Below are 56,407 nucleotides of genomic sequence, written 5' to 3'. Positions count from 1 at the left end.
CAGAACCCCCGATGACGATGCCGATCCTGCTGCCGACGGGCGTGTGACCGCGCCCTTCTCCCACGGAGCCGGGAACGGGAAGTAGCGTTCCAGGAACGAGATGACGGCGCTCGTGCGCTCTTCGACGCCGATCTCGGGCTTGGAGCCGTCGTTGAGGCAGAACATGTCCATCGAGCGCTTCTTCAGCAGCGTGTCCATCTCGCGCAGCGCCGACCGCAGCGTGGTCTCGATGTATTTGACCCGCGCCTCGGTCTGCACCACGGCGCGGCCGGTCATCAGCGCGTAGTAGTGGTAGAACGAGTTCGTCACCGAGATGTCGGTGGCCGAGCGGAACGGGCTCGCCGCGGTGCGGGCGAACGCATCCGGGAACTCCTGCTCCATCTCGAACAGCACGCTCTTGCGCAACGGCGCCGCGCAGTGCTCGAGGTGCCGCGTGGTGATGCGGCCGAACCGCTGCTGCAGCAACTCGCGGTTCACGCGGGCGGCGTTCTCGAACCCACTGCGGTGCAGCGCGTTCTGCCCCAGCCCGATGCGGGTGGAGGCTTCGACGAACTTCGTGATGCCACCCGGCGAGAAGAACAGGTCGGGCGTGACGGGCCGGCCGAAGAACATGTCGTCGTTGGAGTAGAGGAAGTGCTCCGAGAGCCCCGGGATGCGATGCAGCTGCGCCTCGACGGCGTGGGAGTTGTGCGTCGGCAGGTCTTCTTGGTGCCGGAAGAACTCCTCGCTCGGCATGATGGTGACCCGCGGGTCGTCGGCGAGCCAGGCCGGGCGCGGGGAGTCGGTGGCGATGAAGATGCGCCGCACCCAGGGCGCGAACATGTAGACGCTGCGCAGGGCATACTTGAGTTCGTCGATCTGGCGGTAGCGCGCCTCGGAGTCGTCGCCCTCGCCCACCACATAACTCGCCATGCGCTTTGCGCGAGCGCGCTGGAACTCGATCGCGGTGCCGTCGACCCACGAGAACACGATGTCGACGTCGAAGCCGATGTCGCTCGCGAGCTCGTTGAACATGCCCTCGATGGTCGTCCAGGTGCGGCCGTAGATGTCGACCGTGGTCTCGACGATCTCGTCGAGCGGAATCTCACGGCGGGTGAGGGAGTTCTCGACCGGCGTCTCGACGATGTCGCCGACGGTGCGCCAGAACTCGAGCTGCACGGCCGACTCGGCGCCGTAGCGCAAGCGCCCGATCGGCTCGATGCGCGGGCGGAACAGCCGCATCACGCGCGTCTTCGGGTTGCGCGCGAGCTTGCCGTCGGCCACCAGCACCGCCGGGGCGCCGGGCGCCTTGGAGTAGAACGGCTCGCCCGCCATGCTCGTGATGAGCGCCGACTTCGCGCGCTTGCGGTCTTTCCAGCGCACGGCGATCACCGGGCGCTCGTCGTTGCCCCGCACGAGCAGGAAGGGCACACCGGCGTCGTCGAGCACGTCGGCGATGAAGAAGAGGTCTTCGATCATCGATTCACGCGGCGTCGCGTGACCGTTGAGAAGAGTCAGCTGGCCTTTGCGAAGAACGAGGTCGTTGCGATCGAGAGCGATCGGATGCGACGAGGCGGCACGCAGCACGGTTTCGAGATGAGGGGCTCCAGATACGTCATCGGTCAAAGTCGCCTCCTTGTCGGTGGTGCGTGGTTGGTTTGTGCCTGGTGGGGTTCGGGTTCTCCTGCCGTCGTCGCCAGCGAACTCATTTTACGCTGTCGTCACGCGGTCGAGCGACCGTGTTCACTGAGCGCGCATTGCGTTGTTGCGGGCGTCGTGCGTGAGTTCCGCCAGGCCGAGCTGTTCTAGGAGGGGCGGGAGGTACATACCGAACCGGCCACGATAGCCGTTTCGCAGACCGTACCAGCCGCCGACCGGATTGCTCTCGGAGCGGCCGAACGCCTCGACCGTGCCATCCGCCGCCGGCTTCTTCTCGTCGGTAGCACCGAGGGGCACCCAGTCGCCCTGCTCCACCAGCCAGGCGCGCAGGTCGCCGATGGCCCGGGCGTCGTATTTCAAGGTGGTGGAACCGACCTGGCACACCAGCACGGCGGGCTCCACCGTGTCGTCGCGGTACATCGTGTACGCCGACGTGCCAGGTGCCGTGGTGAGCTGCCACGGGTCGTCGTGCGTTCCGGATGCCATGACCGCATTCTCCTCCTCCGAGCGCCAAAAGCAAGAGTGTTAGCCTTGCCTAAGTTGAGCATGTTAAAACGCGCGTGCTCTCTTACCGAAAGGGTTCATTTCACAATGAGCTACATCCGTTCGAACGCGCTCGAGGAGACCGGCTACGTCGTACTCGACCGGCATGACCAGGCTGCCGACCCGAAAGAGTGGCTCGATCTCGAATACGTCGACTGGAAGTCGTCGGGCGACACCCGTTTCGCCCCTCTGACCAGCGCTTTCGGTGACGTCGAGTGCAACGGATTCTGGAACCACACCCCGCCGCGCACCGACAAAGACGGCGTCTGGGTGCCGTCGAACGTCGCCAAGGCACCGGTGCTGAAGGCCCGCGCCGAAGAGCCCGGCGCCAACATCGGCCGCTGCCGCGTCATCGAGCTGCAGCCCAACGACTACGCCGGCGCCCTCTACAACCTGCACCAAGACGACAACAACCGCCTCAACCCCGACGGCACGGGATGGATCGTGCGCGGCTTCTTCAACCTCTCCGACGACGCCGACTCGGTGATCATCCTGCGTGAAGACCGCTTCCATCCCGAGACCGAGATCCGCATCCCGCTGCCCGCCGGAGCGCAGCTGATCGTCGACACCCAGCGCTTCTGGCACGCGGTGTGGCACACCGGCCCCGAACCGCGCTACTGCCTCATCACCTCGTGGGAGTCGGGCCCCGAGCTCGACGCCTACATCGCGAAATACCACGGCAAGCCGCAGTCGCAGAACCCGCCTCTCGACCCCGAGATCATCGAGAACGCCCAGGCCGAGGTGCGGCGACGGCTCGCCGAGCGCGCGGCGATCATCGCGGCGAAGGGCCGGGTCGACGACGACCAGTTCGACGAGATCGACGACTAGACGCTCAGACGCTCAGATGCCCGCTCGCCGCGCGGCAGCCCGGCGCACCCGCTTCTCGACCACCCCGGTGAAGAAGAGCAAGAAGTAGACCCAGCCGGCCACGGTCACCAGCCACACGTTCTCGACGCCGAGAAGCAAGAACAGGGCCGCGAGCGCGGCCGACAGCAGCGCGAGCGCCACGAAGCAGGCGTAGACGGATGCCCCGGCCGCGGCATCCGTCGCCCCCGCCGCATCGGGCTCGTTCTCGGCCCGTGTGGCCCACGCGCGCCAGTAGAGGCCGCTGATGCAGGCCGAGAGCGACGCGAACGCGATGCCGTAGGTGATGAAGAGGAAGCACAGCACCGAGGCGTCGATGTCGCCCTGGAACGGGGAGGGCAGAAAGTCGTTGGTGATCCAGCTGAAGAACGTCGAGAACAGGATGCGCAGCGGGAACACGAAGATGAGCACCACGAACACCAGGGCCAGCGACAGCAGGGTCGTGACCCGGTCGTCGACCCGGTGGCGCCGCGACCAGGTGACGTGCTGCCACCAGAACAGGGCGATCAGGGCGAAACTCACGGCGAAGCTCGGGATGCTGCCGTAGAGCACGAGCAGCGACTCGACGTCGTTGGGCAGCCGGTCGTTCCAGAGCACCAGCAGGGTGATCGCGAACGCGAACGTGCCGTCGATCAGGGCGTCGAGGCGGGTGGGCTCGCGGTCGCGCAGTCGGTGACGGATGCCGCGGCCCGCGTCACTCAACGGTGGCCGGATCCATCCACACCACTTCCCAGCCGTGGCCGTCGAGGTCGTCGAAGGCGCGGGAGTACATGAAGCCGTGGTCCTGGGCCTCACGGGGCTCGGTGGCGCCGACGGCGAGCGCCTTGTCGACGAGGGTGTCGACCGCCTCACGGCTCTCGACCCCGAGGGCGAGCAGGGCTTCGCTCGTGGTGCGGGCGTCGGCGATCTGCTTCGAGGTGAAGGTCTGGTAGAACGGCTCGGTCAGCAGCATCGCGTAGATGGTGTCGCTGATCACGACGCTCGCCGCCTGCTCGTTGGTGAACTGGGGGTTGATCGTGTATCCGATCGCTTCGAAGAAGGCCTTGGACGTGTCGAGGTCTTTGACGGGCAGGTTCACGAAGATCTGATTGGCCATGCCACCAGCATCCCGGCCGCGCCGGGCTGTGTAAAGTGCCGGTTGTCGGCCGACTTCTCCCCCGCTGCGCCGGGTGCCCGGCCGATGTCGGCGGACGGCTTTAGTGTGGTCGGCATGGCCACCAAATCGCAGAGCGCATACAAGTGCACCGAGTGCGGCTGGCAGACGGCCAAGTGGGTCGGCCGCTGCGGCGAGTGCCAGTCGTGGGGCACGGTGGTGTCGTCGGCGTCGAACGAAGGCATCGCGCGGGCCGTGCAGGCCACCGTGCTCGATGCCGCGCGCATCGCCCGGCCGATCACCGAGATCTCGTCGGATGTCGCGGCCCACTGGGCCACCGGCATCGGCGAGTTCGACCGCGTGCTCGGCGGCGGGCTGGTGCCCGGGGCCGCCATCCTGCTGTCGGGCGAGCCCGGGGTGGGCAAGTCGACGCTGCTGCTCGAGGTGGCCGCGAAAGCTGCCGAGGAGCATCTGCGCGTGCTCTACGTCTCGGCCGAGGAGTCGGTGTCGCAGGTGAAGCTGCGGGCCGAGCGCACCCACTCGCTGTCGCCCACGCTCATGCTCGCCGCCGAGACCGACCTGGCCACGGTGCTCGGGCAGATCGACGCGGTGCAGCCGCATCTCGTGATCGTCGACTCGGTGCAGACGGTGTCGTCGGCGTCGCTCGACTCCGCCGCGGGCAGCCCCTCGCAGGTGCGCGAGGTGGCGTCGTCGCTCATCCGGGTGGCGAAGGAGCGCTCGCTGCCGGTGCTGCTGGTCGGCCACGTCACGAAAGACGGCTCGATCGCCGGGCCGCGCGTGCTCGAGCACCTGGTCGACGTCGTGTGCCAGTTCGAGGGCGATCGGCAGACGTCGCTGCGCTTCGTGCGGGCGCTCAAGAACCGCTTCGGCCCCACCGACGAAGTGGGCTGCTTCGAGATGACCGGCGACGGCATCGCCGAGGTGCCCGACCCGAGCGGCCTCTTTCTCTCGCGGGGCAGCGAGGCGGTGTCGGGCACGTGCGTGACCGTGGCGCTCGAGGGCCGGCGGGCGCTGCCGGTGGAGGTGCAGGCGCTCGTGGTGTCGACTCCGTCGCCGAACCCGCGGCGGGTCACGAACGGGGTCGATTCGTCGCGCGTGGCGATGATCCTGGCCGTGCTCGAGCGCCGCGCACGCATCAAGCTGAGCGAGCAAGACGTCTACGTCTCGACGGTCGGCGGGGTCAAGCTCACCGAGCCGGCGGCCGACCTCGCCATCGCGCTCGCCCTCGCGTCGGCCGCCAACGACCGGCCCCTCGCCCACGACCTCGCCGCGTTCGGCGAGATCAGCCTCGCGGGCGAGGTGCGACCGGTCTCGTCGAGTCGCGTGCGGGCATCCGAAGCCCGCCGCCTCGGCTTCACCACGATCATCGACGACGACGTGCGGCAGCTCGTGCGGGCGCTGGGCCGCGCGTTCTCGTAGGGCGGCGTCGCGTCGGGTGCCGCCGGGCGCGGCTGCCAGCTCGGGCGCCGCTCTTGTTCGTCCGTCACCGTGACGACAGGCGCGCTCGAACGCAAGGGGCGCGTAGGCGATGGGCACTGCTGCTGCCGGGTGGGTCTGGGCGACATGCCATGCTTCGCCGTCGCGTCGAGCGCGCCGCTTTTGTGCCGGCGCTGCCGTCATGACGGGCGCGCGCGATCACAAAGGGCGCACAAGTGGAGCCGACGGCCGAGGGCGAGGCCGGGTGGATGGGTCACCAGCCACGAGCACGGCTGGTGCCAGCGGGGGGCGCCGGGTCAGGCGGCGAGCGGCGAGAGGCCGGCGAGCAAGTTTGTGAGGAGGGTGGTGAAGCGGGCCGAGGCGATGGCGGGGTCGGTGCGACGGGCGAAGGCGGCGGCCGCAGGAGCGACGACGGCTCGATCGGTCGCGAAGGAGTCGAGCAGGGCGCCGAGGTCGATCGGGCGCGAGAAGTCGACGGGCGCCACCCACGGCTCGTCGAAGAGGTAGTGCAGCGACGGCAGGTCGGCCAGCAGCACGGGCAAACCGAACGTGGCCGCGAGGTAGACGAGGCTCGGGTTGAGCGCGCTGCGGTAGGGCAGCATCATCACGTCGGCAGCGCGCAGCCAGCGCTGGGCCTCGTCCGACGGCACGTAGCTCAGGTGCGCGATCACCCCGTCGAGATCGAGCAGCCGCCGCAGGCCGTGCTCATCGAATCCCGGACCGATCTCGCCCGCCACCAGCAGCACCAGACCTGGCCTGCTCTGCCGGGCGAGCGTGAAGTCCTCGAGAAACCGCTCGATGCCCTTGTAGGGCCTCAGGGTTCCGAACAGCAGCAGCACCTCGGCGTCGGCCGCGACCCCGAGGGCCTCCCGCGCTTGCGAGCGGGTCAGGTCGTCACGGAACACACCGCGGTAACTCGGATGCTCCTGCACCACCGTCACCTCGGCCGGCAACGGGTAGTCGGGCTCCACCAGCGCCGCCGTGTCGGGGTTCATGGCGATGATCGCGTCGGCGCGAGCGGTGATGCCCCGCGCGAGCCGCAACTCGGCCTCGCGGAACCGCAGGTCGTGCGGCATGGTGTTGTGCACCGTCCACACGAGCAGTCCCCCGCCGCGGGTGAAGGCGTCGAGGCCGGCGAGGAAGCGATCGGCGGCGGCGTGAGCCTCGTCAGGGGTCTCGGCGCCGAACTGCACGATGGGTGCGGTCCAGTTGAGGTGCAGGATGCGCGGGCTCGCGGCATCCGTTCGCAGCACGGTCAGCAGGTCGGTCACCGTCTCGGGCGTGCTCAGCGTGAACGTGGGGGCGAGGTCGGCGTAGATGATCGACTGGTAGGGGTTGTTCGGATAGAACGGAAAGGCGATGACCTCGGCGGCGGGCTCGTCGGCCCCCGTTCCCGGGCGGGCGGCTGCGCGGGCACGGCCCGTCGCTCGGGCGACCAGCCGACGCAGCACGGAGGCCTGGCGCCGGGCCCCGCTCCCGGGGTCGGCCGGTGTTCGGTCGCTCACCTGTGCTTGCACCTCCGCGCGTCAGTAGGGTTTGCGCTCACCCCTCCACGTTACGTTAGGGGATGAATGCGGTAGCTCACACGTGCGGCACAAACGCTTGCCAGGCGCGTCGCCGCGATCCCCGCGGGTCGGCCTCGACGCGGTCCGCCTGATCGATCACCAGCGTCAGGCGCCGGCGCTCGTCGTAACGGGGCCAGGCGGCCTCGTCGACGGAGCCGTCGCGGGCGAAGGCGAGCCAGTGCGCGCGCATCCGCTTGCCCGCCGCCAGAAAAGCCCGGCGGCCGCCGAGCGCCGTCATGGTGCGGCCGAACCAGCCGTTCATGCGGTCGAACACGGCGAACAACTCGAGGCCGTGCGTGGCGTCGAACCCGGCCAGTCGCACTAGCCGCGGGGCGATGTCGAAGCGGTAGAAGTGCACCGGCTGGTAGCGCGCGTGGCGCTCGGCCACCTTCACGGTCGGATACCAGAAGGCGTAGTCGCCCCCGAAATCGGCCGCCGGCCGCTTCTCGGGCAGGCCCGGATATTCGGCCTTGATCGCTTTGCGCGCCTTCTTCTTGGTGCTCGCGAAGATGGCCCGGATGCGCTTGGGCGTCGTGGCGAGGATGTCGAGTCGGCCGGTGAACAGCGAGCCCTCACGGTCGTTCGTGCCGATGATCAGCGGCACGGCCGCCGCCCGCCCCTCTTTGAACGCGTCGAGCGGGCGTTCGGGCAGAAAGTCGCCGTCGATCACCGGCGAGAGCACGATCGTTCCCGGATGCGCGTCGGGCGTTCTCAGCGTCAGCGTCACGGCGGCCTCCACCAGCTCGCCGGCATCCGCGTCGGCGAGCACCTGGCCGGCGATGTCGTCCGAGGTCGATTCGACGCCGTCGGTGTCGATCGCCTCGGTGAGGATCTCGATGTACTCTCCCGCCCACACACTCGTCATCTCGGGCAGGTAGATGGCGTTCGGCGGTGGGCTCTGCGCGATCGCGCGGGCGAACAGCCCGTGAGCGGCGGGCGTCGCCATCAGCGTGGTCACCGCGTTGCCGCCGGCCGACTCGCCGAAGAGCGTCACATTCGAGGGGTCGCCGCCAAACGCGGCGATGTTGTCGCGCACCCATTCGAGCGCCTGAACCTGGTCGCGCAGCCCGAGGTTCGACTCGAGCGGCCGCTCGGGCGTCGAGAAGCGCGTGAAGTCGAGGTAGCCCAGGGCTCCGAGCCGGTAGTTGAAGCTGACGTAGACCACGTCACCCTCGCGCACGAGCGTCTCGCCGTTGCGCGGATGCTCGGCCGACGACCCCACGCTGTAGGCGCCGCCGTGCACGAACACCATCACGGGCAGGGCCGAGGCTCCGGATGCCGCCCGTATCACGTTGATCGTGAGGCAGTCCTCCGACATCGGCGTGGTGCGCGACACCCCGATGAAGTTGCCGTTACGCGACTGCATCGACACCGGACCGAACTGCGCGGCCTCGCGCATCCCCGACCACGGCACGACCGGCCGCGGCGCCCGGAACCGCAACGCACCCACGGGCGGTGCGGCGAACGGGATGCCGCGCCAGTGGCGTAGCCCGCGGCGCTCGACTCCCCGCACCATGCCGCCGGTCACCCCCACCTCGAGCGTGCCGCGAACAGCATCGGTCTCGGGCGGAGTGGTCACGCCCGCATGCTACCGCCGCGGGATGAACGCGCGCCCGGGTCGCGCCCGATCGGCTGGGCCAGGTGGGCCGCGGCATCCTGTGCGCGTCGCGCGGCGCCACAGGCGCTCGTGTCAGGAGAGGTAGTCGCCGTAGGTGCCGAAGCGGAACCCGGTCGGCACGCGGAAGGCGATCACCTGCCGCACCTCGGCCGACCGCCCGAGCGACACCGTGATGGTGGCGCCGCTGACGTCGGAGTTCACGGTGTAATCGAGCAGCTCGAGCGGGAGGTCTTCGCTCATCAGGATCTCGCCGCTGTCGAGATTGACCTGAAACGCCGAGCCCGCCGCGAGCTCGAGATCGTGGTCGGCGCACACCCGCGCCTCGAGCACCGGCCCGGTCTCGCTGCCGAGCGACGCAACGGTCGTCGCCGCGCGGGAGCATCCCCTGACCTGGCATTCCATGGTTGCGCCCCTTCGTCGATCGTTCTCGGGCGTGCGCCTCAGACCGAAACGGGTTCCTGCCGGGCACGAACGATCTGAGCTGACTCTTCCGTTGCGAGGCTCTTCGGCAGCAGCACACCACCCGGCTTGTTCAACAGGTAGTCGATGAAGATGTCGACCGTCGCGTCGGCACTCGGTCGATCGTCTCCGGTCATGTCATCGGCGGACGCCGGGTCGATCGCACCGTTCGCATCGAGGAAAGCCACGACAGCGACGCCGTCGGTGCGACGAACAAAGGCGTTCGCGAAACCGCCCACGGCCTGAACACGACGGAGCAGCACGGCGAGGCGCTCGTCACCCAGCGCCACGACCACCGGACTGTTGCCGTCGACATCGACCACGGCGAGGCCGAGGTCGTCGCCTGAGTCGTTCGCGAGGGCGAAGTGCACCTCGCGTCGGAACTCGTCGAGTTCGCGGATGTCGTCAGTCATGACCCCTCCTGTCACGGATTGTATACCCGAGCCTCGACAGCCTGTCGTAGGCGATTTCGTGAGCGGACTCGACGTCGTCCACCGTGTCCAGCCGCATGATCGGTTCATGTCTGCCGGCATTGTCGTCGCCGGGAGGATGAAGGTGGCAGAACCCCCAGCAGCAGTCGACTCGCGAGAGTGTCGTCCACCCCTCCCAGTCGGGAGCTTGAAGCAGAAGGACGAAGTCGACCAGGCGCCCCTCCCGCCTCCAGAGGCGCGTGTCGATTCGAAGCGTGTAAGCGTCGTCGAGCGGCTGCACGAACTCCTTTTCGACGCAGTCGCCGCGCGGTGGCGGGCGGTATGAGCCGTGGTGCTGCTCGGCGACCGTGCGATCGACCGACTTCTGCGCCCGCGACTCGGCTCTCTTACGTTGTTGCTCACGCCGCACCACGAACACGAGTTTAGCTCATATTGACCGCGGCGCGCCCTAGTTGAGGATGAACTAACCGATACCGGTTGGCTGGCGTTGTCCATCCTAGTGAGACCCTAGATTACGCGGGTGTCGTGGTTGGATGTTGTCGTCGAGTTGAGCGCTCGATTGACGCTCTTGCGGACTATCTGCGGACTAGTCCTCGCCGTCCGCGATCCATTTCTTGATCTTTGCCATTGTCTCTTCGTCGGGATGGAGGATTAGGCGATCGGCACCCTCAACCGTTAGAAGCATCTGCCAATAGTTGAACAAATCTTGGTTGACGAATACGTCGTCGAGGGAATCGAACTCGATGTAGATGTGCTTTGACGGGTCGATCCAAATTGCGTCATGGCCGACAGTCTTGTCGTCCATCCCGCGGCGCTCTAACCAGAATCCCTGCCCCATTTTGTGTTGCGTAGTGATCAAGTGCTGGATGGTCGCTAATACATCATCGGGGTATGCAAAGTCCGGCGCACCTGGATACTTGAGAATTCCCAATCTTCACCCTCTCTCCTACCGCCGAACATAGCGGGTGAACGTCGAAAGGGAAGACCAGCGGCACCTTACGTGTCTTGACCTTCATGGTGTTGGTGTTCGGATCAAAGACGACCTGCGAATAGAACCGTCCTAAGTGACCGCGTAGTTCGGCGCAGTGATGGTGCAGGCCCGCGACCGGCCGAGGGTGAAACAGCGACCGGGCCGAGATTCGTCAGGTGGAAACCCAGTCGCCCAGCTGGTTCATTGCCGACGTCAGCCGGGCACGGTTGGCTCTCGACTTATAGACGCGCGTCATCTCCCAAGAGGAGTGACCGACAATCTCGCGTATTACGTCCTCGGGAACGTCCGCGCTGTACAGCAAGTCCACGGCCGTATGTCGCGCATCATGAAACCGGACCTGGGGTACCTGGGCTCTCTCGAGCAGCGCGTGCCACATCTTTATATGGTTCTTCGGATCGATTGGCCGCCCGTTGTCCTGATGCCACACGAGATTGTGCGGGTTCGGGCCCTGCTCTGAACGCATATGCGACTCGAGCTTCGACCTCAGCGGTTCCACCACGGGAACGAGCCGCCAGCTAGCTCTTGATTTCGGGCGGGTCAGCCATAGGCCACCGGTTACATGCCGGCTCTCCCAGTCAGGCGGCGCCGGCACTACCCGAGCGGGGCAGTCCGAACCCCGAGACGCTCCGCACCTCCCTCCACAACCGTGACTCCAGATCAGCCGTTGCAACTGCCATGAGATTTCAAGGAAATCGCTCACCCGGTCCCGCTCAAGGCCAAGCAGCTCCCCTTCCCGCGCTCCGGTCAGCAACGCTGCCATCCAAAGTGACTCGAGCGGGTCGCCCTTGGCGGCAGCAAAGACACGGTGGCACTCCTCCAGCGTCAGTGCTTTCTGTGGGCTCACAGCCTTTCTAGGCGCCGGGATGAGCTTCGCCACATTGCGGTTCACTAGCTCATCTCTCTCGGCTGCCACGAGCGCAGCAGAGAGAACACGATGTGCCTGATTAGCCGTGGTCGATGACAGGCCAGACGAGCAGATACCCGCCGCCATCATCCGCACATCCCTCGGCCGAAGCTCCTTCAATGGAATGTGGCCGATATACGGGTTGATCTGATTCTTCACAACCGTCATGTACCCACGGATCGTCTTCGGTCGGGTCGTCTCCATAGCTGTGAAAGAAAGCCACTCTCGCAGCCACTCCGCGACCGTCACATCGGTCGCATCCGACACATGCGGTCGAGTTCGTCGATTTCGTACGAGACGGTTGAGCTCGGGATGCTCAACCAAGTATGTCTGCCTCGCCCCCATCGCCTCAGCTCGATCACGGGATCGGAAGACTTTCCTACGCCGCTTCCCGTCTACAGAGGGCAGGGCAATCGTGGCCGTCCAATAACCTCGATAGTCGAGAAACAGTGAGCCCGTTCCCTTCGCTCTACGTCCCATCCACGCACCGTAGAAGCCGCGGGATCACCAGCGCAAGAGGCGCGGGTCGACCAGCCGATGCTTATAAACGCCCGCCCGACGCGTGAAGTTCAGAAACGACCGCTGTGAGTGCCGAACGTTCGAGGAGATGGACGCGCGCGCGTAATGCGCCTGAGGTTCAAGAACACGCCGCTCAGGCGAGGTGTACCAGTACAAGAACAAACGCGCGCGCGTGATGCGTGTGAGACGCAAAACGTGACGGGGAAACATTCCGTGCCAGTCCGCGCGCAGGCGCGTGATGCGCATGAAGTTCAGAAATGTGCCGGTTCGATGTCGGCCGTTGCCCATACCTTCATCCCAGGACGTTGCGCGGTTCGAGATGTCTCGGTACACCAGTGAACCGCACGAACGCGCGCGTGTGATGCGCGTGAAGTTCAAGTGCAGCGGTATTCGAGTACCCAAGATTGGGAGGCCCCTATGGACATTGAGAACACCAAGAGGATCAACCAGGCTATCGCAGCGGCAAACGCGGACTGGCAGTCGCTGGCCACCATCTTTGGCGAGAATTCGCCCACGCATCACGCGATCTCGGCCGTCATTGTTCTGATCGGGGACGCCCCAATTGAGTATGCTTCCGCGACCGTCAAAAGCAGTTTCGATCAGAGCGAAGTTGGATTCGAGGTCGTGCTATTCACGCTCAAGCGAATCGTGCACTTAGTACACACCCCGGGTGCAGCACGGCCCCTCGTCTCTGCACGGGGCCGGCGAGGCCTCGCGGCCGTCAGGATCATTTCAGCCCCAGTAGTGACCCACGATGCCTACGCCTTTCGCTCAGATCGCCTCGCCGTCGAACTGGACTACCCCGACTGGACTGTTGCACTGCCGCTGGGGAGCTCGCGCGACTATGGAGCAGCAGAGACCCTCGATTCGTTCCTGCCGCAGCTTCTTGGTGAGTTGGACGAATAGTTCTGAGTGGCTTCGATTCGGTAGTCGACCGGCAGCGCGTTTCCCCTATGCTCAGCATCAGTTCTTGAGGGGGAATCAATGAAAACGCGATATGTCCTAGCAACGCTCACAGCCACGTTGGTCCTAGCCGGGTGTGCTTCGTCACCCGCTGCAATCACGATGACTCCCACACCTGCACCAACTACCACCCAGGACGCGGCGTCAGTTGAGCGATGGGCAGGCGTTGTGGCGGAACAACAGGTCAACCTTGCTGATTGGTCCGAAGATTGGGAACGAAACAGTTGCTCGGCTCTGGCATTAGAGGCCTTCCTGTGCAGCGCCGGCCTGATGAGTGGCGCCTTCACGGCGCAGACCATATTCATCACCCTCACGGGCGCCGCCCAGGAGGGAACCGGAATGTACGTGGGCGCCGTCCCTGAAGAGATCGAGGACCTCTACGACGAGACAGTGTCCGCAGCCAGTGCGGCGAACGACAAATCTGAGGCCTGGTTGGCCTCTCCGTGCAGCACGGATGCGAGCGGAGAAGATTGCATTACTCTCGCCTTTGGTCTTGAGACAGCCATGGATGACGTGGGAAAGAAGTTCGCGGCATGGGCGCCGTATTTGTAACCGGCACTACCAACGCGTGAGCACGCCCTGACCTTCCGCGAGTTCTCGGTCAGGACGGGATACCGTCCATCCATGCTGTGAGAGCACATCTGCGGCTTCCTCTTGCAGATCGCGCACAGTGGACCGAAACTGCCGACGCCTCCATTGCGCGCGTCCTGCAAGCAGCGCAGCTTCCCAGCCCTCTTGACGGTCTACCCCGCATTCCCGCACCAGAAACTCTAAGAAGTCTTCAACGCATGGCCGGAATCGTTCGCCGCCCACTGGGAGATGAAGTGACGAAAGGTCGTGTGGCTTTCGGACCACATCAGGCCGCACTGCGTGAGCTCTCCCCAGCAGATGCGAGAGAGCGCCTCGGTCGGCGTGCACGTGCCAGTGCGCGAGCGGCGCTCCAGTAGACATGCGGGCGTCAAATTCTTGCCGAACGAGCGGTGTTCGATCGAGAACAGAGTGAACTGCCAAGTTCGACGTCCACGCCTTGAGATACTTGCCCGAACTGTCCAGTCCTAGAAATATCTGAACACCCAAGTCCGCCAGATGCTCGCCTCCTACGTACAGAGGCACCCTTTGATCTAGCGGCTTGTCACCGTCCCGGCGGACTACATACCGATCGTTGTATGCGACCGAAATAATCTGGAACTCACCAGGGAGGACACCATGGAGCGTGTCGTGCAACTCCTGAGCGAATATGGCGGACTGCTCTCCGAGGCTCACCATATCGACGCCAACTTATGAGGCGACGTCGCCTAAAAGGAACTCAATTTCCTCGAGTTCTTCCTTAGCTTCCCATTCGTCACTTGAAAGAGTCCGAGTTGCGTTTACCGCCCAGAATTCGGACTCGCTCAAGTCAAGGCGCGCGAGGATTGCGCTTCGGCGCGCAAGCAGGCTGTCACGCGTGACTTCGATCACCGGTGCCATTTGTTCCTCCCGAAACGTCTAAATTGCCTGATTTCCCAAGTAAATCACACACGTACGACACCGGCTGAGTTGATCAGCGGGACACGACGGTGCAGATAAGGGAGACCTCAAGAATTGGTGCGTCGCAGAACATCTCTTTCGTCTTCGGACGCGGGCTCCCATTGGTCCGCCATGGTGGGCATCGGTGCGCGACGGCCGTCTGTAACGTGAATGTGCTCGCTGGTCTGGTCGTCGGTGAGCCAAACAATCCATTCCGGATTCAACTTGTTGCGCAACGCTTGAGGCTTCTTCCACATGCCGCTCATAGTGAGACTTTACCTTGGCCTTGCCGCCGGCCTCGTAGAGACTAGAGCGTTAGACGCTTGTCGACAGCCGGGTGAAGATTTGTGCCCTGGTCGCCGCAAGTCGGGCACTTGACCAGATACTGCGGAAGGCCCAAACGCTGGCCATACAGCGGGTGCCGCTCGACCGGCGCGGATTTGCCACATGCCGGACACGCGACCTCACTCACAGTTCGCCTGCCACAATCTGCTTGGCCCAGACGCGCAGTGCATCTTCGTTCGGCTCAAGCCCGTTCTGCTTGAATCCGCGAACGAGTGACGCGAGGACCTCATCCTCAGACTGGCCGTTGGACGAGGCGACCGTTTCGGACAGTACCGCATTCACCCGCTTATTGAGTTCCTCGCTGACCCGCTTCTCGAGCTCAGCCTGGCCCTTGGGATCGATTTTGAACTTCGCATTGCTAGACATATATCAGTGCTCCAATCTCTCGAACGAATATTCGAGTGGTGCAAGTTCACACCCAGTACAACGGAACGGGGTTACGACACGCGGCGAATCGAGATGCACTCAGATTTCGGCAACTGGGTCCAACTACTCGTCCCTGGTCTTCGGGCCGGAATGGTAGCCGACCAGCCTCATTCCGGCCCAATTTCCGTCATCGCCTATCGGCCTCGGGAGTATACTCGCGCCCCGCAACTTGAGTCCCAACCGGCTGAGTGCTGCATAGTCGATCACTTGATTCACCACGCGCGGTACAGACAACTCGTTGGGCTCATCGATCGGCGCAATTCCCTCGACGTCGTCTTGATCAACCTGCTCTTGCAGCTGCGCCGCCTTGAGCAAGTCGACGTCCACAACCTCAACCTCCATGTCAATGAGGAAGCGAAACCTGGGACCGTCGTTCTCGGTGTGTTCCATGGGATGACCGTAGCCCCGGCCTCCGACTTCGGCCGGGAGCCGGGGCTTACTTCCAACGCCGCGGACGAGGCGACTAATGCCGGCCAACACAAATTGGGACGCAATTAGGACTGAGGCCGAGTTCATCAGGGGGCCAGAGTCAGGCGCTGCAACCCTCCGCTTTCCATGAATCGGTACATATCAGACGCAACCCAGATTGTCTGAGCAACAGCCGGGGCAAAGAGATCATCGTTGAAGTGCAACGCCCAGTTCGCTAGCGGACCCCCGTCGTAGACGCTGGTCATGGTCTCGGAGTCGCGCAGATTGCCAAGGCCGGGACCGGTGCCCGAGGTGATCCCGTAGCTCACGCTCGCACCCGGTTCCACCACGGGCTGGCTCGTCGTCAGAGTGACCTCGTCCACACCCGTGATCGTCACAGCAGTGATGGCCGCGGCGGTGCCTGAGAGGCTGAAACCCATGTTTGGTTGAGCGGCAACGACCGTCGTGTCGAACGCAAGCGAACCGGTCGGAACGTTGAAACGAACGACGACTGATCCTGCTCCGACAACGATCTGCCGAGGAGCGAAGGGCAACCAGTCGGCGCCGTCACGGATCGCGTTGTGCGCACGGGCGTGGAGCTCACCAAGCTTGTAATAGCCCACACGGTTCAGGTGCAGCCCATCCGAGTACGGGAACTGGTACTGCCCGCCGACTAAGTAGACGTTCGGCATGGTGCGTGCCGCTTGGAGTTGAGCCAACCCTATCCGCGCTTCGGAGCCGTAATACGCCCACGTAGCGGTTTGCGACATGATCAATGGCAGCTGGCCTGCCTGGCCGCTGATTGCGGCGATGTCTGCCGTGTAGTCAGATTGGAGGGTTGCCAGGCGGGCGAGGTAGGTGGATATCGATGTGCCGCCGACCTGATCGGCCTCGCCTTGAATCCAGTGCAACGGGCCGACCTTGAATGTGCCGCCAGCGCCCACCTCGACTGCTCGGGCTGCTGCGATGCAGGCGATGGCTGCTTCGTAGCGGCCGGATGAACCGCCCTTGGATAGCTGGGCGATACTCTGCCCGCCCTGGCCGTGGGTGGAGAAGCCGAACCGCTGGCTCGGTGCGTGCTGCGCGACCCTGTAACCCATTGACAGGTCTGGGCGCTGCGGCGCTGCGGTGGAGGCTAGCTGCAATGGCGACAAGGTGCCGGCGATTGCGTCGACGAGCAGCGCGTTTGCTGCCTCGGTCAGGAGAGAGTATCCGGGCGTGCCGTTGGTAGCGGTCGATAGAGACTGGCCGGATGTCGGGATGTGCTCCAGGGTCGTCATCAGGGAGCCAGCGTGACGCCATATCGGCTGGCCAGGAATGCTTCTTGTGCAGCTATCTGGCCGGGCGAAAGAAGGCCAGCGGTTACGCGCGAGTCTCCGAGGTCGAAGTCACCAAAGACCGTGGCCATGTCGAACTTCGAACCCACCGTCAAGCCCCCAAGGGACAGTGAGCCCGCAGCGCTGGTGACCTCGACGCCATTCACCCGAATCTTTGATGAACCACCATTTCGGACTTCTGTGATGACGTTCCACGCTCCCGCAACGGCAGGTGCGGCTACGCCCGAGTTGACGCTTGAGCCGGCGTAGGACTGGAATAGTGCGACTGTTCCGTTGCCGCGCTGTTGCAACTCCCACTCATTTGTCGCATCCAAGCCGTCGTAGATGCGCTTGACCACGCTGGCGGAAGTGGTCACGGATGTCATTCGTACCGCGGTGAACGCGGTGGCCGGTTGGGCCAACGGCGCGGCAAAGGCTGCCGTCTGCATAGCATGGGCACCGCCGAATCGGACATAGGCGGGCGTTCCGCTTCCCGCCACATGCAGAGTGGGTCGTTTACCTGATGTCGGCTGCGCTAGATCGCGTGCGGCTGTACCTGTGTCGGCCCAGGTCGAAAGTGTGCTCAAGTCCGCTGCGGCGATTGTTGCGGCCGAGTAATTCGAGAACCACGTAATTGGAGGTTCGACGGCCTGTTCCGTAGCGACTAACCATGTGTCGCCGGGGAGCTTGTAGTTGGGGTAAACGCTACCGACCCAGACTTTCGTTCCTGCCGAGCCTCCACGCGACATGTTCGCGTTGGTGCCGTGGTAGATGAACGGGTCATCGCCACCCCACCCCAATGGCATGACGTCGTCGTAGAGACGATTGCTCTCGTCCAGAATCGGGACTTTAGTGACCGCCATCGGCTTCTCCCTCCTCGGTCGTGGTGACGTAGAACCATCCGGGGTGGGCGGGGTCAGGCTCGGAACCCTCAATGGGAATCCATGGTTGCTGTGGTGACATGTCTTGTCCTCCTAGACGTTGAGCATTGATTGGCGGCGTGCGATTGCTGCCGCGGTGGCGTTCGGGTCACCGATCTGGTTGATGTTCCAGTGGTTGGTGATCGATGAGCTAGACGAGCTCGAAACGGGAGCCTGCCCGCTGCCACCGCCGCTCGAGCGGGCCCGAAGACCAGCACCGAACGATGACGCGTTGAACGTGCCAGCGTTGATCTGCTTCAACACGCCCCGGAACCGGTCAGCCTGACCGTTGCGGTTCGAGATGACCTCTTCGCCATCCGACAGGGGGTACAGCCCGGCAGTGTCCGAAGACGCCGAACCGGGACCGCGGATGGTGCCACCGTCAGCGTGCCCGTCACCAAGGCCGAAGCCGATGGCGGGGTTGTTGGCGTTCACCTGAATGTCGATCACGCGCCCAGACATTTGGGCGATGAACGACTCAAGGCGAGCCTCAGCCGCAGCCGTGTCAACCTCGATCTGGGTGGGCGGGATGTCCGCGGGAATCTCGAACAGCTTGTCGATGTACGCCTGAACGGCGTCACGGTTCCACCCGTTCGCCACGGCGTTGTCGATGATCTGCTGTTTCATGTCGGCCATCTTGGCTTTGGTCTCTTCGACCGACCCGCCTTGATCACGGAACGCGGTAGCGCTGTCCTGTGCGGCTGTGACGAGGTTTAGGAGCTCTCCTCGTGCTTCGGTGCCGGACGCCGTGTGCGAGTCCAGAGATGCCTTGCCAGCGTCGATCGCGTCGACCATCACGCCGTTGGCGTCGGCAACCTGGATGGTCGTGTTGGAGAGATGCGTCAGGCCCGAATCGAACTGGTTCTGCGCTTGCTCATACGAAATGGTCTTCCCGTTCAGCAGGTCAAGTGACTGCTTCAACAGGCCGGCCGCATCGCTCTGCAAGTACATCGCCGCCGTGGTCTTCTCGACTTGAGCTTGCGCGTCCGACTGGGAGGCCGTGGCCGACAGGTACGCCGACACTGAAACGCCCGCTGCGGCAGCGTTCGCCTCAAGGGCCGCCTTCTGCGCATCCGACGTGATCGTGGTCTGGCCCATCGCGTCCGCGTACGTGTTGTACGCGTCGATAGCCTGCTCAATGGCGTCGTTCTGACCCTCGTAGGCGTCACGCACGCTGTTGACGTCGCCCACCTGCTCCTGCTGGGCGGTCGTCAAGTCCTGCATCTTTGTTGCAGTGCCGACAGCAGACGATTCGAGCTTCGTGAGCTCGGCATCTAGCTTGGCTTGAGCACTGGCATTGCCCAGCGTTGCGTCCGTCACTTCCTTCACGGAAATCCCGAGGCGCTGTGCGGCGGCAAGCGCCCCAGCGTCCGTGAGGGCCTTCACAGCCGCGGCGCGCACGTTGTCGCCAAGGGCGCCAGTGTCGGCCTGCACAGCCGCCGTGTAGTCCCGCACAGCGTCAGCCGCGGCCTGCTGGCGCGCGATCGACACGGCGAGAATCCCCGCCAGCGCCGAAACGCCTGCGATGATCCAGCCAATCGGGCCCTGTGCGAGCTTCGTGGCGACCTCGACCGCGCCCATGGCGGTCGCAATCGAAGTGAGCATCGGGGCAATGAAGCCCCAAGCCTTGAACGCGAGAGCGCCCCATGTTGCGGCGGCAATCAGGTCAGTAAGCACCTGCACCGGGATGGCGGCGATGACCTGCGACAGCACGGTCAGCACCGTCAGACCCACGGTCCCGAGCGGGGCGAGAGCCTGAAGGATGTGCATGATGGTGTTGCCGAGCGCACCCAGCATCGCCTCGACCGTGGGTAGCTGCGAGATGGCGTACGACGCGAACTTCTGCAACCCACCGTTGGTGGTCCACGCGTTGAACTTCGCCGTGAGACCTTCGACGTACACGCCGACACGGATCAGGAAGGGTTCGAGCGCCCGAAGGCTGGACAGTGCGCCGGAGAACAGGTTGGAGCCGGAGCGGCCCAGGAACCCGGCGAACTCGGCGGTCTGCCGGTTCAGCATCGGCATGGCACTGTTCGTGTCGCGCACGACGTCGCGGAACGACGACAGCATGGTCACCGCCGCGGTCTGCGCCAACGCTTGCAGGTTGCCCTTGATGGACTGCAACCCCGACGAGTATGCAAGTCCGACCGCGGTGCCATCCTGCATCGCCTGGTGGATGCCGAACAAGGCAGCAACACCCGCGAGCCCCATGAGGGTCAGGGCGCCGGCCGCACCCACCGCAAACGCGCCCAGGGCGGGCAGCAGGGGTAGCAGCAACGCAACCGCAGTTGTGATCATCCCAATGCGGGTGAAGCTGGTGCGGTTCGCCTCATTCGCCTTCAACGTCGAATCGCGAACACGATCCCACGCCCCAGCAAGCACACCCTGCCGGACGCGCAGCGTCTCCGACGACGCCCCCACGCGGTCAGCGGCCGCAACGGTCGCTTCAAGCTGCGCAATCGCCCCAGCCGCGTCCGTGTCGACCTTGACCGTAGGGTTCAACCGGCCAAGCTCAGCAGCGTCCGCCTTCGTGGCCGCCATGTCCGCAAGCCACTGGGAGCGATCCATTCGAAGACGACCGACGATCGAACCGGCTGTGGTAGGTCCACTATCCGACATCAGGTGGTCACCACCCTGCCGAGAAGGGCGTCAAGCTCACCCGCCACGTGAGCAGCTTCGATCTGTTCCGGGGTGGCCGTCTTCAACCACTCCTCGCTCCGCTGCTCAGTCATTGAACGCCTCCTTCGCGCTGATCTTCCGAAGGTTGCCGGTCTTGATTTGGTCTTCAGTCATGGGCTTGTCTGTTCGATGAAGGACGCCACCGTCGCCTCGGTAGAAGTGGCCGCCGCGGTCAATCTCCTTACCGGGGGCGTCGATCTTCTGCACCATGTCGTAAAGCTGCTCCCGAGTGATGGACACGGGCACGTCCGCAGTCAGGTAATGTCCGCTGACGCCACGCTCGTTGAGCTCCCTGACCAGAAGACCAATGAGACCCTGCACGAACATGCCGGTGTCCCGTAGCTCGATTTCTCGAGTACCGACCTGCACACCACGAATCCCATAGCCAGACTCGGCATAGCTGAGTTCTTTGTGCTCCTTCGACGGGACAATGAACGTCGGGTTCTTGGCTGGCACACCCAGCGCGACCATGCGCGACTTCCAGGCTTTGATCTGCTCGTTACGCTCATAGGCGCCGACCGCCAGCGCCGTGAGAGCCTTCTCTGCTTCGCGCAGATGCTTCGCGAAAGTCTTGCCGCTGCCGTCTGCAAACGATTCAATCTCCGCCCGGAGCTCAGTCAGGGCCGCTTGGCGTCGAGCCTCCTTCGAGCGCTCGGCCTTCCTGCGGGTTGCCTCGACGCGCAGCCTCGCGAACCGCGACAGCTTCTCCTGCTCTAGAACCTGTTCCTCACCAACGGTCTCGTCGCCGTCCATGATCGCTTCCTCAAGAGCAGCCACAAGTGCCTCAGCCTCGTTGGCTGCCTTCTCGGCGGCGCGAACATCTGCGTCCGTGACGAGTTCGGGCTTTTCGTCTTCCTGGGGGTCAGTCATTGCGTCTATCTCCAAATCTGTATGAGTCCAAATCGGCAAGACGGATGAGCCAGTCTCTGCCGAGTTTTCGGGCCTCCAAGCGGTGCTCCCCGATCGCTTTTGTCAGCGTTCGCGGGGAGCACCCGAGCCGGGCGGCTGCGACCGGGACCGTGACAGTCTCGCCGGTACTTACAAGTCTGCCTTCACTGTCATAGGTGGTTCCGTTAGCGGAACTTACGTCGATGCGCTGCCTGATGAGGTCCACGAGCACGGCCAGATCGACCATGACCTGGGGGTCCCGTTGACGAGCATCACTACGGACGACGGCCGTCAGGACGCGGGTGAAAGCCTCTACAGCCCGCTCGGGGATCACCACAGTGCCGTCTGGACTCTTGATGTCATCCGGGCGCAATCAGCGCACCCTCATCTTCAAGAAGTCAGCGCGTGCCTGTATTTGGGGAGGGGTGAAGGTGCCGTCCCGCGTGTACGCGTCTAGCACTTGCTGGTCTGTGTTGTACCGGACGTCGAGCCCGGTCTCGCGCAGAACCAGTTCCTCTATCTTCGGATCGAAGTACCGCATTTCACGAATGACTGGGGGACTGGGCTCGACGGTTCTCGGTGCCGCCTCCAGCTTCCGGGGAGCACGTGCGGCGTCCTTGGTGGTCGCCTCGGCGTCCCTCGTTTGATTGGCACCATCAGAGTCGGCCGCCATCGCATCGAAGGTCGCCCTGAAGGCCGCGATCTTTGCCTCCAATGCGTTCATGTCCCGGACGATGAGTCGCGGATTCCTGCGCCTGGGGTCGTACCGGTAGTGCAGGTTGTGGGCTTCTCTCTTTCGATCCCTGGTCCACAGCTCGAGACCCGCCATTCGACGTCTCGTGAACTCGACGTCGTCTAGGTTCTCCGCGAGCAACTCGCGCATGAACTTGACCCACCGCACAGCGAAGCCCTCATCGATGGAGACCATTTCTTGCTGCTTGGCTCGCAGTCTCTGCTCATCGGTGACGGGGTAGAGCGAGTTCCCGCCCTTCATTCGGCACCCCAGGGCAATGCATCCCAGTTGATCGACTCCGCGGACTCGACGTCTCGCGCCATTGGAAGATTCCGAACAATGTTGAGCGAGCCGGCCACAGTCTGTTCTCCGACCGTGCGGAGAAGGTATGCGAGGTCTGAGACAAGCTCAGTGATGAGGCATCCCAGGTTAGCTATCGTCGCTTCCGCATCCTTGCCTGCCGCGAGGGTCACAGATGTGGTGAGGATGTCAGCTGAGGTGTGGTCGACGTCGGCGGTGATGCGCCGCATGTAGAGCTCGAGGAGTATTTGGCGGGCGTGGGGTTGGGTGATCATTCTGGGTCTCTTTCTTCGCGTTCGCAGCGGGCGCATGTGGGGCAGCTGCGGGTCAGGATGTACTCTTCGTGGCCCGGGACATGACAACGCCCCCAGTAGGTCACTGGGGGCGCCTGGGAGGGCTTGGAGGCCTCGGCTAGGCACTCGTAACACCGTGGGGGGAACGCTTCGCCGACGTGGCGATCGCAGCGGTGGCCGGTGTCGATCATCATGCGAGTTCCCCCACGTCCTGAGGGATCATTCCGACGTCGGCCCACAACTTGCCGATGTCACTCAGGGCGTCATAGTTGCTCTCGCCTAGTTCCGGACCCTGATAGGAGTCGTGGCGTTCAACTACTCGGAGGTATTGGCCGATCAGCTCGGACGCTTCAGCCCTTGTAAGACGGCGCCACGCGGCGGCGCGAGCCTCCGAGGGGAGCTCGTTGTTGTGGTGCAGGTTGAGGTCGCGAAGGTATGCCAACTGATCGTCGGTCACGGAGTCGTCCACAAATGAGAACGGGGTTGCGCGCCCAAACTCCTGTTTGGGCCTCAGATCTTCTTCTCTTGGGTCTTCTTCTAATGGTTCTTCTTCCTCGGCAGCTGGCGCACCCCCCTCATGCAACCCCTGCACCCGGGGGGTGTAGCCCTTGCACCCGGGGTTGGGCGCTTCGCGGCTGAACACTGCCACCCGGTACCTGTTCGAATAATTGCTGCCGTCCTCGCGACGACGTGTCTGCTTCTGCACCAATTCACGCTGCTCGAGCGTCTTGAGGGTCGTCTGGACGGTTCGCGCTGAGGAGCGCGACTCACGAGCGAGGGTTGATATCGAGGGCCATGCATACCCGCCGGAGTCCATGCGATTGAGCAGAGCCATATAGACGAGCAGTTCGTTCTTCGTAAGGTCAGATTCTCTGATCACCCAGTTGGGGATGATCGAGAACCCGCCTTCGCTCGGTTTGTTTTCCGGCACTTCGGTCCTTTGCTTGCGGTAAAAGTTCGGTAAGCACAAAGAAGGGGCCCCCGCAGGGGCCCTCTCGGCAATGGTCAGATTGGTGATGGCGTCAGAGTTTGGCCTGTCGCATGAGCTCCTCGGGCGCAGTCCCGATGAACGCGGCCATAACGACGAGTTCGACGGCAAACAGGCTCCTGATTCCCAGCCATACTGCAAGCGCCCGGGCAGGCGTTCTGCCGGTTGTCGTCTCTATCCGGTAGAACTCGCGGAAGGTCACGTGCGAACGCACGACAGCAGTCAGGCGCCTCGACATAAGGCGACCTTGGCGGCGGGAATTCCTGTTCCTTACTCCGCGGGAGCTTATAAGATAGTTGATAGCAGTCATTTCAACGTGTCTCCTTCGATGTGTTGATGTGCAAGCCCCGCCTGTTTGCCCAGGTCGGGGCTTTTTTCTTTGAGAACGGCGCGGTATCGCTTGCCCGTGCTCCTCTTCTGGCTTCGCCGGGTTTCGGCGATGTCACACTCTTCCGTCAGGACTCGATCGGCCGCCTGAGCGGAAGTGAGTGACAGGCGGGCGCTCCACTGAGTGGGCTGATGGAAGAACGCCCATCGCTCGTACGAACTGAGTTCCCGTTTGACGATGTCCCAATGTGCCGATTCGGCAACAGTGTCGAAGTGTGGGAGTACGTCGCGTCCTTTGTGCTCTAGTTCGGCCTCGCGCACAGCCGTCGCGAGCCTCACAAACACGTCTTCAATGAGAAACACGCGAACGCCTTGCGCAAGCAGCATCCATCCTGAGTTGCCGTTGGCGCCCAGTTCCTGGGTCGCCAAGTGATGGGCGAAGTCGCCGTGCCAACGGGCACGGCCAGTCAAGACCGCCAAGGCGTCTAGCCGGCCCTATCGAATTGAGCGGCGAGCCATGCTTCACAATCGCTCTCGCGAAACATGCGCCGACCGCCGATGAGAGCCGATTTGGGCGCCGTCCCCTGGTGGATCATCCATCGAAGCTGTGCTTCGGTCTTTCGCATCCACTCGGCGGTCTCGCCGAGGGTTTTCAACGTGCTAGTCACGAGTCTCCAATCGATTGTTGCGGTTATCACTACATGTTGCTGCAACTGCAATCACCGTTATACACGCTTCCACAATTGCTGTCAACGCATTACGATGCATGTATGCAACAATCCTTCCCGGCTCCGTCCATTGACTCGAACTTCGGTAGAGCGCTGGCAACAATTCGTGATGCGAGGAACCTGAGCCAGCGCGCCTTCGCGGACCGGCTGAGTGAGCGAGGAGTCGTTATGGATGCCTCCGCCGTGTCTCGCATTGAACAGGGCAAGCGTCCCGTGCGCCTTTCGGAGGCCGTAGTGATGGCCGACATCCTGGACGTTGGCATGAATCAGCTGCTCGGGATCGCACGAACCCCTGAGTCGGAGCTTGTGCTTGCCCAACGCAAGCTTTCAGCGGTCACGGACGACGCGCGCGGTCCGATCGTGCAGTTGATCAATTCCGCGCTCGAAGTTCGGGACCTGCTTCATGAGTATCCGCACCTAGTCCACCTCGTGAAAGATCCCGTCGTCGGCGATCTGAGCTCGTTTGATGAGTTCTTCGACTGGCTGAAGCAGCGCATGACTCAGGACAGCCTTGAGTTGCTGATGGCCCGGGTCTATCCGGAGGTTATGGCCTTCCCCGGACAAATCGACGCTGTGATCGACCTGGTTGCGCACCTAGCAAGGACCATGCTGCCCGTTGAATTACAGGAGAGCCATGTCGAGCATTCAAAAGAGGCCTAACGGCGTCTGGCGGGCCCGGTACCGCGACCACGACGGCAAGGAACACTCCCGCCACTTCAGGTATAAGGACAACCCGCGCGACTTAGAGAACAGCGCACAGCACTGGCTCAATACGGTTACTGCAGCGCTCGTTGCTGGTACACACGTCGACCCGCGTGACAGCAGGCAGACGCTTGCGTCGTTCTACGACGATTGGTCACCCCGCCAAATCTGGGCTGCATCAACGGTGCCTGCGATGAATACGGCGATGAACGGGTGCACGTTCCGCACGGTCGAGTTCAGGAAGCTTCGGAGGTCTCACGGCGAGGCGTGGGTGAAGTCGATGCAGACCGCAGGGTTGCAGCCCTCCACGATCCGTACCCGGGTCAGCAACGTACGCACCGTCCTACGTGCAGCCATCCGTGACCGGGCGTTGACCTTCGACCCGCTTGATGGCGTTGTGCTCCCTCGTCTGCGGCGAGCAGCCGTGGCGATGGAGATCCCGACGCCGGCGCAAGTGTCCACCTTGGTAGATAACGCTGAAGGCTGGTTCGAGACGCTGCTTAAGGTGTGCGCTTTCGCGGGGCTCCGTGTCGGTGAGGCGCAAGGTCTGCAAGTGGGTGATATCGACTTCCTCGGCCGCACCATCACGGTCACGCGGCAGGTCACGCGTGCACCAGGTGTGGTCGTTACCACGACTCCCCCGAAGCATGGGTCGGAGCGTACGATCTTCGCGGCCGATGACTTACTCGCAGCCATCAGCGCGCACATCGCGGAGCACGGGACTGTTGGCCCTGAGGGATGGTTGTTCCGCGGTTCCGGACATCAGCCGCCGCTCTATGACCGCATCTTGTCGATGTGGAAGAAGACGGCCACCGCGGCGAAGTGGTCGGCCTTCACGCTGCACAGCCTCCGACACTTCTACGCGTCCGGGCTCATCGCAGCCGGGTGCGATGTCGTCACGGTTCAGCGAGCCCTAGGCCACTCGTCGCCGAGCATCACGCTGAACACGTATAGCCACCTGTGGCCGTCCGCAGAAGACCGTACCCGGAAGGCCGCGAACGCCATCATGAGGGAGACGCTGAAAGCTTCTGCGGACCGTTTGCGGACTGCGCCCAAGTAAACAGTGGGCAGAAGACCCATACGGTCAGTTGAGGATGAACTGCTGCGTCTCGGCGGAGTCGATGCCCGCGACCCGCACGTTGAGGTGGTAGGAGGCACCGGCAGCCGGCACCTGGGGCCGATCGGTGGCGGTGCAGGTCTCGGCCGACGAGCGGGTGCGGTCCCAGCTGAACGGTGTCGACGAGACGCCCACGCCCGGCTCGAGCACGGCCTGGGTGTCGGAGGGATCGGTCTGGCAGTCGGTCGAGACCCAGTAGGTCTCCTCCCCGCTCGTGATGGTGTAGATCTGCTGCGACGTGCCGGCGTTGATCTTGCAGGCCTCGGAACCGGTGTTGGTGATGGTGAACGAGAGCTGGGGGTTCACGCCGGGCTCGTAGGTGGCGGCATCCGTCACCGGCACCACCGAGATGTTGCCCGCCGCACACGCGGCCACCTCGCCGGCCGGGGTGTCAGAGCCCGAATCCACGGCACCGGGCGTGGCCGGCGCCGCCGTGGTGGCGGGTGCGGTGTCGCCCGCAGCGGGCGACGAGGTGGCGACCGACGCGTCGGCGCCCGCCCCCGCGCCGGAACCCGGGCGCACGATGATGAGCACGACGATCGCGATGATGGCCACGAGCACGAAGCCCAACACGAGCCGTCGTCGCCAGTAGACCTTCTTGGGCTGGGGACCCACCGGATGCCTGAGCGTCGACATGACCCCAGGGTAACCACCGGACGCCCGGATTACGGGGCGACGGCGCCGTGAGTCGCGAGTCCGAAAGCTTCGAGTTCGCTGTCATCGAGCATGCGCGAGCGGATCATGAAGCGCTTGCCCTCGGGCGCCTCGATCGAGAAGCCGCTGCCGCGGCCGTCGACGAGGTCGATGGTGAGGTGCGTGTACTTCCAGTACTCGAACTGCGATCGCGACATGTAGACCTCGACCGGGTGGATTCCGTCGACGTGCAACGTGTCGAGCAGGATGTCGGAGGCACCGACCCGGAACATGCCGACCGGAAAGCACATCGGCGACGAGCCGTCGCAGCAGCCGCCCGACTGGTGGAACATGAGCTGCCCGTGGGTCGTGGCGAGATGCCGCAGCATGGCTGCTGCGGCATCCGTCACATCGACCCGCGAGAACGCCTCGGGGGTCTCGGGCATCAGAAAAAGCCCATCGGCCCGTCGGCGTAGGAGACGAGCAGGTTCTTCGTCTGCTGGTAGTGGTCGAGCATCATGCGGTGGTTCTCCCGCCCGATACCCGACTGCTTGTAGCCGCCGAAGGCCGCGTGCGCCGGGTACTGGTGGTAGGTGTTCGACCACACCCGCCCGGCCTGGATGGCCCGGCCCGCGCGGTAGAGCTGCGAACCGGAACGCGACCACACGCCGGCGCCGAGCCCGTAGAGGGTGTCGTTGGCGATGGAGATGGCGTCGTCGTAGTCGTCGAAGCTCGTGAGCGCGAGCACCGGCCCGAAAATCTCCTCCTGGAAGATGCGCATCGAGTTCTTGCCCTCGAACACCGTCGGCTGCACGTAGTAGCCGCCGCTGAGCTCGCCGCCGAGATCAGCCCGCTCGCCGCCCGTGAGCAGCTTGGCGCCCTCTTGTTTGCCGATGTCCATGTAGCTCAAGATCTTCTCGAGCTGGTCGTTCGACGCCTGCGCCCCGATCATGGTGGAGGTGTCGAGCGGGTTGCCCTGCTTCACCTTCGCCACCCTGTCGAGGCCGTCGGCCACGAAGCCGTCGTAGATCGAGCGCTGCACGAGCGCCCGCGACGGGCACGTGCACACCTCGCCCTGGTTGAGGGCGAAGAAGGTGAAGCCCTCGAGCGCCTTGTCGTAGAACGAGTCCTTCTCGTCGGCGACATCCGCGAAGAACACGTTCGGGCTCTTGCCGCCGAGCTCGAGCGTCACGGGAATGAGGTTCTCACTCGCATATTGCATGATAAGGCGGCCCGTGGTGGTCTCGCCGGTGAACGCGATCTTGCGGATCTTCGGATGCGACGCCAATGGCGCCCCCGCCTCGATGCCGAACCCGTTCACGATGTTGAGCACCCCGGCCGGCAGCAGGTCTTTGATCAGGTCGAGCCACACGTGGATCGACGCAGGCGTCTGCTCGGCCGGCTTCAGCACGACGCAGTTGCCCGCGGCGAGCGCCGGCGCCAGCTTCCACGTCGCCATGAGGATGGGGAAGTTCCACGGGATGATCTGCCCCACGACCCCGAGCGGCTCGTGGAAGTGGTAGGCCACCGTGTCGTGATCGAGCTCGGAGATGCCGCCCTCCTGCGCACGGATGCACCCCGCGAAGTAGCGGAAGTGATCGATGGCGAGCGGGATGTCGGCCGCGAGCGTCTCGCGCACCGGCTTGCCGTTCTCCCAGGTCTCGGCCACGGCGAGCAGTTCGAGGTTCGCCTCCATGCGGTCGGCGATCTTGTTGAGGATCACGGCGCGCTCGGCGACGCTCGTCTTGCCCCAGGCGTCGAACGCCTTCCAGCCGGCCTCGACGGCCCGGTCGACGTCGGGCGCGGTACCACGCGCGATCTCGGTGAACACCTTGCCGGTGATGGGGGTGGGGTTCTGGAAGTACTGCCCGTTGGCCGGCGGCACGTATTCGCCGCCGATGTAGTTGTCGTAGCGGCTGCGGAAGGTCACCACCGCATCCGGGGTTCCGGGGTTCGCGTAGACGGTGGACGAGGGCGCGGCGGGTGCCTGCGCCTCGGTGTCCGGGCGATCGATGAGTGTCATTGCTGCTCCTTGTCGACGACGGTGTCGGATGCCGCGACCCTACGCCGCGGCAGGTTGCATCCGGTTGCGGCCGCACGCCCACGGGAATGACCCGGCGCCGCCGGCGCTTCTCTTTCTCATGACACCCCTCGGCACACGGCGAGACCCGCTCAGCGAACTCATCGCCCGGCTGCACTTCACCGTGACCGGCATGCAGTCGGCCGACCTGCCCCAGGGTTCGCGCGCGAGCTTCGACGGCGGCACCGTGATGTTCCACCACCTCGGCCGCGGTCGGGCGACGGTGAGCCGCGACGGCGAGGTGGCGACGATCGCCGCCGGAGACTTTCTGCTGCTGCCACGTGGCGGCGCCCATACCGTGACCGCCCTCGACGACGCCGAGCTGTTCAGCGGGGCGATGGTGCTCGACTCGTCGGCGGACTCGGCGATCGAGCGGCAGCTTCCCCACCTGCTGGTGGCCTGCTGCTTCGTGTTGCGCGAGCCCCTGGTCGCCGCCCTGCTCGACGGCATGCGCGACGAGCAGTCGGCCGGCCGGCCCGGATCGGCCATGGTGGTGACGGGCCTCGCGAACGTGGTGGCCGCCGCCGCCATCCGCACCTGGATCGAACAGGGCTGCGCCGCGAACTCGTCGAACTGGCTCATCTCGCTGCGTGATCCGCACATCGCGCTCGCCCTCGAGGCGATGCACTCCGCCCCGAGCGAGCCGTGGACCGTCGCCGGCCTCGCCCGCGTGGCGCAGTCGTCGCGGTCGATCTTCGCCGAGCGGTTCCGTGAGACCGTCGGCGATCCCCCGTTGAAGTACCTCGCGCGGCTGCGCATGGAGCGGGCGAAAGAGCTGCTCGGGCGCGACGGGCTGAGCGTGTCGCAGACCGCCGCGACGCTGGGCTACGGGTCGGACGTCGCGTTCAGCCGGGCCTTCCGCCGCTTCGCGGGGGCTTCGCCCACGGCGTGGCGGGATGCGGCATCCGGTGCCGTCGGCGCCACCGCCGGCACGGCCGGCACCACCGCCGCTGGTCTCGCGCCCTTCTAGGCGGGGGGTTGCGCACGATCGGGAGGAGCTCACGTCGTTCGCGCCCCAGGGCGCGTCGTTCGCGCTCAGCTCCTCCCGAAAGGAACGCCCGTCGCCCTCAGCGGCGCCGGATGCTGACGAGCAGCACTCCCCCGGCGATGCCGGCCAGGCCACCGGCGATCAGCGCGGTCTGCACCCCCACCGAGTCGACGAGCACTCCGCCCACCACCGCGCCCACCGCGATCGCCACCTGGAACGCCGCCACCACCAGGCCGCCGACGCTCTCGAGGCGGTCGGGCTCGGCGCGTGCCATCCAGGTCTGCAGCACGGTCGGCACCCCGCCGAACGCGAGCCCCCAGAGGGCGACGGCCGCGAACACGCCGACCGGCGACGCGCCACTGGCTGCGAAGGCGAGCATGCCCGCTCCGAGCACCACCGGGAACGCCAGCACCGCCACCCGCTGCGCACGGTCGAACAGCGGACCGCTGATCAGGTTGCCGAAGAACGCGGCGATGCCGTAGACGAGCAGCAGCAGGGCGAGCCCGCCGGCGTCGAGGTGCGAGATCGACTCCGCGGCCGGCCGGATGTAGGTGAACCCGCTGAAGTGACCGCCCGCGATGAGGGCGATGGCGACGAGCCCGAGCAGCACGACCCGCGAGTGCAGGGTCGTGCCGAGCGCGCGGAACCCGGGCGCTCCGCTCGGCGCCACCGACGGCAGCACGATGAGCTGCACGACGAGCGCGATCACGCCCACACCGGCCGCGAGCGCGAACACCCAGCGCCATCCCCACAGCTCGCCGAGCCAGGCGCCGAGAGGGATGGCCGCCACAGTGGCGAGCGAGACCCCCATGTTCACCACGGTCATCGCACGGCCGAGCTTCTCGGCGGGCACGAGCTGCGCGGTCATGCCGAGCGAGAGCGCCCAGAAGCCGCCGATCGCGACCCCGAGCAGGATGCGCGCGACGAGCAGCACCGCGTAGTCGGGCGCGAGCGCCACGAGCAGGTCGGAGAGGATGGCGAGGCTCGTGAGACCGAGCATCACGAGGCGGCGGTCGATGCGCGGCAAAAGCACCGGTAGGGCCAGGCCGGCGAGGGCGGCGACGATCGCCGTGACCGTGACCGACTGCCCGGCCACGCCCTCCGAGACCCGCAGGTCGGTCGCGATGCGCGAGAGCAGGCTCGCGGGGAGGAACTCGGCCATCACGAGGGCGAAGACGCCGAGGCCGAGCGACGCGACGCCGAGCCAGGAGGTGCGGCCCCCGGATCCGGCGGGACTGGTGGGTGATGCCGAGACGGGAACGGCGGCACGTGAGCCGGTGGCCGGCTCGCCGCCGGCGGTGGTGGTGCTGGTTGTCATTGCTCCAGCGTGCGCTCGGCGGCATCCGGGCACCCGATCGTTCGTCGGGCAGCGCGTGCCGATCGTCCGGAGTTCGGAGGTCAGGGGCGACGCGTCAGGGGTTCGGGCGTCAGGGGTTCGAGGCGTCAGGGGTTCAGCCGCTCGAGGTGCGCCACGATGCCGGCGCGTTTGGGTGAGCGCGGTGGCAGCATCCGGAGGGCTGCGGTCCACACCTCGGCATCGCCCAGGCCGTCTTCGGTCGACGCGTAGTCGAGCAGCACGTCGAGGGCGGCATCGGTGAGCACGGCCTCGCGCAGGCGCACGCGGAGGGAGCTCCGGATGTCGTCGACGCCGGGTGACTCGGAGCCCGGCAGAAGGGGCCCGCGGTAGGCCGCGAGCGCCACCCGGTGCGCACCGCGATCGAGCAGCGACATCACGTGGTGGGCGTCGAGCTCGACCGGTTCGCTGAGGCGGTAGGGGCGCGACTCGAGGTCGACGCCGGTGCCGCTCGCCCGCAGGATGCGCCGCAACCGCACGATCTCGGCCCGCAGGGTCACCGTGGCGGCGTCGTCGCCGTAGACCAGGTCGGCCAGCCGAGCGGCCGAGAGGCCCTCGCGGTGCCATGCCAGAAGCGTGACGATCTCGGAGTGGCGGCTGCTCAGCTCCACACCGCGACCCTCGCCGTCGGGCCCCGGCGCCGTGCGCGGGGCGGTCAGCTCACCCGTGTCCCGGCCGAGCACGTGCATCGACGAGACGCGGGCCCGGGCTCGGGGCGCCGATCCGGCGGATGCCGGGCGGCGGGCGGGGGCGAACCCGGTGATGCGCACGAGAGGGTCGGCGGCGGCTGCCGCCGATCGGGCTCCGCCGCGAGCGCCGGCTCGAGCACCCGCACCAGCTCCAGCACGGGCATCCGCACCGGTGCTCGCGCCCGACCCCGACCCCGTCCCGTCCCGCAGGGCCCGCAGGCGCAGCACCATCAGCTCGGCCTCGGCCGCCGCCGCGGTGGCCTCGATCAGGGGCAGCGTGTGCGGGTCGACCGCGCGAGCGTCGCCGGTGATGTCGATCACGCCCAGGATGCGCCGTGTCTCGGGGTCGTGCACCGGCACCGCCGTGCACGACCAGCCGTGCACGAGTCGGTTGAAGTGCTCCGCGTCGTGGATCTGGATGCCGTGATCGAGCTCGAGCGCGGTGCCCGGCGCCGACGTGCCGACCCGGCTCTCCGACCACCCGGCGCCCTCGACGAAGCGCATCTGCTCGGCCTGGCGCTTGGCGGCGTTGTCGCCCTCCACCCAGAGCAGCCGGCCCATCTCGTCGCCCACGGCCACGAGCAGCCCCGACCCCTCGGCGTCGCGCACGAGCAGTTTGCGAATGACGGGCAGCACTGGCGCGAGCGGATGCGCGAGCCGGAAGTCGGCGATCACGTCTTCGCCGACCTCGAGGTTCGGCAGCACGTGCTCCGGATCGAGCGAGTGCCGGCGGGCGCGTTCCCAGCTCTCGGCGACGACGCGCCGGGGGCGCCGCCCCGCCACGTCGGGCAGAGCGAGCCAGGGACTGGTCACGCGGAACCGCCAATCATCGTCGATCGTGGCTGCGGGCCGCGAGAACGGGGGCGGCCACCATCCCAGTATCGCTCTCCGGCGCTTCCGATGCCATGGGCGTGCGGATAGCCTGGAATACACCTGTCGATTTGCGGCAGCCCGATCGGAGGAGCCGCCCGTGGACGAGCGCACCCAGGATTTCGTCGACACCTTCCGGGCCTTCCTGGCCGACGTGGTGAATCAGGCGCCCCCTGGAGCCGACGGCCTCTCGCCGCTCGGCGAACTCGTCGAGACCCACCTCGGCGTGCCCATCGCGCAACTGCCCGTGGTGACGCACGTCGTGGCTCCGCACCGGTTGGTCGACGCCGATCTGGCTCTCGCCCACCTGGCCGCCGACAGCGGCTCGGAGCCCATGGGAGTGACCGGCGGGCAGATGCGCGACCAGGCCTCGCTCTCCGAACTGCTGACGAATGCGCACCGCATGAACTACGCCCCCGGCCCGGTCGATTACGTCTCGGCGGCCGACGGCCCCAACAGCACGCGCCGGGTGATGTCGTTCGGCGTGCACCTGCTGCGCTTCCGCGACATCCCTCTCGTGGCCTTGCAACGCGGTGCACGGCCCGAGCGAGGCCGCGCGAGCGCCAGCCTCGAGGTGCTCGCCGCCGACCCCGAGATCGCGACCGCGTTCATCGAGGAGTTCTCGCGCCTCATGCTCGCCCTCTCGGTGCTGCGCGGGCAGGTGCTCTCGTTCTCGGGCAGCGAATACGGCAACCACGCCGCCGGCGCCACCTTCCTGCCGCGCCCGAACGTGCCGGCCGCCGACGTCGTGCTGCCGTCGGGCGTGCTCGAGAGCGTCGTGCGGCATGTCGTGGGCATCGGCGAGCAGCGGGAGCGGCTGCGGGATGCCGGCCAGCACCTCAAGCGCGGCATCCTGCTCTACGGTCCGCCCGGCACGGGCAAGACCCTCACCGTGCGCCACCTGCTCACGCGCACCCCGCAGACCACGGCGGTGCTGCTCACCGGGGGGAGCATCCGGTTCATCAGCGAGGCGGCCGAGCTCGCCCGGGCGATGCAGCCGGCGATCGTCGTGCTCGAAGACGTCGACCTCGTGGCCAGCGAACGCGGCATGCACGGCGCACCCCAACCACTGCTGTTCGCGGTGCTCGACGCGCTCGACGGCCTCGACGGCGATGCGGATGTCGCGTTCGTGCTCACCACGAACCGCGTCGACGTGCTCGAGCGCGCGCTCGCCGAGCGGCCGGGGCGCGTCGACCTGGCGGTCGAGATCGGCCTGCCCGACGCCGAGTCGAGGCGGCGGCTGTTCTCGCGCTACGCCGACGGCCTCGGGGTCGGGCAGCAGGCCATCGACGACGCGGCGGATCGGGCGGCCGGAACGACGGGCTCGTTCGCGAAGGAGTTGTTCCGCCGGGCCGTGCTGCTCGCAGCCGAGAACGACCGCGCGGTGACCGACGACGACGTGGCCGCCTCGCTCGAGAGCCTGCTGGCCGCGAGCGCGCGGCTCACGCGGAGCCTGCTCGGCGGCAGCGAGTCAGACGGCCCGGTCGCGGCATCCGACCCCGTGCAGTTCTCGGGCGGGTTCGTCGCGCGGGCGCCGATGTCGGGTGCGGAGTTCCCGCTGGGGTGAGGGCGGGCTGAGGGCGGGCTAGGCCGGGCTGAATCCCGGGCCGAGGTCAGGCTGACACCGCCGGCCCCCCGAAATAGCGCTCGCTCGGGCGTGTCGCGATTCAGTGGGAGTGTCGCAGCAGGGGGTCGTGCAACTCGTGGTCGGAGACGGTCGCGCAGTCTTCGCCGAAGGTGAAGTCGCCGAGCACCCGGCCACCGGCGAGCACCGTGGGCAGCCAATAGCGGGCGTCGTTCCACATCTCGTCGAGCGGAAGGTCGTCGATCGCGTACCAGGCCGGCGACACCTCGTCGGACTCCTGCGGCTCGCCGGTGAAGCGGGAGGCGACGAAGACCGTCGAATCCTGGCTCCAGTTCTCGCGGAACGGGAACGCGAACTTCACGAGCCCCACCTCGGTGAGGTCGGCCGGATCGACCACGAGGCTCGACTCCTCCTCGATCTCGCGCACGATCGCCTCGAGCGCCGTCTCGCCGGGCTCGATCTTGCCGCCGAGGCCGACGATGTTGCCCGAACCGAGGCCCGTCTTCTTGCGGCCGAGCAGCACTTCGGCGCGCCCGTCGGGGCCGATGCGCGTGAGGAACGCGACACAGACCTGGTAGGGAGAGACGGGAGACACATCAGGATGCTAACCCGCTCATGTGTTCGGAATGTTTCGTGTCGTCGGCCGGGCGAGGGCGTAATCTCGATGGCATGAGCACTTTCACCGATCCCCTCGAGCCCGGCTCGTTCGAGCACAACGGCCAGCACCCCGAGGTCGACGAAGAAGACGCGATCGAATACCCGGCCGACGAGCAGGCGCGCCACCCCGAGATCGGCGAGAGCGGTTCGACCGACGCGACCGACGAGCCCGACTCCTTCGACGAGAACCTCGAAGAGAAGTTCAAGGAGTTCGTCGGCGACGCCGAGCCGGCCGAGGGCCCGGCCCCGGCAGGCTGATCACGAGTTCGCCCACACCCTTTCCCGTGAGCGCGGCCGAGGTGCTCGGTCGTTATCGCGAGCGCATCGTCGCCGAGATCGCGGGGCTCGACGCTTCGATGGTGGCGCTGCGGCAGGTGCGCGAGTCGTCGTCCGACGACGACGAGCACGACCCCGAGGGCCCGACGCTGTCGAGCGAGTGGTCGCGCATCCAGGGTCTGCTCGCCGCCGCCCGGCAGCAGCTGACCGAGACGGATGCCGCCCTCTCGCGCGTCGCGGATGGCCGCTACGGCCTCTGCCTCGACTGCGGCCTCCCGATCGCCCCGGGCCGCCTCGAGGCCCGCCCCACCGCCGCCTACTGCGTCACCTGCGCCACCCGCCACGCCCGCTAACTCTTCTTCTGCCGAGTTGCGCCAAAGTGCCCACTCTCCGCGCGCGGAAGGGCAGTTTGGCGCAACTCGGCGAGAGGGGGGTGCGCAACACGAGAGGGGCACACGAGCGGGGCCCCAGTCTGTTGAGTTGCGCCAAAGTGACCAGATGCGGGGTGGGGAAGGGGAGTTTGGCGCAACTCGGCGGAGGGGGGCTAGGGGTGGGGGTCGGGGTCGTCGGTGAGTTCCCAGGGGAGGGGGCCCTCGAGTTCGATGGGCTCGGCGGGTGGGGTATCGAAGCCGCCGGGGCGTTGCACGCGACCGAAGAAGCCCATCTGGTTCGACTTGGGGAGCACGGAGTCGGTGGCGGCGGCATCCGCGGCCCGTCGACGACCGAAGTAGCGGTCGCGCAGGCGCTCGTTGAAGCTCTTCTTGGCGGCGTCGCTCATGCCTGCTCCCCTGCGTCGGCGCGCAGGTGCTTGAGCATGCGCGTGTTGCCGAGCGTGTTGGGCTTCACCCGCGCGAGGTCGAGGAACTCGGCCACACCTTCATCGGGCGAGCGCACGAGTTCGGCGTAGACCTCGGGATCGACGAGCGCGAGGGGCGAGGCCGTGTAGCCGTTGCGCTCGAAGAACGGCACCTCGAAGGTGAGGCAGAACAGCCGCGACAGGCCGAGCTCGAGCGCGTCGGCCTCCAGCTGCCGCAGGAGCGCGCGGCCGACTCCCTGGCCCAGCCAGTCGTCGTGCACCGCGAGAGTGCGTACTTCCCCGAGGTCTTCCCAGAACACGTGCAGCGCGCCGCAGCCGACGGGCGTGCCGTCGGGGGCCTCCGCGATGCGGAATTCCTGCACGCCCTCGTAGAACACGACAGCGTCTTTGCCGAGCAGGATGCGTCGCTGCACGAGAGGTTCGACGAGGCTCTGGATCCACGGAACATCACTGGTGCGCGCCCGCCGCACGGTCACGGCGGGTTGCGTCTGGGTCGAGCTCATCGCACCAGCGTATCCCGCTCCCGCCCTGCCCTCTCCCCTCCCCCCGCCCCTTCCGCGAGTGGTCACTTTCGGCGGCAACGCCGGGGCGGTGGCGCCGAAAGTGACCACTCGCGGAAAAGGGAGCGGGAACGACGAAGGACCGGGCGCCTGTGCGCCCGGCCCTTCGAGGGTGGTGGCTAGTCGAGGTCGCCGAGGGCGGCGGCCGCCGCGGCCGAGGAGGCCGAGACATCCGCGCCCGCACCGATCGCGGCGACGCCCACGGGCTCACGCGACGTGGTGGCGAAGGTGAACTTGCCGTCGACGAAGTCGACGTGCACGTGGTCGCCGGCCGTCAGGTCGCCCTGCAGGATGCGCTCCGACAGCTGGTCTTCGACCTCGTGCTGCATCGCGCGACGCAGCGGGCGCGCACCGAGCGACGGGTCGAAGCCGACCTCGATCAGGCGCTCCTTGGCGGCGAGCGTGAGCTCGATCGTCATGTCGCGGTCGAGCAGGCGGTCGCGGAGGCGCTTGATGAACAGATCGACGATCTGCAGCAGCTCCTCCTTGTTCAGCTGCGGGAACACGATGGTGTCGTCGACGCGGTTGAGGAACTCGGGCTTGAAGTTCTTCTTCAGCTCTTCGGAGACCTTGGCCTTCATGCGGTCGTAGGACGTCGACTCGTTGCCCGACACCTGGAAGCCGATCGGCGACCCCGTGATGTCTTTGGTTCCGAGGTTGGTCGTCATGATGATGACCGTGTTCTTGAAGTCGACGACGCGACCCTGACCATCGGTCAACCGGCCCTCTTCGAGAACCTGCAGGAGCGAGTTGAAGATGTCGGGGTGGGCCTTCTCGATCTCGTCGAACAGCACCACGCTGAACGGCTTGCGGCGCACCTTCTCGGTGAGCTGGCCGCCCTCTTCGAAGCCGACGAACCCGGGAGGGGCACCGAACAGCCGCGAGACGGTGTGCTTCTCGCCGTACTCCGACATGTCGAGCGAGATCAGTGCGTTCTCGTCGTCGAACAGGAACTCGGCGAGCGCCTTGGCGAGCTCGGTCTTTCCGACGCCCGTGGGGCCGGCGAAGATGAACGAGCCCGAGGGGCGCTTCGGGTCTTTGAGTCCCGCCCGCGTGCGGCGGATGGTGCGCGACAGGGCAGCGATGGCTTCGTTCTGGCCGATGACCCGCTGGTGCAGGGCCTTCTCCATGAACACGAGCCGAGCCGACTCCTCTTCGGTGAGCTTGAACACCGGGATGCCCGTGGCCTGAGCCAGCACCTCGGCGATGAGCCCCTCGTCGACGATTCCCGAGGTCTGCACCTCGCCCGACTTCCACTGCTTCTCGAGGCGCAGTCGCTCGCCGAGGAGGTTCTTCTCTTCGTCGCGCAGGCTCGCGGCCTTCTCGAAGTCCTGGTCTTCGATCGCAGCCTCTTTCAGGGCCCGCACGGCGGCGATGCGCTCGTCGAACTCGCGCAGCTCCGGCGGGGCCGAGAGGATCGACAGACGCAGGCGGGCGCCGGCCTCGTCGATCAGGTCGATCGCCTTGTCGGGCAGGAAGCGGTCTTGCACGTAGCGATCGGCGAGGTTCGCCGCGGCCACGATGGCGCCATCCGTGATCGACACCTTGTGGAAGGCCTCGTACTTGTCGCGCAGGCCCTTCAGGATGTTGATCGCGTGCGGCAGCGACGGCTCGGCCACCTGGATGGGCTGGAACCGGCGCTCGAGCGCGGCGTCTTTCTCGAAGTGCTTGCGGTATTCATCGAGCGTCGTGGCACCGATGGTCTGCAGCTCACCGCGGGCGAGCAGCGGCTTGAGGATCGACGCCGCGTCGATGGCGCCCTCGGCCGCACCAGCGCCGACGAGCGTGTGGATCTCGTCGATGAAGGTGATGATGTCGCCGCGGGTGCGGATCTCTTTGGTGACCTTCTTGAGGCGCTCTTCGAAGTCGCCGCGGTAGCGCGAACCGGCGATGAGCGAACCGAGGTCGAGCGTGTAGAGCTGCTTGTCTTTCAGCGTCTCGGGCACGTCGCCGCGCACGATGGCCTGGGCGAGTCCCTCGACCACGGCGGTCTTGCCGACGCCGGGCTCACCGATCAGAACGGGGTTGTTCTTCGAGCGACGCGAGAGGATCTGCATGACCCGCTCGATCTCTTTCTCGCGCCCGATCACCGGGTCGAGCTTGTTGTCGCGCGCGGCCTGCGTGAGGTTGCGCCCGAACTGGTCGAGGATCTGCGACCCCTTGTCGGGAGCCTGGTCGTTGCCGCCCACGGCCACCTGCTCCTTGCCCTGGTAACCAGAGAGGAGCTGGATGACCTGCTGACGCACGCGGTTGAGGTCGGCGCCGAGCTTGACCAGCACCTGCGCGGCGACGCCCTCACCCTCGCGGATGAGCCCGAGCAGGATGTGCTCGGTGCCGATGTAGTTGTGGCCGAGCTGAAGGGCCTCGCGGAGCGACAGCTCCAGCACCTTCTTGGCGCGCGGCGTGAAGGGTATGTGGCCGGTCGGCTGCTGCTGACCCTGGCCGATGATGTCTTGAACCTGCTCGCGCACGGCATCGAGCGAGATGTTCAGCGACTCGAGAGCCTTCGCTGCGACACCCTCACCCTCGTGGATGAGCCCGAGCAGGATGTGCTCGGTGCCGATGTAGTTGTGGTTGAGCATCTTGGCTTCTTCTTGCGCCAAGACGACGACGCGACGGGCTCGGTCGGTGAATCTCTCAAACATGTCTGTCTCCTTGGCCGCCAGGGCAGGATGACGACCGTTAGGAAGAGACTAACCAGACGAGGCCCCTCCGACAGCCCCTGTTCGCCGTGGGCGTGACCGAATCCCGTCGGGGCTCGTGGCGGCGCTCAGATGACGACGGTGCCGGGCCCCGCGGGTTCACCGGGCTTGGGCCCGCGGTAGTAGGCGTCGCCCCACGCGATGATCGGGTAGCCGATGAACGGCAGCAGCCAGAGCAGGAAGAACCCGAACGCTCCGCCCTTGCCGAACAGGCGCGCGATGTCGAGCGCGACGATGATGCCGAACACGATGTTGACCAGCGGGATGAGCAGCAGCACGAGCCACCAGCCCGGGCGGCCCGCCACCTTGCACAGCGTGTAGAGGTTGTAGAACGGGATGATCGCGGCCCAACCGGGGCGCCCCGCCTTGAGGAACGTGAACCAGACGGCGACGACGAGCAGGATGACCAGGGCGTAGCTGAAGAGGTTGCCCGGGTCGGACACGCTGTAGCCGGTGCTGTAATCGAAGATGATGTCCCCCAGGGTGCGCGATCCAACGAAATGTGCGCCCTCAGCCTAGCGGCGGGCGGGCTTAGGATGCGGGCATGAGCAACCTCGAGAAGCAGCCGGCCGAGACCTGGGTCGAGTGCGATGCGGTGGCGGTGCCGACGGCGCCCGAGATCCACGAGGCGCGCGAGGTTCCACTCGGCGGCCCGCGCGCGATGACGGTGCACCGCACCCTGCCGAGCAAGCAGCGCACCATGATCGGCGCCTGGTGCTTCGTCGACCACTACGGGCCGGCCGACGTGTCGGTGACCGGCGGCATGGTCGTTCCCCCGCATCCGCACACCGGCCTGCAGACCGTGAGTTGGTTGTTCGAGGGCGAGATCGAGCACCGCGACAGCGTGGGCAGCCACGCCTTCGTGCGGCCGGGCGACCTCAACCTGATGACGGCCGGTCACGGCATCTCGCATTCCGAGATGTCGACGGATGCCACGACCGTGCTGCATGGCGCCCAATTGTGGGTGGCGCTGCCGTCGGCGTCGCGCCAGGTCGACCCGTTCTTCGAGAGCCACACCTCGGTGCGCGCCCGCATCGACGACGCCGAGCTCGCCGTCTTCGTGGGGGACTTCGCCGGCGCATCCGTCGGCGCGACGACCTTCACGCCGCTCGTGGCCGCCGAGATCCGGCTGCCCGCCGGTGGCTCGGCCGAGCTGCCCGTGCGCCCCGACTTCGAATACGGCGTGCTCGTCGACGCGGGCCCGGTGGGCGTCGACGGGCTGTGGGCCGAGCGCACGCAGCTCGTCTACGCGGGGCTCGACCGCACCTCGCTGCGGCTCGACGCCGGCGACCTGCCGGTGCGGGTGCTGCTCATCGGCGGCACCCCGCTCGACGAGCAGATTCTGATGTGGTGGAACTTCGTCGGCCGCAGCCACGAGGAGATCGTCGACTACCGCGCCGAGTGGCAGCGCGAGTCGGGTGCCGCCGAGCCCGACGGCGCTCCGCCGACGGCGACCGGTGAGGTGGTGCCCGGGGGTGCTCCGCGATTCGGGCTGAGCGACCACCACTACGAGGGCGACCCGCTCCCCGCTCCGGTGCTTCCGAACGTGCGCCTGCAGCCCCGCCGGCGCTGACGAGCCGCGCCCACCCGCCCGGCACACACGGAACGGGGCGCCCCCTTGTGGAGGGCGCCCCGTTCTCGGGGTGCGAACCGCGGGCGGTCAGCCGTTGCGGCGGCGGATCTGGCGCACGATGACGAAGGCGATGCCCCCGGCGACGAGCAGCACGGCGATCGCGATCGGCAGGCCGACCGAGAGACCGGTGCTCGACAGGATGCCGGTGCCCGAGCCGCCCGCGACGTCACTGCCGTCGCCCGGCACCGGGGTCGCGGTGGCCGGCGGCGTCGGGTCGCCCGGCGTGCCCGGCGTGCCCGGGTCACCCGGCGTGCCCGGGTCGCCCGGCGTGCCCGGGTCACCGGGGTCACCCGGCACCACCGGCGCCAGGTCGGCCGCGGTCAGCGCCGGCACGTAGGCCACCCGCTGCTTCGCCAGGTCTCCCCAGTCGAAGTGCTGGCCGTACTGCGCGAGCACCCAGTAGGGCGTGCCCTCGGCGGCCGCGAGCGAGCGGTCGATGATGAGGCCGGGCGTCTCGAGGTAGGGCGTCGGCACCTTCTCGAACAGCACCGGGTCGGTCTCGAGCAGCGTGGTGCCGGTGCCGACCGACAGGTCGTAGCCACCGCTGTGGATGTCGACGCGGTTGCTCACGGTGAGGGTGAGCGGGGTCGCCGCATCGGCCGCGGCATCCGTCGCTCCATCGGCCGACGCCGGCGTCACCTCGAGGGTGGCCCAGAAGTCCTGGCTGATGGCCATCTCACCGTCGCAGGCCGTGTCGCTCGGGTTCTGGTAGCTCGCGATGACCTTGCCGTCGAGCCAGACGTCGACCCGGGCGATCGCCGCGAGGTTCCAGGTCTCGGTGATCGCACCGGGGTCGTAGAACTCCTCGGCGAACACCTGCGGCCCGGCGCACAGCTTGTACTGCACCCGCGGCTGCATCGGCACGTCGGTCGAGTTGAGCAGGGCGAAGTCGACCGCATTCGGGTCGGCCACGTTCTGCGAGAACGCCGCGGTGCTCGCGGGCACCTGCGCGGCGCTGAACTCCGTCGTCTTCTGCTGGGTCATCTCGCCGTCGGCGGTGACCACCCAGAGCGTGGCGATGTAGTCGCCCGGCGGCACGTCGAACGGCCCCTGGCGGAACGTGTAGTTCGGGGCGTCCGCGGGTGCCTCGCCGCGCTGGGTCTCGTCGAGGTAGACGGTGCCGTCGGTCGACTCGAGCCGGGTGCGCAGGTCGCCCTGGCCGACGAACGTGACGTCGAGCGACACCAGAGGGGCGCCGTCGAAGGAGTGGTTCACCCAGGCGTCGATGTGCTGCGCCAGGATGTCGACCACGTCGAAGTCGGCCGAGGCCGAGCCGTGCGCGGTGCGCACCTCGAACGTGTGCGTTCCGAGCGGGGTCTCGGGCGCGAACCCGATGTAGCGCCAGAAGCCGCCGTCGTCACCGACCACACCCGAGAAGCTCGGGGTGTCGGAGCCGTCTTGGAACACGTCGTAGGCGTCGCCGGGCGTGAGACCGGATGCCTGCACCGTGGTGCCCTCGCCGGGTCGCACCGATGACGGGGCGACCGTGAGCGCGGGGTCGCCCGGCGCCGGCGGCTCGGGCGTGCCCGCGTCGCTCGTGACGGTGAGGGTGGTGGCGTGCCCGGTGTCGCCGTAGGCGACCCGGCCGAGGTAGCTGCCGCCGGGCTCGAGACCCGACCAGCTCGCGGTGACGATCGACGTCTGGCCGATGGTGGTCGAGATCGTCGAGGGGTCGACGGTGAACGAACCCGCGCTCGCCGCCGGGTCGACCACGTAGGTCGTCAGCGTGAAGTCGAGGTCGCCGACGCCGGCGAAGAAGTCGACACTGACGAGGTAGCGGCCGATCGGCAGCTGGTCCCAATCGAGATCGACGCGCTCGTCGGCGGCGCCGGTGGCCGACTGCCCCACCAGCCAGGTGTGCTCGAAGTCGTCGATGCTGTAGACGGTCAGGTCGAGATCGGCGGTGTCGTCGGCCGCGTCGAGGTCGAAGCGGGCGAAGGTGCTGCCCTCGGGAACGTCGATGATGAAGCCCTGCGTCGCGGCGCCGGCGGTGCCGGAACCGTGCACGGCCTGGCCGCGGGCGAGCCCCGTGGCCGCCACCGCGTAATCGGCGACGTCGCCGCCGAGCACGCCGATCTCGGTCGAGCCGGTGCTGCCCGCGCCCTCGGCCTCGGCCGGCGCGTCGAGCGAGATCGGGCGCACCGCCAGGGCGCTGCGCACCGAGCGGTCGCCGTCGGCCCAGTCGAGGTAGCCGGTGGTGAACTCGTCGAGCGGGGCATCCGTTCGCGTGAAGGTCACGGTGTAGCTCTGGCTCTCGCCGGCGGCGCCGAACGTCAGCTCCGAGGGTGACACGACCACGTCGACGCCGGCCATCGTCACCGGCTGGGCGACGTAGTGCCCGGCCTCGGTCGCCGTGACCGTGCGGGTGACGGTCTGCGTTCCCGGCAGCGAGCCGATGGCGATCGAGGGCAGGTTGAGGTCGGAGGGGTCGATGATCGGCGCCCCGAAACCGGAGTAGCCGAGGCTGTCGGTGTACGACATCCAGTCGTCGACGCCGTTGAGGTAGAGCAGCCCCGGGTCGAAGTAGTTCGTGGGGTCGACGTTGCCGGCACCCTGGGCGAACGGGTCTTCGGCGGGCGCGCCCGCGCTGTCGACGGTGTCGTAGGCGGTGGTCATCATGGCCGACTTGATCTCGGCGGGCGAGGCCGTCGGATGCACGCCGAGGTAGAGCGCGGCGAGTCCGGCGATGTGCGGCGAGGCCATCGAGGTGCCCGACATGAACAGCCACGAGCCCTCGGCGCCCTCGGGGTTGGCCCCGGCGGCGAGGATGGCCACGCCCGGAGCCGTGATGTCGGGCTTCAGGATGTCGCTGCCGTCGGCGAGGATCGGGCCGCGAGACGAGAAGCCGGCCACCTGCGGGCTCGGCGCCGACGGCTGGTCGGTGGTGTTGCCGCGCTGGAGCGTGACGGTGGCGCCGGGGGTCTCGGCGTAGGCCGCGACGGCTTCCATGGCCGACGCGTCGAGGTGCACGGTGGGGATGACGTGGCCGTCGAGGTCGAGCGAGCTCGGCGTGGGGTTCACCAGCACCATGCCGATGCCGCCGGCGCGCGCGACCTCGGCCGACTTGAGGGTGCGGTCGATGACGCCGCGATCGCAGAGCACGATCGCGCCGGCTGCCTTCGCGGGGTCGAGCGAGTCGGGCCCGCATAGTTGCGGGTCGGCGGCATCCGCGGCGGCGACGGCGGTCGCCGCCACGAACGGACCCGAGAAGTCGCCCTCGGGCACCGTGATCGAGGCTCCGACGAAGGCCTCGCCGTCGCCGAGGCGCACGGTGGCGTCGTGGGTGGGGATCGATCCGGCCGCGACCGTGGTGATCCACGGCGCGGCGTTGTCGGCCGTGGAGGCCTCGGGCCCGGCGTTGCCCGCCGCGGCGGCCACGAAGATGCCGGCCGCTGCCGCGCTGAAGAACGCCTGGTCGGTGAGCGACACGGTGGTCTGCGCGGCTCCGCCGCCGATCGAGAAGTTGATCACGTCGACTCCGTCGGCCACGGCCGCGTCGATGGCGGCGAGCAGGTCGCCGGTGGCGCATCCGTCGTCGTCTTCGCTGACCGGGTCGGTGCCCGACCAGCAGACCTTGTAGGCCGCGATCTTGGCCGCGGGGGCGACGCCCGAGATCTCGCCGAACTCCTGTCCGTCGACGTTCGCGGCGACGGCGTGGTTTCCGGCGGCCGTGCTGGCGGTGTGCGAGCCGTGGTCGGAACCGTCTCGCGGCGAGAGGTATTCGCCGATCGCCGGGTCGCCGATGTTGTCGACCCCGAAGTTGTCGACGAAGTAGCGCGCGCCCACGATCTTGGTGCTGCAGTCGTCGGCGGCGAACTGCACGCCGCTCACGCAGACGCCACGGAACTGCGTTCCGTCGCTCTTGTCGAACACGATCTGGTCGCCGTCGAGATAGGGCGCCGCGCCCGCCTCGGTGCCGAGCGCGTCGCCCGCGAACGACGGGTTCTCGGGCGCGATGCCGGTGTCGATGATGCCCACGACGACGCCCTTGCCGGCCTCGTCGACGCCGCCGATGCTCTGCCAGACCCCCTGGTCGCCCTCGAGGCCGAGGAACTCGGTCGAGGTCTCGGGCTCCACGAGGTGCACGATCTCGTCGGGCACCACGGCCGACACCCGCGGGTCGGCGGCGAGCTTCTTGGCCTGCGCGGCGGTGAGCTCGCTCGAGAAGCCGTTGGTGGCCAGGGTGTACGAGGTCACGATGCCGGCGTCGACGGATGCCGCGACCTCCTCCTGCGCGCTCGTCAGGTGCTTGGCGTAGCTCTCGACCCGGCGGGAGGTCGCGTCGAGCGAGCCGCCCTCCGGTGCGCGAGTGGCCGCGAGGCTGTCGACGCCGCCGTCGTAGGTCGCGACCGAGGGGTCGCGGAGGGTCACGATGTAGCGCCCGTCTTCGAAGGTGTCGAGGGCGCCGGTGGGTGCCTGGGGGGCGCTGGTCGAGGCATCCGGAGCCGGCGTCGGTGGCGCGAGCGGCTCGGCGAGAGCCGCGGAGGTGGGCATCAGGCAGCCGAGGGCGACCACGGCAGCGCCCGAGAAAAGGGCCACCGCCCTGGTCAGCGAGCGGCCGGAGCCGAGGGCGCCGGAACGGCGGGGGTGAGAGCGGAGTCGCGGGCGTGGGTTCACGGAGTTCGGTCCTCGAAGTCAGAAAGTGTCGTCGCACGATGCGAGCGGACTCATTCTGGCGGCGTCGAGGGGTGCAGATCTGGCCACCGGTGGCCCCTGGCCGCAGGTGGCCGCGGCACGAAATACGACTGTTACACAGCCGTCATTTCGAGGTCACACCCAGCCCCGGCGGGCGGCTTCGGCGCCGGCCTGGAAGCGGTTCGTCGCTCCCAGTTCGACCATCAGTTCGTGACTCCGGCGACGCAGCGATCGCGGCGACATGCCGAGCTGCCGGGCGATCGACTCGTCTTTCATGCCAGTGGCGATGAGGGCGAGGATGGCCTTCTCCTCGCGGGTCGCCGCGCGCCAGGGCAGCTCGGCCGGTGAGCCGGTGGGCGTCGCCATCGGCGAGGTGCCGGCAGCCGTACCCGTCGCCATCGCTGCCGCTGCCGCTGTCGCTGTCGGCGTCGTGGTCGCGCTCTGCGCGCCCGCCGCGGACGCCGGGTGCTCGGCCTGGTCCCGCGACGCGGGCATCGGGCGGCCGCGCGCCCAGTAGAACTCGAACAGATCGGTCAAGGCGCTGATGAGGGGCTGCGACTCGGTCACCACGGCGTCGCTGCGCACCCCGTCGAGGCTCAGCGACACCAGGGCCGTCGCGCGGTCGGCGATGGCGAGCTTCACCGGCAGCGCGGGCACGATGCGCGCCTGCTCGCCCTGCGACGCGAGCCGGTTGGCCTCTTCCCAGCTGCCCTCGGGCTCGAAGCTGCCGGCGGTGTAGACGGCGCGCCACGAGACGCCGCGGTCGAGCACCACGGCCTCGAGCGGCTCGAGGCGGGAGGTGACATACGGCGGCCGGTCGAAGATCAGGAACTCGCGCGTGGCCTGGTGCTGCAGCCGCACGTACCAGTTCGCGACCGCGTCGGTGTCGCTCACGATGCGGGTCTCGGGGGTGTCGGTGCCGGGCGCGACGATCTTGTCGAACTGGTCGCCGAGGGTGGGGATGCGCTCCCGGATGCGCGTGATCTGATCGCTCAGCCGGTCGGTCATGGCGCTCAGCGAATAGCGCGGGTCGACCGGGGAGTAGTGGGCGTCGTCGCTGAGACCCCGCGAGAGCAGACCGAGATCGCGCAGCACCTCGAGCCTCGACAGCGCCTGCGGCCGCTCGAGCTCGAAGCGCTCGGCCACGTCGCCGGTGCTCGTGGCGCCGCGGTGCACGATGAAGAGGTAGATGCGTTCGCTGAGGTCGTCGAGGCCGGCCAGCCTCAGCAGGGGTCGCGAGTCGGTCATGCGCCTACTGCACCGCGGAGGTGAGCCTGGCCAGGTTGTCGAGCACTGTCGACCGCAGCGGCTGTTTGTGCCACTCGTCGAGGGTCAGCTCGCGGCTTACCGCCCGGTAGCCGTCTTCGACCCCGCGCATGGCGTCGACGAACTCGCGACCGCGCACCATCAACGAGATCTCCATGTTGAGGCTGAACGAGCGCATGTCCATGTTCGACGAGCCGATCACGGCCACCTCGTCGTCGATGGTGAAGTGCTTCGCGTGCAGGATGTAGGGCGCCTGATACATGTAGATGCGCACGCCGGCCCGCAACAGCACCTCGTAGTAGGAGCGCTGGGCGTGGTAGACGAGCGCCTGGTCGCCGATCTCCGACACGAACAGCTGCACCTCGACCCCGCGCTGGGTGGCCGTGGTGATGGCGTAGAGCATCGCGTCATCCGGCACGAAGTAGGGGCTCGTGATGATGATGCGCTCCTGCGCGTTGTAGAGCAGGGCGAGGAAGAGCCGCAGGTTGTTCTCGCCCTCGAACCCGGGGCCCGACGGCACGACCTGCATGTCGAGCGCACGCGGGTCGTCGTCGATGGTGTCCTCGGTGACCGCGCGGGTCTCGCGCAGCAGCAGTTCGTTCGACTCGCTGTACCAGTCGGTGATGAAGATGGCGTTGATGCCGGCCACGATCGGGCCCTCGAGGCGGGTCATCAGGTCTTGCCATTTCAGGCCGCGACGGATGTTGCCCTTCTTGTTGTAGCTGCGGTCGACCACGTTCTGCGAGCCCATGTAGGCCACGTCGCCGTCGACGACGAGAAGCTTGCGGTGGTTGCGCAGGTCAGGCCGCTGCCACTTGCCCTTGAGGGGCTGCACGGGCAGCATGTAGTGCCATTTCACGCCGATGGCGTTCAGGCGCTTGGCGGTCTTCTTGTTGCCGGGCGCCCGCACCGAGGCGATGTGGTCGAGCAGCACGCGCACGGTGACGCCGCGCTTCACGGCCGCCTCGAGGGCGTCGAAGAACGGCTTCGTCGTGGCGTCGAGCGACAGGATGTAGAACTCGGCGTGCACGTAGCGCTGCGCCTCGTCGATGGTGGCGGTCATCTGCCGGATGGCCTCGTCGTAGTCGCCGATCAGCGTGGCGTCGTTGCCGCCCACGAGCGGCATCGCCCCGAGCGTGCGGTTGAGCTCGGCGACGTTCTTGAACCAGGGCGGCCACGGGTCGGCGTCGCTGACCCGCTCGATTCCCTCGGTGGTCTCGATGATGAACTCGTTGATGGCGTGCTGTTTGTCGCGTCGCGACTTCGGCAGCTTGTAACTGCCGATCAGCAGGAATAACAGGAAGCCGACATACGGCAGCACGAAGATGGCCATGAGCCACGCGATGCCGGTCGAGGGCCGCCGGTTGCGGGGCACGATGATCACGGCGAGAACACGGATGGCGAGGTCGACGAGCAGCAGGGTGAGCGCGACGATCACGGCGATGTCAGCACTCGACACAGCAGCCCCTCTCAGCGGCGGAATCCCCTAGCGACACCGTAGCGGTATCGGGGCACTACTCGGCGGCAGCCTTCGACGGCAAGCCGAGCTTCTCGCGCTCCTCGGCTTCGATCTTCGCGAGGGCCTTGCGCTCGGACTTGTCGGAGCGGATGAGGGCACGCATGATGAACCAGAACACGAGCCCGATCAGAACCGTCGGGGCCAGTGCGTAGATCGCGGGCCAGAATTCATCCATCGCGTCAACGATACGTCATCAGTGGGTGAGGATGCCGAACAGGCCGCTGCCGAGCAGGTAGAGGCCGATCGCGCCCACGATCACCCAGATGGCGATGCGCGCGTTCGAGGGCCGTTCGGGCTTCTTCTCGCCGTCGGGCCCCTGGTTCTCGGCGGCCTGTTTGCTCTCGCGCTCGGACTTGCCCGGCTCGTAGGGGTCGTCTTTCTTGCCGAAGAAGCTCACGGTTGGTCCTTACTGCTTCACGAGGGGAAAGAGGATGGTCTCGCGGATGCCGAGGCCGGTGATGGCCATGAGCAGGCGGTCCATGCCCATTCCCATGCCTCCGGAGGGCGGCATCCCGAATTCGAGAGCGCGCAGGAAGTCTTCGTCGAGGCGCATGGCTTCGTCGTCGCCGGCGGCCGCCTGCTTCGCCTGCTCGACGAAGCGCTCGCGCTGGATGACCGGGTCGACGAGCTCGGAATAGCCGGTGGCCAGCTCGAACCCGCGGATGTAGAGGTCCCACTTCTCGACCACGCCCGGAATGGAGCGGTGCGCGCGGGTCAACGGACTGGTCTCGACCGGGAAGTCGAGCACGAACGTGGGGCGCACCAGGCTGCCCTTCACGAAGTGCTCCCAGAGCTCTTCGACGAGCTTGCCGTGGTTGGGCAGGTGCACCTCGACGCCCTCGCGGTCGGCGAGGGCCTGCAGTTCGGCCACCGGCGTCTCGGGCGTGATGGCGACGCCGGCCGCCTCGCTGAGCGAGTCGTACATGCTGATGCGGTCCCACTGGCCGCCGAGATCGTATTCGGTGCCGTCGGCCCAGGTGACCACGTGCGAGCCCGACACCGCGACCGCCGCGTTCTGGATGAGTGTCTGCGTCAGCTCAGCGATGGAGGTGTAGTCGCCATAGGCCTCGTAGGCCTCGAGCATCGCGAACTCGGGGCTGTGGGTGGAGTCGGCGCCCTCGTTGCGGAAGTTGCGGTTGATCTCGAACACGCGGTCGATGCCGCCGACGACGGCGCGCTTGAGGAACAGCTCGGGCGCGATGCGCAGGTAGAGCTCGGTGTCGAAGGCGTTCGAGTGCGTCACGAACGGGCGGGCGGCCGCGCCGCCGTGCATCGTCTGCAGCATCGGCGTCTCGACCTCGAGGTAGTCTCGCTCGGCGAAGGTCTGGCGCAGCGAGGCCATCGTCTTGGCGCGGGTGCGCACCACCTGGCGGGCCTGGTCGCGCACGATCAGGTCGAGGTAGCGGCTGCGCATGCGGGTCTCTTCGGAGAGCTCGGAGTGCAGGTTCGGCAGCGGCAGGATGGCCTTCGACGCGATCTTCCAGTCGTCGACCATGACACTCAGCTCACCGCGGCGCGACGAGATGACCTCGCCGTGCACGAACAGGTGGTCGCCGAGGTCGACGAACTCCTTGAACGCGGCGAGTGACTCCTCGCCGACGGCCGCGAGCGACACCATCGCCTGGATGCGCGTGCCGTCGCCCGACTGCAACGACACGAAGCAGAGCTTGCCGGTGTTGCGCAGGTGCACCACCCGGCCGGCGAGGCCAACGACCTCGCCCGACACCTCGTCGGCGGCGAGGTGACCCCAGGTCTCGCGCACGGCGGGGATGGTGGTGGTGACCGGAACCGACACCGGGTAGGCCTCGGCCCCCGACGCGTTGAGCTTGTCGCGCTTGGCCAGCCGCACGGCCTTCTGTTCGTTGGCCTCGTGTTCGGCCACCTCGGCCTCGGTCAACGGCGGGGTGGGGGCGGACGTGCTCGTGGGCGCGGATGCGTCGGTCATGCGGAACGGATCTCCTCGAAGTCGGCCCCAGTTTACCGGGCGCGAGGGCCCGGTCTGCTGGGCGAGACCCTTCGCGGGGCGATGGGAACACCTGTCCCATCGCGTTCGGCTATCGTCGTGCTCGACGCGGGGGCGTGGCAGGGGGTGCACGATGGTCGGCGACGGGGATTCGATCAGGGCGCGAGCGGCGGTGGTGCGGGCCGGGGCTGTGCGGGCCGGAGCTGTGCGGGCCGGGGTGGCGCGGGCCGGAGCCGTGCTGGCCGGGGTGGTGCTTCTCGGCGGGTGCGCGGGCACGACGGGCGAGCATCCGGTCGCGGCATCCGGCACCTCGTCGTTCGGCACCACGTCATCAGCCACCGGATCGACGGATGCCGCGGCCGCCGCCACGCCCGCAGCCCCCTCCGGTTCGGCCGAGTGGGTCTTCGAGCCGCTGCCCGCCGACACCGTTCTGGGCCGCGGCACCATCCAGTCGCCCGACCAGGCCGTCACCGGCACGATCGAGATCGTGACGACGCACGACCGCATGCTCGAGGCCGTGTTCACCGGGTTCACCACGAGCGATTCGCGGCCGCTGCAGACGACTTTCGTGTCGGCCGGCTCCAGCACCCTCGGTTGCTACAACCCCGAGGGCTTCGCCTTCGCTCTTCCGCAGCTCTCGGCCAGCGAGGAGCAGCGGTTCCCGATGGGGCCGGTCGACGAATTCCCCTCGGCCGACCCCGGCTTTCTCGATCGCGCGGAGGTCTACGCGCCGGCCGAGGGTGCGGGGCCCGAGGGCTTCGAGGGGTGCTACGGCGACGTGATCGGCATCGCCGACCTCACCTGGACGATCGCGCAGACCGTGGCTCCCGCGGTCGACACGGGCGCGGTGGCCGGTGCGAGCGGCTCGGTCACCGTGGACGACGCCGGCCGGCCGCTCCGCTACGAGGTGGCCGCGGGTGACACCCTCACCGCGATCGCCGCGCGCTTCGGCGTGGCGCCGGCACAGCTGCTCTATCTCAGCGCCGGCCGCCTGAACCAGGGCGTCGTCGACGACGAGAACGTCTACGCCGGCGAGTCGCTCGTGCTCGACCCGTCGCTGCGGTGATCCGGCGCTGGTCTGCCACTGGTCTGCTGCTGATCGGGCCTGATCCGCCCTGATCCGGCCCTGGTCGCAGCGTCAGCGCGCGACCGGCGCCTGGGCCACCCAGCTCGCGATCTCGGTCCGGCGCGCGGCGCCGAGCTTGGCGAGGATGTGCTCGACGTGGGCCGACACGGTCTTCGGCGAGATGGTGAGGGCCGTCGCGATCTCGCGGTTGGTCGCACCGCTCGCGACGAGGCGCGCGACCTCGAACTCGCGGGCGGTCAGCGGCCCGGCGGCGTCGCCCCCGGCGCCCGCCAGGCCGGAGCGGGCGATGCGCCCCGCCAGCCGCGCGAACAGGTCGGCGCCCGAGGCGTCGGCGCGCTCGCGCACCCGGTCGAGGTAGGCGGCCGCTTCGCCGGAGCGCCGTGACCGCAGCGCGCAGCGTGCGAGATCAGTGAGCGCGAACGTGCCCTCCCAGAAGCGCCCCCGGGCCTGCCAGGCCCGTTCGGCGCGCTCGAGCAGCTCCCGGGCCGCGCCCGTGCGGCCCTGATCGAGCTGCAGCAGCCCCTCGGCGTGGTCGAGCGCCGGCAGCGTGCCCGGGATGCCGCGGCGCAGCAGCAGTGCCGAGCAGCGGGCGAGCCAGTCGCGCGCGGCCTCGCTGTGGTGCAACGTGAGCCGCGCCCGCGTGCCGGTGACCACGAACGGAAAGAGATAGGCCGCGTCGTGCACCGACGCCGACGCGCGGTAGGCCTGCTCGCTCAGCTCGACCGCCTGCGCCGCGTCGCCCTCGGCCGACGCGAGCTCGGCGAGCCCCCAGAGAGCGGGCGCCAGCCGCTGCAGCTCCCCCATCCGCTCGCCGATCGCACGCGCCTCGCGCAGGGTGGCTGCCGCCTCACCGAATCGGCCCCGGCCCACGGCGAGGAAGCCGAGCACGTGCAGCGCTGTCACGCGAGTGGTGATGCCTCCGGCATCGGCGAGCGCCCGGCGGGCGAGCTGATCGGCCTCGGGCCACCGCCCCTGCGCCCAGCGCACGTGGGCGAGGTGGGCGGTGAGGTAGTTGTGGTCGTTCCAGTTCTCGGTCTCGGCGGCGTAGTCGATGCCCGCGTCGAGCCAACCGCTCGCGAGGTCGTATTCCACCAGCACCGAGGCCGAGCTCGCGGCCATGCGATAGGCCCGCGCACTCTCGGCCTCGAACCCCGCCGCCCGGCCTGCCTCGATGGCCGACGCGAGGCCGGCCCACCCCTCGTCTCCCCGGCCGGCGAACACGCGCAAGGCGCCGAGGGTGCTTCTGATGTCGATGTCGAGCCGCCCGTCGGGCGCTGCGGCGGCGAGGGTCTGGGCCTCGAGCGCGAACGACAGCCCGCTGTCGAGGCGGCGATCGAGCATGTGGGCGGCGGCGAGCGAGGCGAGCAGTTCGGCCCGCACAGCCTCGGGGCCGCCGCCGGGCAGCCCGTCGAGGTCGGCGAGCGTCGCCCGCACCACGGCGCAGCGGGTGTCGAGGTCGTCGCCCAGCAGGTGGCGCACCGCGATCGAGGGCGGCACGAGCCGCGCGGCTGCCACCGGGTCGCCCTCGGAGCGGTAGAGGTCGATCGCCAGGCGGTAGTGCTCGGCGGCATCCGCCACCTCGTCGTTCGACGCGAGCTCGCGGGCGCACTCGGCGTGCAGCCGCGCCCGGTCGCAGCCTCCTACGGTCTCGGGCCGGGTGAGCACCGCGCGCCGGTAGAGCCTGGCCGCCTCGCGGTGGGCGGAGACGTGCGCAGCCGACCGTGCGCCGTCGAGGGCGTAGGGGTAGGCGGCATCCGGCAGCCCGGCGAGCTCGAAGTGCTCCGAGATGAAGGCGGGGCGGGCATGGCGCGCCACGGCCGCGAGGGCCACGACCTCGTGCAGGGCGCGGCGGCGCAGCGGCGGCACGTCGTCGTGCACCACGTCGCGCAGCAGGGCGTGGCGGAACTCGAAGCCCGCCGCCGTCTCGACGATGAAGGAGTGGTCGAGCAGCGACCGCATGGCCTGGTCGACCACCCGGTCGTCGGCGTCGAGCAGTTCGGTGAGCAGCCCCAGGTCGAAGCGGCAGCCCACGATGGCGGCGGCGGCCAGCACGTCTTTCGTCTCGGCGTCGAGCTGCTCGGCCCTCGCCCGCACCGCATCGGCGAGGGTGTCGGGCACTCGTGCGCCCTCGCCCGCCACCACGAGTTCCTCGATGTGCAGCGGGATGCCGTCGCTGCGCTGATGGAGCAGCGCGGTGAACTCGGTCGGCGCGACGGCGCCGGTGAGCGCGGCGATCAGGTCCCCGGTGGCCGCCAGGTCGAAACGGGGCAGGCGCACCTCTTCGGCGACGCGCTGCGCGAGCAGTCGCCCGCGCCAGCTCATCAGGGGGCTGCCGGCGAACACCTCGTCGCTGCGATAGGTCGCGATCACGAGGCCCGGCATGCGGGGCAGCTCGGTGGCCAGGCGCGCCAGCACGTCGAGGCTGAGCTCGTCGGCCCAGTGCAGGTCTTCGAAGCGCAGCACCGTCGGCTGCTCGGCGAGCAGCTCGAGCAGGATCGCCACCAGGTCGTGCAGCAGGATGCGCCTCAGCAGCGGGTCGTCTCGGTCGCGCGACGCCAGCAGCGCCGTGAGCCGCGCGGCGTGCTCGGTGTCGCCGGCGCGGGTGAGGTCGTCGGCGAGGTCGAGCAGCAACGATCCGGCGACCTCGGAGTCTTTCGGCCAGGTGCTGCCGCCGAGAAAACGGGCCGACGTTCCGATGCGGTCGGCGATCTCGCGCAGCATGCGGCTCTTGCCGATGCCGGCCTCACCGGCCAGCAACAGCAGCAGGCCCTCACCTGCCGAGGCCCGGGCCCATCGCTGCTCGGCGAGGTCGACGATCCCCGACCCGCCGACGAGCGCACTCCGCCCCACGGCGAAGCCGCTGGTCGAGAAGGTGGTGTCGTCGCCGATCACGGCAGCAGTCTAGGCTCGTGGGCCGCCGGGGGGAATGGGTCGAATGACCGATCGGCACCCTGTTCGCGGGCCGCCACGCCGCTCGGAAACCTGGGCGCTCTCGCGGTCAGTGCCCGAGGTAGATGGCGGCGTTGTCGATGAGGCGGGTGTCGCCGACCTTCGCGGCGACGATCACTCGCGCCTTGCCCGTGTAGTCGTCGTCGACGGGCAGGAAGGTCGACGGATGCACCACCGCCAGGTAGTCGACCGTGACCAGCTGCTCACCCATCGCGGCCGACTGCGCCGCCGCGAGCACCGCGTCGATGCCCCGGTCGGAGGCCGACTCCGCGGCCTCGAGCACGTGCGGCAGGGTGAGCGCCGCGCGGCGCTCGTTGGCGTCGAGGAACCGGTTGCGGCTCGAGAGGGCGAGGCCGTCGTCGTCGCGCACGGTCTCGACCACCTCGACCGCCACCGGCATGTTGAGGTCGTCGACCATGCGCGACACCAGAAAGACCTGCTGGGCGTCTTTCTCGCCGAACAGGATGCGCTGCGGCCCCACCGCGTTGATGAGCTTGGCCACGACCGTCAGCACGCCGTCGAAATGACCGGGGCGGCTGCGGCCCTCGAACAACGAGCCCACTCGGCCGGCGGTGACCCGGGTGGCGGTGTCTCCGTGGGGGTAGAGCTCGGCGGCATCCGGAGCGAAGACGATGTCGACACCACGCCCCGTGAGGGTGCGCAAGTCGCCCTCGAGATCGCGCGGGTAGCGCTCGAGATCGGCGGGATCGTTGAACTGCAGCGGGTTGACGAAGATCGAGACCACCACGATGTCGGCGACCTCGGTGGCTCGCTCGACGAGCGCGAGGTGGCCGTCGTGCAGGGCGCCCATCGTGGGCACCAACGCCACGCGGGCGCGCCCGGCCGCGGGCGCCGTGAAGCCGTCGTGCGGGCGGGCAGCGGCGAGCTCGATGGCCCGGCGCACCTCGTCGATGGTCGTGGCGACGATCGGAGTCTGCGCGGGGCTCGTGTCGGAAACGGCTTCTGCCACCGGATGCTCCTCTGGTGCTGTGCTGCTCGGTGCGGTGCGGCGCTCGGCTGCCGCGGCAGCACGACTCGGGTCGCCGACCGCCGTGACGATGCTACTCGGGAACCACGCCGCCCGTGCGCGCCAGCGCGTTCTCGACCGACGACCGCACGAGGGGCGCGAGCAGGCGCCCGGGCGCCTCGATGCCGATGCCCGCGAGGAGGCCGGCGGCCTGGTCGACGATGGCCGTCGAGAAGGTCGTCGCCGTCTCGATGGCCTCGGCGTAGGCCGCGCGATCAGCCTCGGCCACCACGACGGGTTCGCCGCCCATCTCGACCACGAGCGCCTGACCGATCGGCAGCACGGCGCCGGGGGCGGTGACGGCGAAGTAGGTTCCGGCGAGCCGGGCGATGTCGACGCTCGTGCCCGTGAACGACATCGCCGGGTGCACGGCGAGCGGGATGACGCCGGCCGCG

The 56,407-nt window shown here is 67.5% G+C and carries 57 protein-coding genes (3 of these 57 cut by a window edge); 13 read left to right on the top strand and 44 right to left on the bottom strand.

The window, feature by feature from the left end:
- Positions 1–47, top strand: partial view of a phosphodiesterase gene (locus N1032_RS01425; protein WP_259537018.1) — the final stretch only. Its footprint begins 898 nt before the window's first position; only the last 47 of its 945 coding nucleotides appear in the window; the start codon falls outside the window, past its left edge; its stop codon occupies positions 45–47.
- On the opposite strand, the gene N1032_RS01420 is transcribed toward N1032_RS01425, so the two are convergent.
- Together N1032_RS01420 and N1032_RS01415 are read right to left on the bottom strand one after the other, a co-directional pair.
- On the bottom strand, positions 1–1,605 hold the 5' portion of the coding sequence (locus N1032_RS01420) for a stealth family protein (RefSeq protein ID WP_407932991.1). Its footprint begins 18 nt before the window's first position; the window shows 1,605 of its 1,623 coding nt (coding positions 1–1,605); its start codon is at positions 1,603–1,605; the stop codon falls past the left edge of the window. The genes N1032_RS01425 and N1032_RS01420 overlap by 65 nt on opposite strands.
- A gap of 117 nt (positions 1,606–1,722) precedes the next feature.
- Positions 1,723–2,124, bottom strand: a complete 402-nt coding sequence (locus tag N1032_RS01415; RefSeq protein WP_259537017.1) for a DUF6855 family protein — start codon at positions 2,122–2,124, stop codon at positions 1,723–1,725.
- Between the two features lie 105 nt (positions 2,125–2,229).
- Here N1032_RS01415 and N1032_RS01410 point away from each other — a divergent pair, with 105 nt between their 5' ends.
- Positions 2,230–3,009 (top strand): aspartyl/asparaginyl beta-hydroxylase domain-containing protein, encoded by a 780-nt coding sequence (locus N1032_RS01410; protein WP_259537016.1) that lies wholly within the window; start codon positions 2,230–2,232, stop codon positions 3,007–3,009.
- 12 nt (positions 3,010–3,021) lie between these two features.
- On the opposite strand, the gene N1032_RS01405 is transcribed toward N1032_RS01410, so the two are convergent.
- Together N1032_RS01405 and N1032_RS01400 are read right to left on the bottom strand one after the other, a co-directional pair.
- Positions 3,022–3,747 (bottom strand): TMEM175 family protein, encoded by a 726-nt coding sequence (locus N1032_RS01405; protein WP_259537014.1) that lies wholly within the window; start codon positions 3,745–3,747, stop codon positions 3,022–3,024.
- Positions 3,740–4,141: a VOC family protein gene (locus N1032_RS01400; RefSeq protein ID WP_259537013.1), complete on the bottom strand. Its 402-nt coding sequence runs from the start codon at positions 4,139–4,141 to the stop codon at positions 3,740–3,742. The genes N1032_RS01405 and N1032_RS01400 overlap by 8 nt, the downstream gene beginning before the upstream one ends.
- A gap of 114 nt (positions 4,142–4,255) precedes the next feature.
- Between N1032_RS01400 and radA the strand changes: the two genes are divergently transcribed.
- Positions 4,256–5,578: a DNA repair protein RadA gene (gene radA / locus N1032_RS01395; RefSeq protein ID WP_259537011.1), complete on the top strand. Its 1,323-nt coding sequence runs from the start codon at positions 4,256–4,258 to the stop codon at positions 5,576–5,578.
- Positions 5,579–5,892: 314 nt separating this feature from the next.
- Here the strand turns inward: radA and N1032_RS01390 are convergent, their stop codons facing one another.
- The 7 genes from N1032_RS01390 to N1032_RS01360 form a co-directional block, all read right to left on the bottom strand.
- A complete protein-coding gene (locus N1032_RS01390; RefSeq protein WP_259537009.1) occupies positions 5,893–7,101 on the bottom strand; it encodes a glycosyltransferase in 1,209 nt (402 codons plus the stop codon).
- Between the two features lie 76 nt (positions 7,102–7,177).
- Entirely contained in the window at positions 7,178–8,740 is a 1,563-nt protein-coding gene (locus N1032_RS01385) for a carboxylesterase/lipase family protein (RefSeq protein ID WP_259537008.1), read from the bottom strand.
- Positions 8,741–8,851: 111 nt separating this feature from the next.
- Entirely contained in the window at positions 8,852–9,181 is a 330-nt protein-coding gene (locus tag N1032_RS01380) for a hypothetical protein (RefSeq protein WP_259537007.1), read from the bottom strand.
- Positions 9,182–9,219: 38 nt separating this feature from the next.
- Positions 9,220–9,651 carry a hypothetical protein gene (locus N1032_RS01375; RefSeq protein ID WP_259537006.1) on the bottom strand — a complete coding sequence of 144 codons (432 nt, stop codon included), beginning with the start codon at positions 9,649–9,651 and terminating at the stop codon, positions 9,220–9,222.
- A complete protein-coding gene (locus N1032_RS01370; protein WP_259537004.1) occupies positions 9,644–10,081 on the bottom strand; it encodes a DUF7718 family protein in 438 nt (145 codons plus the stop codon). Before N1032_RS01370 ends, N1032_RS01375 begins: the two co-directional genes overlap by 8 nt.
- 174 nt (positions 10,082–10,255) lie before the next feature.
- Positions 10,256–10,600: a DUF7882 family protein gene (locus N1032_RS01365; protein ID WP_259537003.1), complete on the bottom strand. Its 345-nt coding sequence runs from the start codon at positions 10,598–10,600 to the stop codon at positions 10,256–10,258.
- Positions 10,601–10,811: 211 nt separating this feature from the next.
- On the bottom strand, positions 10,812–11,813 hold the full coding sequence (locus tag N1032_RS01360; protein ID WP_259537001.1) for a tyrosine-type recombinase/integrase: 1,002 nt from the start codon (positions 11,811–11,813) through the stop codon (positions 10,812–10,814).
- 687 nt (positions 11,814–12,500) lie between these two features.
- Between N1032_RS01360 and N1032_RS01355 the strand changes: the two genes are divergently transcribed.
- Complete coding sequence (locus N1032_RS01355) at positions 12,501–12,989, top strand: hypothetical protein (RefSeq protein ID WP_259537000.1); 489 nt, start codon at positions 12,501–12,503, stop codon at positions 12,987–12,989.
- Between the two features lie 225 nt (positions 12,990–13,214).
- A complete protein-coding gene (locus N1032_RS01350) occupies positions 13,215–13,598 on the top strand; it encodes a hypothetical protein (protein WP_259536999.1) in 384 nt (127 codons plus the stop codon).
- 726 nt (positions 13,599–14,324) lie between these two features.
- Here N1032_RS01350 and N1032_RS01345 read toward each other — a convergent pair.
- The 14 genes from N1032_RS01345 to N1032_RS01285 form a co-directional block, all read right to left on the bottom strand.
- Positions 14,325–14,513 (bottom strand): hypothetical protein, encoded by a 189-nt coding sequence (locus N1032_RS01345; RefSeq protein ID WP_259536998.1) that lies wholly within the window; start codon positions 14,511–14,513, stop codon positions 14,325–14,327.
- A gap of 107 nt (positions 14,514–14,620) precedes the next feature.
- Positions 14,621–14,818 carry a hypothetical protein gene (locus N1032_RS01340; protein ID WP_259536997.1) on the bottom strand — a complete coding sequence of 66 codons (198 nt, stop codon included), beginning with the start codon at positions 14,816–14,818 and terminating at the stop codon, positions 14,621–14,623.
- Between the two features lie 202 nt (positions 14,819–15,020).
- Positions 15,021–15,263 (bottom strand): hypothetical protein, encoded by a 243-nt coding sequence (locus N1032_RS01335; protein ID WP_259536996.1) that lies wholly within the window; start codon positions 15,261–15,263, stop codon positions 15,021–15,023.
- A 123-nt stretch (positions 15,264–15,386) separates the two neighbouring features.
- The gene (locus tag N1032_RS01330) at positions 15,387–15,713 is read right to left on the bottom strand and encodes a hypothetical protein (RefSeq protein WP_259536995.1); all 327 of its coding nucleotides are present in this window, start codon (positions 15,711–15,713) and stop codon (positions 15,387–15,389) included.
- A 125-nt stretch (positions 15,714–15,838) separates the two neighbouring features.
- Positions 15,839–17,011 carry a sialate O-acetylesterase gene (locus N1032_RS01325; RefSeq protein ID WP_259536994.1) on the bottom strand — a complete coding sequence of 391 codons (1,173 nt, stop codon included), beginning with the start codon at positions 17,009–17,011 and terminating at the stop codon, positions 15,839–15,841.
- Positions 17,011–17,910, bottom strand: a complete 900-nt coding sequence (locus N1032_RS01320; RefSeq protein ID WP_259536993.1) for a LamG domain-containing protein — start codon at positions 17,908–17,910, stop codon at positions 17,011–17,013. Before N1032_RS01320 ends, N1032_RS01325 begins: the two co-directional genes overlap by 1 nt.
- Positions 17,911–18,021: 111 nt before the next feature.
- Positions 18,022–20,508, bottom strand: a complete 2,487-nt coding sequence (locus tag N1032_RS01315; protein WP_259536992.1) for a hypothetical protein — start codon at positions 20,506–20,508, stop codon at positions 18,022–18,024.
- 183 nt (positions 20,509–20,691) lie between these two features.
- Positions 20,692–21,516: a hypothetical protein gene (locus tag N1032_RS01310; protein ID WP_259536991.1), complete on the bottom strand. Its 825-nt coding sequence runs from the start codon at positions 21,514–21,516 to the stop codon at positions 20,692–20,694.
- The gene (locus tag N1032_RS28365; protein WP_407933005.1) at positions 21,509–21,781 is read right to left on the bottom strand and encodes a helix-turn-helix domain-containing protein; all 273 of its coding nucleotides are present in this window, start codon (positions 21,779–21,781) and stop codon (positions 21,509–21,511) included. The genes N1032_RS01310 and N1032_RS28365 overlap by 8 nt, the downstream gene beginning before the upstream one ends.
- 126 nt (positions 21,782–21,907) lie before the next feature.
- Complete coding sequence (locus tag N1032_RS01305) at positions 21,908–22,462, bottom strand: hypothetical protein (protein ID WP_259536988.1); 555 nt, start codon at positions 22,460–22,462, stop codon at positions 21,908–21,910.
- A gap of 62 nt (positions 22,463–22,524) precedes the next feature.
- A complete protein-coding gene (locus tag N1032_RS01300; RefSeq protein WP_259536987.1) occupies positions 22,525–22,842 on the bottom strand; it encodes a hypothetical protein in 318 nt (105 codons plus the stop codon).
- A 208-nt stretch (positions 22,843–23,050) separates the two neighbouring features.
- The gene (locus N1032_RS01295) at positions 23,051–23,791 is read right to left on the bottom strand and encodes a helix-turn-helix domain-containing protein (protein ID WP_259536986.1); all 741 of its coding nucleotides are present in this window, start codon (positions 23,789–23,791) and stop codon (positions 23,051–23,053) included.
- Between the two features lie 91 nt (positions 23,792–23,882).
- On the bottom strand, positions 23,883–24,050 hold the full coding sequence (locus N1032_RS01290; protein ID WP_259536985.1) for a hypothetical protein: 168 nt from the start codon (positions 24,048–24,050) through the stop codon (positions 23,883–23,885).
- Between the two features lie 104 nt (positions 24,051–24,154).
- The gene (locus N1032_RS01285) at positions 24,155–24,655 is read right to left on the bottom strand and encodes a hypothetical protein (RefSeq protein ID WP_259536984.1); all 501 of its coding nucleotides are present in this window, start codon (positions 24,653–24,655) and stop codon (positions 24,155–24,157) included.
- A gap of 221 nt (positions 24,656–24,876) precedes the next feature.
- Between N1032_RS01285 and N1032_RS01280 the strand changes: the two genes are divergently transcribed.
- Both N1032_RS01280 and N1032_RS01275 read left to right on the top strand, forming a co-directional pair.
- Positions 24,877–25,563, top strand: coding sequence for a helix-turn-helix domain-containing protein (locus N1032_RS01280; RefSeq protein ID WP_310795923.1), 687 nt, complete (start codon positions 24,877–24,879; stop codon positions 25,561–25,563).
- Positions 25,538–26,665: a tyrosine-type recombinase/integrase gene (locus N1032_RS01275; RefSeq protein WP_259536981.1), complete on the top strand. Its 1,128-nt coding sequence runs from the start codon at positions 25,538–25,540 to the stop codon at positions 26,663–26,665. The genes N1032_RS01280 and N1032_RS01275 overlap by 26 nt, the downstream gene beginning before the upstream one ends.
- Positions 26,666–26,689: 24 nt before the next feature.
- Here the strand turns inward: N1032_RS01275 and N1032_RS01270 are convergent, their stop codons facing one another.
- Genes N1032_RS01270 through exaC form a run of 3 tightly spaced genes read right to left on the bottom strand, consistent with a single transcriptional unit; the run spans position 26,690 to position 29,378 of the window.
- Positions 26,690–27,358, bottom strand: coding sequence for a DUF4412 domain-containing protein (locus tag N1032_RS01270; RefSeq protein ID WP_259536979.1), 669 nt, complete (start codon positions 27,356–27,358; stop codon positions 26,690–26,692).
- A 29-nt stretch (positions 27,359–27,387) separates the two neighbouring features.
- Positions 27,388–27,801, bottom strand: coding sequence for a DUF779 domain-containing protein (locus tag N1032_RS01265; RefSeq protein ID WP_259536977.1), 414 nt, complete (start codon positions 27,799–27,801; stop codon positions 27,388–27,390).
- Positions 27,801–29,378 (bottom strand): acetaldehyde dehydrogenase ExaC, encoded by a 1,578-nt coding sequence (gene exaC / locus N1032_RS01260; RefSeq protein WP_259536975.1) that lies wholly within the window; start codon positions 29,376–29,378, stop codon positions 27,801–27,803. The genes N1032_RS01265 and exaC overlap by 1 nt, the downstream gene beginning before the upstream one ends.
- A 28-nt stretch (positions 29,379–29,406) precedes the next feature.
- Here exaC and N1032_RS01255 point away from each other — a divergent pair, with 28 nt between their 5' ends.
- Complete coding sequence (locus tag N1032_RS01255) at positions 29,407–30,405, top strand: AraC family transcriptional regulator (protein WP_259536973.1); 999 nt, start codon at positions 29,407–29,409, stop codon at positions 30,403–30,405.
- Between the two features lie 97 nt (positions 30,406–30,502).
- On the opposite strand, the gene N1032_RS01250 is transcribed toward N1032_RS01255, so the two are convergent.
- Positions 30,503–31,741 (bottom strand): MFS transporter, encoded by a 1,239-nt coding sequence (locus tag N1032_RS01250; RefSeq protein WP_259536971.1) that lies wholly within the window; start codon positions 31,739–31,741, stop codon positions 30,503–30,505.
- A 125-nt stretch (positions 31,742–31,866) separates the two neighbouring features.
- Positions 31,867–33,279: a helix-turn-helix domain-containing protein gene (locus N1032_RS01245; RefSeq protein WP_259536969.1), complete on the bottom strand. Its 1,413-nt coding sequence runs from the start codon at positions 33,277–33,279 to the stop codon at positions 31,867–31,869.
- 157 nt (positions 33,280–33,436) lie between these two features.
- Between N1032_RS01245 and N1032_RS01240 the strand changes: the two genes are divergently transcribed.
- Positions 33,437–34,903 (top strand): AAA family ATPase, encoded by a 1,467-nt coding sequence (locus N1032_RS01240; RefSeq protein ID WP_259536963.1) that lies wholly within the window; start codon positions 33,437–33,439, stop codon positions 34,901–34,903.
- Between the two features lie 100 nt (positions 34,904–35,003).
- Here the strand turns inward: N1032_RS01240 and N1032_RS01235 are convergent, their stop codons facing one another.
- Positions 35,004–35,516 carry an 8-oxo-dGTP diphosphatase gene (locus tag N1032_RS01235; protein ID WP_259536962.1) on the bottom strand — a complete coding sequence of 171 codons (513 nt, stop codon included), beginning with the start codon at positions 35,514–35,516 and terminating at the stop codon, positions 35,004–35,006.
- Positions 35,517–35,590: 74 nt separating this feature from the next.
- On the opposite strand from N1032_RS01235, the gene N1032_RS01230 reads away from it, so the two are divergent.
- Entirely contained in the window at positions 35,591–35,836 is a 246-nt protein-coding gene (locus N1032_RS01230) for a hypothetical protein (protein WP_259536961.1), read from the top strand.
- Between the two features lie 26 nt (positions 35,837–35,862).
- A complete protein-coding gene (locus N1032_RS01225) occupies positions 35,863–36,207 on the top strand; it encodes a TraR/DksA family transcriptional regulator (protein ID WP_259536960.1) in 345 nt (114 codons plus the stop codon).
- Positions 36,208–36,398: 191 nt separating this feature from the next.
- On the opposite strand, the gene N1032_RS01220 is transcribed toward N1032_RS01225, so the two are convergent.
- The 4 genes from N1032_RS01220 to N1032_RS01205 form a co-directional block, all read right to left on the bottom strand.
- Positions 36,399–36,632, bottom strand: a complete 234-nt coding sequence (locus N1032_RS01220) for a hypothetical protein (protein ID WP_259536959.1) — start codon at positions 36,630–36,632, stop codon at positions 36,399–36,401.
- The gene (locus tag N1032_RS01215; protein WP_259536958.1) at positions 36,629–37,174 is read right to left on the bottom strand and encodes an amino-acid N-acetyltransferase; all 546 of its coding nucleotides are present in this window, start codon (positions 37,172–37,174) and stop codon (positions 36,629–36,631) included. Before N1032_RS01215 ends, N1032_RS01220 begins: the two co-directional genes overlap by 4 nt.
- A gap of 176 nt (positions 37,175–37,350) precedes the next feature.
- The gene (locus tag N1032_RS01210) at positions 37,351–39,876 is read right to left on the bottom strand and encodes an ATP-dependent Clp protease ATP-binding subunit (RefSeq protein WP_259536957.1); all 2,526 of its coding nucleotides are present in this window, start codon (positions 39,874–39,876) and stop codon (positions 37,351–37,353) included.
- Positions 39,877–40,001: 125 nt separating this feature from the next.
- Complete coding sequence (locus N1032_RS01205; RefSeq protein WP_259536956.1) at positions 40,002–40,376, bottom strand: DUF5684 domain-containing protein; 375 nt, start codon at positions 40,374–40,376, stop codon at positions 40,002–40,004.
- A gap of 101 nt (positions 40,377–40,477) precedes the next feature.
- Here N1032_RS01205 and N1032_RS01200 point away from each other — a divergent pair, with 101 nt between their 5' ends.
- Positions 40,478–41,506, top strand: a complete 1,029-nt coding sequence (locus tag N1032_RS01200; RefSeq protein WP_259536955.1) for a pirin family protein — start codon at positions 40,478–40,480, stop codon at positions 41,504–41,506.
- Positions 41,507–41,593: 87 nt separating this feature from the next.
- Here the strand turns inward: N1032_RS01200 and N1032_RS01195 are convergent, their stop codons facing one another.
- From N1032_RS01195 to lysS, 6 genes are all read right to left on the bottom strand, one after another.
- Positions 41,594–46,183 carry a S8 family peptidase gene (locus N1032_RS01195; RefSeq protein ID WP_259536954.1) on the bottom strand — a complete coding sequence of 1,530 codons (4,590 nt, stop codon included), beginning with the start codon at positions 46,181–46,183 and terminating at the stop codon, positions 41,594–41,596.
- A 153-nt stretch (positions 46,184–46,336) separates the two neighbouring features.
- Positions 46,337–47,449: a helix-turn-helix domain-containing protein gene (locus tag N1032_RS01190; protein WP_259536953.1), complete on the bottom strand. Its 1,113-nt coding sequence runs from the start codon at positions 47,447–47,449 to the stop codon at positions 46,337–46,339.
- A 4-nt stretch (positions 47,450–47,453) separates the two neighbouring features.
- Positions 47,454–48,926 (bottom strand): cardiolipin synthase, encoded by a 1,473-nt coding sequence (cls, locus tag N1032_RS01185; protein WP_259536952.1) that lies wholly within the window; start codon positions 48,924–48,926, stop codon positions 47,454–47,456.
- Positions 48,927–48,981: 55 nt separating this feature from the next.
- Positions 48,982–49,161, bottom strand: a complete 180-nt coding sequence (locus N1032_RS01180; protein WP_259536951.1) for a hypothetical protein — start codon at positions 49,159–49,161, stop codon at positions 48,982–48,984.
- A gap of 18 nt (positions 49,162–49,179) precedes the next feature.
- Positions 49,180–49,383: a hypothetical protein gene (locus tag N1032_RS01175; protein WP_259536950.1), complete on the bottom strand. Its 204-nt coding sequence runs from the start codon at positions 49,381–49,383 to the stop codon at positions 49,180–49,182.
- A 9-nt stretch (positions 49,384–49,392) separates the two neighbouring features.
- Complete coding sequence (gene lysS / locus N1032_RS01170) at positions 49,393–50,931, bottom strand: lysine--tRNA ligase (protein ID WP_259536949.1); 1,539 nt, start codon at positions 50,929–50,931, stop codon at positions 49,393–49,395.
- 151 nt (positions 50,932–51,082) lie between these two features.
- Between lysS and N1032_RS01165 the strand changes: the two genes are divergently transcribed.
- A complete protein-coding gene (locus N1032_RS01165) occupies positions 51,083–52,015 on the top strand; it encodes a LysM peptidoglycan-binding domain-containing protein (RefSeq protein ID WP_259536948.1) in 933 nt (310 codons plus the stop codon).
- Between the two features lie 72 nt (positions 52,016–52,087).
- Here N1032_RS01165 and N1032_RS01160 read toward each other — a convergent pair whose 3' ends face one another.
- The 3 genes from N1032_RS01160 to N1032_RS01150 form a co-directional block, all read right to left on the bottom strand.
- Positions 52,088–54,928, bottom strand: coding sequence for an ATP-binding protein (locus tag N1032_RS01160; RefSeq protein WP_259536947.1), 2,841 nt, complete (start codon positions 54,926–54,928; stop codon positions 52,088–52,090).
- A 106-nt stretch (positions 54,929–55,034) separates the two neighbouring features.
- Positions 55,035–55,955, bottom strand: coding sequence for a pantoate--beta-alanine ligase (gene panC / locus N1032_RS01155; RefSeq protein ID WP_259536945.1), 921 nt, complete (start codon positions 55,953–55,955; stop codon positions 55,035–55,037).
- Positions 55,956–56,046: 91 nt separating this feature from the next.
- Positions 56,047–56,407, bottom strand: the 3' portion of a protein-coding gene (locus tag N1032_RS01150) for a Rossmann-like and DUF2520 domain-containing protein (protein ID WP_259536943.1). The gene runs 344 nt beyond the window's last position; the window shows 361 of its 705 coding nt (coding positions 345–705); its start codon lies beyond the right edge, outside the window; its stop codon occupies positions 56,047–56,049.

The organism is Herbiconiux daphne (assembly GCF_024979295.1).
GTDB classification, from domain to species: domain Bacteria; phylum Actinomycetota; class Actinomycetes; order Actinomycetales; family Microbacteriaceae; genus Herbiconiux; species Herbiconiux daphnes.
The sequence above is the reverse complement of the archived record's forward strand: the minus strand, read 5'-3'. Positions and strand labels throughout refer to the sequence as shown.

What these genes read in the sequence shown, in the direction of transcription:
- N1032_RS01265 (WP_259536977.1), bottom strand. Translation starts at nt 27,801, where the DNA reads ATGCCCGAGACCCCCGAGGCGTTCTCGCGGGTCGATGTGACGGATGCC.
- N1032_RS01330 (WP_259536995.1), bottom strand. Translation starts at nt 15,713, where the DNA reads ATGGAACACACCGAGAACGACGGTCCCAGGTTTCGCTTCCTCATTGAC.
- N1032_RS01305 (WP_259536988.1), bottom strand. Translation starts at nt 22,462, where the DNA reads ATGGTCTCCATCGATGAGGGCTTCGCTGTGCGGTGGGTCAAGTTCATG.
- N1032_RS01335 (WP_259536996.1), bottom strand. Translation starts at nt 15,263, where the DNA reads ATGTCTAGCAATGCGAAGTTCAAAATCGATCCCAAGGGCCAGGCTGAG.
- N1032_RS01270 (WP_259536979.1), bottom strand. Translation starts at nt 27,358, where the DNA reads ATGTCGACGCTCAGGCATCCGGTGGGTCCCCAGCCCAAGAAGGTCTAC.
- N1032_RS01200 (WP_259536955.1), top strand. Translation starts at nt 40,478, where the DNA reads ATGAGCAACCTCGAGAAGCAGCCGGCCGAGACCTGGGTCGAGTGCGAT.
- N1032_RS01340 (WP_259536997.1), bottom strand. Translation starts at nt 14,818, where the DNA reads ATGAGCGGCATGTGGAAGAAGCCTCAAGCGTTGCGCAACAAGTTGAAT.
- N1032_RS01300 (WP_259536987.1), bottom strand. Translation starts at nt 22,842, where the DNA reads ATGATCACCCAACCCCACGCCCGCCAAATACTCCTCGAGCTCTACATG.
- N1032_RS01410 (WP_259537016.1), top strand. Translation starts at nt 2,230, where the DNA reads ATGAGCTACATCCGTTCGAACGCGCTCGAGGAGACCGGCTACGTCGTA.
- N1032_RS01250 (WP_259536971.1), bottom strand. Translation starts at nt 31,741, where the DNA reads ATGACAACCAGCACCACCACCGCCGGCGGCGAGCCGGCCACCGGCTCA.
- N1032_RS01415 (WP_259537017.1), bottom strand. Translation starts at nt 2,124, where the DNA reads ATGGCATCCGGAACGCACGACGACCCGTGGCAGCTCACCACGGCACCT.
- N1032_RS01180 (WP_259536951.1), bottom strand. Translation starts at nt 49,161, where the DNA reads ATGGATGAATTCTGGCCCGCGATCTACGCACTGGCCCCGACGGTTCTG.
- N1032_RS01255 (WP_259536973.1), top strand. Translation starts at nt 29,407, where the DNA reads ATGCCGCGACCCTACGCCGCGGCAGGTTGCATCCGGTTGCGGCCGCAC.
- exaC (WP_259536975.1), bottom strand. Translation starts at nt 29,378, where the DNA reads ATGACACTCATCGATCGCCCGGACACCGAGGCGCAGGCACCCGCCGCG.
- N1032_RS01380 (WP_259537007.1), bottom strand. Translation starts at nt 9,181, where the DNA reads ATGGAATGCCAGGTCAGGGGATGCTCCCGCGCGGCGACGACCGTTGCG.
- N1032_RS01215 (WP_259536958.1), bottom strand. Translation starts at nt 37,174, where the DNA reads ATGAGCTCGACCCAGACGCAACCCGCCGTGACCGTGCGGCGGGCGCGC.
- N1032_RS01165 (WP_259536948.1), top strand. Translation starts at nt 51,083, where the DNA reads ATGGTCGGCGACGGGGATTCGATCAGGGCGCGAGCGGCGGTGGTGCGG.
- N1032_RS01355 (WP_259537000.1), top strand. Translation starts at nt 12,501, where the DNA reads ATGGACATTGAGAACACCAAGAGGATCAACCAGGCTATCGCAGCGGCA.
- radA (WP_259537011.1), top strand. Translation starts at nt 4,256, where the DNA reads ATGGCCACCAAATCGCAGAGCGCATACAAGTGCACCGAGTGCGGCTGG.
- N1032_RS01400 (WP_259537013.1), bottom strand. Translation starts at nt 4,141, where the DNA reads ATGGCCAATCAGATCTTCGTGAACCTGCCCGTCAAAGACCTCGACACG.
- N1032_RS01320 (WP_259536993.1), bottom strand. Translation starts at nt 17,910, where the DNA reads ATGGCGGTCACTAAAGTCCCGATTCTGGACGAGAGCAATCGTCTCTAC.
- N1032_RS01220 (WP_259536959.1), bottom strand. Translation starts at nt 36,632, where the DNA reads ATGAGCGACGCCGCCAAGAAGAGCTTCAACGAGCGCCTGCGCGACCGC.
- N1032_RS28365 (WP_407933005.1), bottom strand. Translation starts at nt 21,781, where the DNA reads ATGGTCGATCTGGCCGTGCTCGTGGACCTCATCAGGCAGCGCATCGAC.
- N1032_RS01345 (WP_259536998.1), bottom strand. Translation starts at nt 14,513, where the DNA reads ATGGCACCGGTGATCGAAGTCACGCGTGACAGCCTGCTTGCGCGCCGA.
- N1032_RS01325 (WP_259536994.1), bottom strand. Translation starts at nt 17,011, where the DNA reads ATGACGACCCTGGAGCACATCCCGACATCCGGCCAGTCTCTATCGACC.
- N1032_RS01375 (WP_259537006.1), bottom strand. Translation starts at nt 9,651, where the DNA reads ATGACTGACGACATCCGCGAACTCGACGAGTTCCGACGCGAGGTGCAC.
- N1032_RS01310 (WP_259536991.1), bottom strand. Translation starts at nt 21,516, where the DNA reads ATGACTGACCCCCAGGAAGACGAAAAGCCCGAACTCGTCACGGACGCA.
- lysS (WP_259536949.1), bottom strand. Translation starts at nt 50,931, where the DNA reads ATGACCGACGCATCCGCGCCCACGAGCACGTCCGCCCCCACCCCGCCG.
- N1032_RS01280 (WP_310795923.1), top strand. Translation starts at nt 24,877, where the DNA reads ATGTTGCTGCAACTGCAATCACCGTTATACACGCTTCCACAATTGCTG.
- N1032_RS01315 (WP_259536992.1), bottom strand. Translation starts at nt 20,508, where the DNA reads ATGGCGGCCACGAAGGCGGACGCTGCTGAGCTTGGCCGGTTGAACCCT.
- N1032_RS01230 (WP_259536961.1), top strand. Translation starts at nt 35,591, where the DNA reads ATGAGCACTTTCACCGATCCCCTCGAGCCCGGCTCGTTCGAGCACAAC.
- N1032_RS01190 (WP_259536953.1), bottom strand. Translation starts at nt 47,449, where the DNA reads ATGACCGACTCGCGACCCCTGCTGAGGCTGGCCGGCCTCGACGACCTC.
- N1032_RS01210 (WP_259536957.1), bottom strand. Translation starts at nt 39,876, where the DNA reads ATGTTTGAGAGATTCACCGACCGAGCCCGTCGCGTCGTCGTCTTGGCG.
- N1032_RS01275 (WP_259536981.1), top strand. Translation starts at nt 25,538, where the DNA reads ATGTCGAGCATTCAAAAGAGGCCTAACGGCGTCTGGCGGGCCCGGTAC.